This window comes from Adlercreutzia muris (assembly GCF_008831045.1).
Taxonomy (GTDB): Bacteria; Actinomycetota; Coriobacteriia; order Coriobacteriales; family Eggerthellaceae; genus Adlercreutzia; species Adlercreutzia muris.
In genome coordinates this window covers 1-52265 of sequence record NZ_WAJS01000021.1, presented here as the reverse complement: position 1 = coordinate 52265, position 52265 = coordinate 1, and the positions used below count along the sequence as shown (strand labels likewise).

The window sequence follows — 52265 nt, the reverse complement described above, 5'->3', positions numbered from 1 at the left end:
CTGGCGGCCGGCGCCGCCCTGCTCGCCGCCCGCCGCCGGGAGCGCGCGGGCCGGTAGGCGCCGGCCAGGCGCACCGAGGGGCCCGGCGGCATCGCGCCGCCGGGCCCCCGCCAATCCCTTACCGCAGCTTGGCGCGGCGTTCCTTCCAGTCGGGCATGAAGTGATCCATGAGCGCGTGGAACCGCGGGCCGTGACCACGTTCCAGCAGATGGCACAGCTCGTGGACCACCACGTATTCCAGGCATTCGGGCGGGTACAGGGCCAGGCGCACATTGATGCAGATGCGGCCGGTGGCCGGCTGGCAGCTCCCCCAGCGGCTCTTCATGTTGCGGTAGGCGATCGTGCCTGCCTTCACGCCCATGATGGGCTCCCACGCCGCGATGAGCGGCGACACGCAAGCCGCGACGACCGCCTTCCAAGCGGCCACCTCCTCGGGTGTGGCCGCCGCGGCCTCGGCCCGGGGCGATGCGGCGATGGCCTGCTGCTGGCGCTCGATCCAGGCGCGTTTCTCCCGCACGAACCCCCGAATGGTAGAAAGCGGCAGCCGCAGCGGGGCCGACACCTCGATGCGCCCGTCGGGTGGCTTCACCCGCAGGTGCATGTTCTTGATGGCCTTGCGCGTGAGCACGATTTCCAGATCATCGATGGGAACGATCTCGGGCGGCATCGTCTTTGCAGGGCGTCTTCCTCGCGTTGCCATGGAATTCTTCGACTCGCTTCGCTCGCTCAGCACGACACCAGGGTCATCGGGCGGCGGCCATGGCCAGCTCGTAGGCGTCATTGCGGGCGATGCCGAACTCGGCGGCCAGACGGCGGGCGACCTCCTTGGTGCGCAGGCCCTCGGCGGCAAGCTCCACGGCGCGGGCCTCGGCGCTCGCGGCCGCCTCGGCGGCATCGGCTGCCGTCTCGTCCTCGCCCGGCGCATCGATCACAAGCGCGATCTCGCCGCGGATGCCGCCGGGCTCTTCGGCCCGGGCCCCAAACAACGCGCGCAGTTCCACCGCCGTGCCGCGGGCCACCTCCTCGTGCAACTTCGTGAGCTCGCGGCAGACGGCCACCTCGCGCCACGGCAACACCTCAGCAATAGCGGCAAGCGCCGTCACCAGGCGGTTCGGGCTCTCGTAGAACACGAGCGCCGCATCCAGCCCGCGCAGATCTTCCAACACCGTGCGCTGCTCACCCGCCTTGCGCGGGAAGAAGCCGCCGAAGTAGAAGCGGGGGCACACCGTGCCCGAGGCCACGTAGGCGCAGGCCGCCGCCGAAGCCCCCGGCAGCACCTCCGCGGGCACACCGGCCTCATGGGCCGCGGCCACCAGGCGCAGCCCCGGATCCGACACCCCGGGCATCCCGGCGTCCGAGCAGTAGGCCAGCACCTCTCCCGCTGCTACGCGCTCCATCACGGACGCCGCCTTCGCGCCGATCATCGCCTCGTCGAGCCGTTCCAAGGGCTTGCGAATATCGAAGTGCGCGAGCAGCTTCCCCGTCACCCGGGTGTCTTCCGCGCACACCATATCGGCCGTGCGCAGGGCCTCGAGCGAGCGCAGCGTCATATCCCCCAAGTTCCCAATGGGGGTCGGCACGATGATAAGTTTTCCCGCAATGCTGGCATTCATGGTTTCTCCCTGTGACTGCTCCGCACTATCCGACAACCTGCGTCCTCAAAGACGCCGCTGGGCATCGGTAAAAACCTTGCCGCGATCCCGCTGGCCGATGGCAAGAATGTCCACAATGCACACCTGGCCGTTGCGAATACGGTAGATCACGCGAAGGCCGTCAGCCCGGAACTTGAGCTCACGGCAGGAAGCAAGCGGACCAGACAGCTGTTTCCCTATCTCATCGGGCCGAACACGCAGCCGCGCCAGTCCCTTGTCGACCATATTCCGAACCGATCCGTCAAGCGCCGCATACTCACTCTGCGCACCACGCGTAAAGACAAGCTCGTATACGCTCATGCAAAGAGCTCCTCATCAGGCATGTCATCGGGGTCGATTTCGAGAAACGACCGGTAGCCATCTTCACCCAGCATTTCCTCGAAGGTAATCAGCGCGTCACGAGGATGCGCGTCCGCTTCGGCCAAGCGCTCGGCCGCCGTTGCATACAGCCTCTCGTGCCTTAACCGCTCGAGTTCCACAGCCATAGCTTCGAACTCATCGTAGTCGACAATAACCGTTTCAATGCTCGCATTGCGATCGGTGACAAAAAGGGGTTCCCGCCTTGCGCGACGCCGGCATTCACCGAAGTTTTTCGAAGCCTGAGTCGAGCTGATTACCTGCTCGCGGCTAAAAGTAAGTTTTCCATCAGCCACAACGACCATGATTCTGCTCCTTATACGCACTTAAAGCTACTTTTAATCCGTATAACTCTACGGATTATAGCATCACTCAGCGAGAGTCTCAATCTGCAGAATGGGCGCAGCACCGAAAGGATGCTGCGCCCATCGAGCGAATTTGAACCAAGGGCGGGGCTCACACGGATCGAAACGCCCTGCAGCCCCATCTCCGCGAAAAACCAGCCACTACCGCGCCACCTCGGTGGTCTCCACCTCCACGGCCTCGGCCACAGGCTCGGGATCCTCCGGCGCACCGTCGCGGGCCGCATCGCGGGCGGCGCGGGCCTCGGCCTCCTTCTCGGCCAAGTTCGCCTTCGCCACGGCGATCATGAGCTTGATGCGGTTGAGCTGGTTCACCTCACTTGCGCCGGGGTCGTAGTCCACGGCCACGATGTTGCTCTCGGGGTAGCGGCGGCGCAGCTCCTTGATGGTGGCCTTGCCCACCACGTGGTTCGGCAGGCACGCGAAGGGCTGGGTGCACACCACATTCGGGCAGCCGCTGCGGATGAGCTCCACCATCTCGGCGGTGAGCAGCCACCCCTCACCCATGGAGTTGCACAGAGACAGAATCTCCTCGGCATACTCGGCCAGCTCGTAGATGTCCGCCGGCGGATGGAAGCGGGCGCTCTTCTCCAGGGCATCGTTCACCGGCTTGCGCAGCTTCTTCACCGCGGCCAGGCCGATGCGGCTGCCCAGTGCGCTCTTCTTCGACTTGCCGATGGGCTGCTGGAAGATGCCGCCGGCGATGCCGAACAGGAAGAACTCGATGAGCCCGGGCACCACGGCCTCGCAGCCCTCGCGCTCGATGACGTCCACGATCTGGTTGTTGGCCGTGGGATGGAACTTCACGAGGATCTCCCCCACCACGCCCACGCGGGGCTTGGTGCCCTCGCCGGCCAGCGGCAGGGTGTCGAAATCCTCCACGATACGGCGCACCGTGCGGCGGAACTCTGACTGGCGCACGCCGCGCTGAAGCTGATGCTTGCAGGCGTCCATCCAATAGTCGAACAAGCGGTTGGCGCTGCTGGGCTCCACCTCGTAGGGGCGCGTGCGGTACAGGCACATCATGAGCAAGTCGCCGTACTGCAGCGCGTAGATGGCCTGGTAGAGCATCTTCGGCGTGATCTTGAAGCCGGGGTTGTCCTCGCCCAAGTCCTTGAACGAGATGGCGATGACGGGGATGTGCCCGAGGCCCACCGATTTCAGCGCCTTGCGGATGAGCGAGATGTAGTTGGTGGCGCGGCAGCCGCCGCCGGTCTGGGTGATGAGCACGGCCAGCTTGTTGGTGTCGTACTTGCCCGAGAGCACCGCCTCCATGATCTGGCCCGTGACCAGGATGGACGGGTAGCAGATGTCGTTGTTCACATACTTCAGGCCCGCGTCCACCGCGCCGTGGTCCACTGAGGGCAGCAACACCGCGTTGTAGCCGGCACGCTTGAAGATGGGCACCAAAAGCTCGAAATGGTAGGGGGCCATTTGGGGCGCTAAGATGGTGTAGCCCGCGTCGCGCATTTCCTCGGTGAACTGCACGCGCTCAAACTCGGTGGAGGCGCCCTCGCGTTGCTCCACCTCGGCGGCGGCCACCACGCCGTCGGCCTTCTCGGTGAACGACGCCGGCACGAGCTTGTCGAGGTTGTTCAAATCGATACAGGCCGCGGGGCAGCCCCGCTTCTCGGCGGCCGCGTCGGCCGCGGCCTCGGCCTCGCGGTCGGCCTGGTCCTTCAAAGCTGCGAGCAGGCTGCGCACGCGGATGCGGGCGGCGCCCAAGTTCGACACCTCGTCGATCTTCAGCACCGTGTACACCTTGCCGGCCGCCTCCAGCACCTCCTGCACCTGGTCGGTGGTCAGGGCGTCCAGGCCGCAGCCGAAGGAGTTCAGCTGGATGAGGTCCAGATCCTTGCGCTGGGTGACCACCTTGGCCGCCGCATAGAGGCGCGTGTGGTACATCCACTGGTCCACCACGCGGATGGGACGCTCCAGCTGGCCCAGATGCGCCACGGAATCTTCCGTGAGCACGGCCAGGCCGAAACTCGTGAGCAGCTCGGGGATGGCGTGGTTGATCTCCGGGTCCTGGTGGTAGGGGCGACCCGCCAGCACGATGCCGCGGGTGCCGGTCTCCTCCATCCAGGCCAGGGTTTCCACGCCCTTGCGCCGGATGTCGCGCTTGAAGGCCTCGTCCTCGGCCCAGGCAGCGTCCACGGCGTCATCGATCTGCTTCTGGGTGATGGGGAACTCGTGGGCCCCCACCTCATCGCGGAAGGTGCCGGTCAGCTCGGCGTACAAGCGCTCTTTCAGCTTGTCCTTGTCGTGGTAGGGCAGCCAGGGGGCGACGAAGGCCGCAGGCGCGTCCTGCAGCTCGTCGATGTTCAGGCGCAGCGCCTCGGGGTAGCTGGCCACGATGGGGCAGTTGAAATGGTTGCCCGCCGTCTCGTCCTCCTGGCGCTCCCACTTGGAGCAGGGCATCCAGATGAAGTCCACGGCGTCGTCGCCTTCCTTGGCCAGCAGATTCATGATATGGCCGTGGGAGAGCTTCGCCGGATAGCACACCGACTCCGACGGCATAGACTCGATGCCAGCCTCGTAGGTCTTCTTCGTGGAGGGGTCGGACAGCACCACCCGGTAGCCGAGCTTCGTGAAGAAGGTGAACCAGAAGGGGTAGTTCTCGTACAGGTTGAGGGCCCGCGGGATGCCCACGGTGCCGCAGGCGTCTTCTGCGGGGATGGGCTCGTAGGCGTCGAAGAGCCGTCGGGACTTCCACTCGAAGAGGTTCGGCACGTCGGATTTCTCGGTGCCGGTACCCAGGCTCTCGCCCTTCTCGCAGCGGTTGCCGGTGATGAAGCGCCGGCGGACGCCCGTGGCCGGATCGCGGCCGAAGTCGTTCACCGTGAGCAGGCAGGCGTTGGAGCAGCCCTTGCAGCGCACGGTCTTATGGGTGGGGGCCAGGGCCTCGATCTCGGCAAGGGACAACAGCCCGCTCGTGAACACCTTCGGGCCCACATCCGGCGACAGGGGCACGCCCTCGGTGTGGCGGCGCTTGTCCTCGTAGCGGTCGCGAGCCAGAAGCGCCGCGCCGAAGGCACCCATGTTGCCGGCGATGTCGGGGCGCACGGCGTTCACTTCCGACAGCTGCTCGAAGGCCCGCAGCACCGCGTCGTTCAAGAAGGTGCCGCCCTGGACGATGACCTGGGTGCCCACATCGTGCGGATCGCGAATCTTGATGACCTTGAACAGGGCGTTCTTGATGACGGAGATGGCCAGGCCCGCGGCGATGTCGCCCACGGTGGCCCCCTCCTTCTGGGCCTGCTTCACGCGGGAGTTCATGAACACGGTGCAGCGGCTGCCCAGATCCACGGGGTTCTCGGCGGAAATGGCCGTGGCGGCGAACTCGGCCACGTCCAGGTTCAACCCGCTCGCGAAGGACTCGATGAAGCTGCCGCAGCCCGAGGAACAGGCCTCGTTCAGCATGATGTGGTCGATGACACCGTCCTTCACGCGCAGGCACTTCATATCCTGGCCGCCGATGTCCAGGATGAACTCCACCCCGGGCAGCATCTCCTGGGCGCCGCGCAGATGGGCCACGGTCTCGATCTCGCCGGAATCGACCCGCAGGGCCTCCAGCAGAAGCCCCTCGCCGTAGCCGGTCACCGTGGCGTGGCCGATGGTCACAAGCGGCGCACCCGTGGCAGGATCGCTGGGCAGCGCCTGGTACAGCTCGGCCACGGCGGCCTTGGCGCACCCGAGCACATCGCCCTTGTTGGAGGCGTAGGTGGACCAGAGCAGCGCCCCGTCCTCGCCGATGAGCGCCGCCTTGAAGGTGGTGGAGCCGGCATCGATGCCGAGGAAGGCCACGCCGCGGTAGTCCGCAAGCGGCGCGCGGCGCACGCGCTCGCCATCGTGGCGGGCGCGAAACTCCGCCAGCTCCTCGTCGTTGGCGAACAGCGGGGCCAGGCGCACCACTTCGGAGCCCTGCATGTCGCCGAGCCCTTCCAGGCGCACGAGCACATCCGCGAGCTTCTCGGGGGCGGCCCCCTCGCCCACCCCGGCGATGGCGCAGCCCGCGGCCACGAACAGGTGGGCGTTCTCGGGCACGATGATGGCCTCATCGGTCAGCTCCAGCGTCTCGTAGAAGCGCTTGCGTAGCTCGGGCAGGTACTGCAAAGGACCGCCCAGGAAGGCCACGTTGCCGCGGATGGGCCGCCCGCAGGCGAGGCCCGAGATGGTCTGGGTGACCACCGACTGGAAGATGGAGGCGGCGATGTCCTCGCGCCGGGCCCCCTCGTTCAGCAGCGGCTGCACGTCGGTCTTGGCGAACACGCCGCAGCGGCTGGCGATGGGGTAGATGGTGCTGTGGTCGGCCGCCAGCTCGTTGAGGCCGCCGGCGTCGGTGTTCAGGAGCGCCGCCATCTGGTCGATGAAGGCCCCAGTGCCGCCGGCGCAGGTGCCGTTCATGCGCTGCTCGATACCATGGTCGAAGTAGATGATCTTCGCGTCCTCGCCGCCCAGCTCGATGGCCACGTCCGTGGCGGGGATGAAGGTCTCCACGGCCGTCTTGGACGCGATGACCTCCTGGACGAAGGCGACGCCCAGCCATTGGGACAACAGCAGGCCGCCCGAGCCGGTGATGGCGATGGTCATGGCCTCGGCGGGGTACGCCTCGGCCGCCTCGCGCAGCACCTCGATGATGGTGGCGCGCACATCGGCGTGGTGGCGGCGGTACACTGCCCAGAGGATGTTGTGGTCGTTGTCCAGCACCGCGAGCTTCACCGTGGTGGAGCCCACGTCGATGCCGATATGGTAGGGACACGCCTTGGCCGCGGCGCGGGCGGCGGCGCCGGCCTCGGCGGCATTGGCCCGGGCCTCTTCTGCCGTCGTCACGCGCGGGGCGCAGGAGGCGCAGCCCGGCGCGGGCTCTGCGGCGGCGCCGGCGGGCGCCTTCTCGGACGTGGAGGCCTCGGTGATGATCTCGGTGTACTTGCTCTTTTTCATGGAAGTTTCCTCGCTTCTGGGGCCTACAGCTCGATAGGCTCGCCGGGCGTGATGAATAGAAGGCGCATGGCGATGCGGGCCATTTCCTCGGGAGTCTCAGGGCAGCCGTTCTCGACCCATCGGGCGATGATTCCCAAGTAGGCCGAGGCGTAGAAGGCCACGTAGTAGCACACGAAGGGGGTGGGGTTCGTGCGGTACTTCTCGTGCAAGATGTTCTGTACGAGGTTCTCGCACACCGCCTCGCGCAGCCGCGGCCCGAAGCGCACATCGCCCCCGGAGCCGAGCACCGCCCGCAAAAAATCGCTTTCCCCACGCAGGTACTCGAACAGGTCCACGAGCACCGGCACCGGGCGGCCGGCCACCCGGAAGGCCAGCATGTCGCCGAGGGTGACGCTCTGCATCCGAGCCTGCAGCAGGGCAACTTCGGCCAGCACTTCGTTCTCCAGCGCAGTCAGCAGGTTTTCCTTATCGTGGAAATGGTTGTAGAAGGTACCTCGGTTCAGATCGGCCCGCTCGCACAGGTCGTTCACCGTGATGGCGTCCAGTCCCCGCTCCTCGATGAGCGCGATAAGCGCCCCGCGCAGGGCCCGCTTCGAGCGGGTGATGCGCCGATCCTCGCCCGGAGCGGGCGGAGCCAGCGATTCGGCGGGCAGCACTTCCAGTACGGTAGTACCCACGTTCCCTCATTTCAACAGGATGAACAATAATGAACAGTGTGTCCATTAACGGGCATTGTACCGACTGAAGCGCCTTGACGCAACGTCTAAACACCCGCAAAGGAACCCTGTTTTCCCTCTGCGGCGCCCTTGCGTTTCGTTCAGCAAGATAGGGATTCCGTCAAAAAGAGCCCGCGAAGGCCGCTTTCCTGGTATCTTGAAGTATCGCACTCAACCTTTACGGCCCAGTAAGGAGGCAGGCGCGCGGCGCCGAACCCTATGGCACATAGACCTGGAAAACACTCCGCCCCGCTGCCCTCCGGCAACCGCCGGCGTGGGGCCCATTCCGCCGACCTCTCCGCCTACAGCCGCTCCTCTTCCAGCGGCTATGGGAGCAGCGCCGGCCGCAGCCGGACCCGATCAGCCTTCGACGGCACCGGCTTTTCCGCCACCCCGAGCCCCGTGGCCCCCGAAAGCCATTCTCGCAGCTTCGCGGCCAGCGACAGCCTGGCCCGGGCCAAGGCGGCCCGCAAGAAGAGCCGCGGCAAGAAAATCGCCCTGGGCATCGTGGGAGCCTTGGCCGTGGCGCTCATCGGTGCCGGCGCCGCGGCGGCCCTCTACCTGAACGGCATCAACAGCACTATCCAATCCATGGACGAGACCGAGAAGATGGAGTTGAAGGAGCAGCTGGCAGCCCCAAAGGCCACGGACGGCTCTTACTATGTGGGCATTTTCGGCAGCGATGCGCGCAAGGGCGAAACCGCCAGCCGCTCGGACGTGACCATGCTCGCCCGCATCGATCCGAACACGGGCGTGGTGGACCTCGTGTCGGTGCCCCGCGACACCATGATCGAGATCGAGGGCCACGGCACCCAGAAGATCAACGCCGCCTACGCCTTCGGGGGCCCCTCCGAGGCGGTGAAAACGCTGTCCACCTTCGCCGGTGTGCCCATTACCCACTACGTGGAGGTGCACTTCGAGGAGCTGAAGGATGTGGTGAACGAGCTGGGTGGCATCGAGGTGAACGTGCCCGAGGGCTTCTATTCCGACACGAGCGGGCTGACCATAGAGGCCGGCGAGCAGACCCTGAACGGCGACGAGGCCCTGGCCTTCGCCCGCGAGCGCCATGCGGTCTCCGGCGGCGACTTCTCCCGCGCCCAGGCCCAGCGCATGATCATCGAGGCCATCGTGAAGAAGGTGCTCGACGCCTCCCCCACCGAGATTCCCGGCATGGTGGAATCCCTCGCCCGGTGCGTGACCACCGACTACTCCGTGAGCGACCTGGTGAATCTGGCCCTCACCTTCAAGGACAAGGGTATGACCATGTACTCGGCGGCCTGCCCCAGCTACACCCTGAACCAGGACGGCATCAGCTACGTGGGCACCCAATACAAGGAGTGGCAGGACATGATGCGCCGTGTGGACGCGGGCCTCGATCCGGCCGAGACCGATATTGAGATCCCCGAGCCCCAGGCCAGCGACACCGAGCTGGGCGCCGCCACCAACGCCCGCAGTCCCCAGGACTACGAGGGACTGCTCGAAGGCGCCCTGACCACCGACGACGTGAAGGCCGCCGAGTAGCGTCGTCGGCCGCTGGACGCCCCACTGCCCGAAAGCCCAAGCGCCCCGGACGGCTCTCCGCGAACCGCCCGGGGCGCTCTGCTCCGCACCTGCACCACCGAGGGGGACAGCTCCCTATTCCCCCTCCCCTGCGCGGGCGCGCTGGATAAGGCGGCGCAGCGTGCCGATGTTGAGCGCCCCGTGCACCACCAGAAGGGCGAGGAGCACCTTGGCGGAGGCGGCGTGCAGCGGCCCCCAGAAGTAGTACCCCTCGGCATACAGGCCGAGCGCCGGCAGCACCGCGCCCGACTCCATGAGGCCCGAGAGCACCGCAACCACCACGGCGACCACGAGCGCTGCATCCAGCAGGACGCGACCCATGGCGCGCAGGGATCGGCGGCCGGACAGGAGGCGCCCGACGAAATCGATGTGCTGGGCGCTGTGGACGAGCAGGGCGAGCCCCACGCCGAGTCCCAGCCACTCGTGCAGCCCGATCCCCGTCAGCGCCGGCAACGACACCACGAGGTACAGGGCCAGCGCCAGGGCATCCACAATGAGCATTCTCATGACCTGCCCACCTTTCCCACGATGCCGATAAGCGCCACCACAAGGGCCACCGGCATGAGAATCCACAAGTTCAGACTCGCATCCGATGCCTGGTGATAGCGCGACGAGAGCGACTCCCAGCCATGGCATTCCACTGATGCGCACGAGGCCTCCGGGCAGGTCATCTCGTGCACGCCGTCGGGCTCGGGCACATCGTCGAAGCCGTGGCACACCCCCGAGGCGCACCCTGCCACGGGACAGGGCGACTCGGCTGTGACGGGCCGCACGCTCAGCGCATCGGGCCTCGCGAGAGCCACTGCGCCGATAACGCACGCGCCTGCCAGCAGAAACACCGCCACCGTTGCAACGATCTTCCTCATAGGGCTCCTTCCTCCCTTGAAAGAAAAGGGCCGCCCGCCCCACGGCAGACGACCCGCATACCGGAGATACGGGCCGAATCCGGTGAATCCGGTCCGTACCCGAGAGGGCGCTACTTCTCGGTGGGTCGCAGGGGAAGGAACTTCAGGCCCAGGAAGAAGATGAGGAACCCGAGGGCCACCACCCCCAGCGTCACGCCGAACTCCAGCGGCGTGGGCCAATAGACGAGGTTCGCGTAGGCATCCGCGAGCGTGCCGTCGGCATAGGTGACGCTCATGGAGTTCATCGCGAAGGGCAGATCGAGGTTGGTGATCTGGAAACCGCCCACCAGCAGCTGCACGCGCTTGCAGAAGATGCCCGCGATGGCCAGCAAGGAGGCCGCCACCAAAAGCCCGTTGCGGCGCAGGGCCGGGGTCAGGCAGATGACGGCGCACGCGGCGCACCCGATGATCTCGAACCAGAAGTAGGGCGCCAGGGGGCCTTGGGTCAGCAGGGCCACCACTTCAGCGCCGGCACCGCCCGGGAAACCCTCGGTGAGCAGATCGCAGCCGAAGAAGTACAGGTCCACCAGCACGAAGGCGCCGAGGAGCTTGGCCAGGCGCACCACGTTGCCCTGTTCCACCTCCAGGTAGCCCGCACGGCGCAGCCCGATGACCACGGCCATCACGAGCGCTGTGCCGCACACCAGGGCCGAGGACACGAACCAGGGGGCCAGAAGGGCGGTGTGCCACATCTCATGCCCCTGCTGCAGGCCGAAGATCCAGGCGGTCACCGAGTGCACGAGCACGGCAGTGACGAGCGCGATCACCGAGACGATGCGCAGCGCCACGGCGCTGACCTTGCCGCGCTCGGCCTGGATCTGCGCCCACAGGTACACGCACGACAGGATGAGGTAGGTGGCCAAAACGATGATGTCCCACATGAGCGGGCTGCCCAGATTGGAGTACACGAACAGCTCCCACACGCGGAAGGGCTGGCCCATATCCACTACCACAAGACCGATGGCGACCACCGTGCAGGCGATGGACGAGAACACGGCCACCTTCGAGATGCCGCCAAAGCCGCGGATGCCGAGGGCCTTGGGCACCGACGAGATGATGAGGCCGCCGGCCGACAGGCCCACGAAGAACATGAAACCGGTGATGTAGAGGCCCCAGGAATCAAGGTTGCGCATGGCGGTCTGCACCATGCCGCCCGATAGCTGCATCGCCCACAGCGCCAGCCCGGCCAGCACCGCCACGGCGCTCACGCCGATGGCCACGTTCAACGCCGGGCTCTTCACCGCAGCCGTCGAGCGCTCGGCAGCATGATCCCGCCCACGGGGCGCCGAGAAATCGAGGTCGTCGTTGGCGAGGGCGCCGCCCTGCATATACTCAGACATAGTTCAACTCCTTTCCCATTACTGGAGGAAGTACACGGACGGTTCCGTCTCGCGATCCTCCAAAAGACGCATGGCCGGCCGCTCCCTCAGCTTGCGCGACACCTCGGAGTCGGGGTCGCTCGCGTCGCCGAAGATGCGAGCCCGGGCCGAGCACACCTCGACGCACGCCGGCGCCAGGCCCTTCGCCAGCCGATGCCAGCAGAAGGTGCACTTCTCCACCACGTGCTTCTGGTGGGGTGCCACATCCTGATCGCCCACGGGGAAGTCGAGATGGTAGGCCGGCTCCTCCCAATTGAAGGAGCGCACGCCGTTATAGGGGCAGGCCGACATGCACATGCGGCAGCCGATGCACTTGTCATAATCCTGGCGCACCACGCCGGTCTCGGGATCCTTGTAGGTGGCGCCCACGGGACACACCTTCACGCAGGCCGGGTTCTCGCAGTGCTGGCAGGCCACGGTCACGTTGTACATTTCCAGATTGGGATAGGTGCCGCTCGGGGCATCCAGATGCGGGCCGCCGACCGTCATCACGCGGTTCCACCACACATCCTTGGGCAGATTGTTCTCCACCTTACAGGCGACGGCGCAGGAGTTGCAGGCGATGCACCGCTTGGTGTCCACCAGCATAACCAGTTTGCTCTCAGCCATGGCTATTCCTCATTCCAGACACGCACTTCGACGAGGTTGTCGAAATAGCTCTCGTTTACACCGACGGGATCGTACTCGCTCGTCAGAAGCTCGGACCAGCAACCCGCCTTGTGCTGGTGCTGCTGCCAGCTCTTGGGGTACACCATGCACCCCGGGCGAATGCCCTCGTTGAACACCGCCCGGGCCACGCAATGGCCGCGATCGTTGTACACCTCGACGTAATCGCCGTCGGCGATGCCGCGGGCCTCGGCATCGGCCGGGTTCATCTTGATCGTGGGCTCTGGATCCAGCTCGCGCAGGTAGCCGTTGTCCGACCACATAGAATGCACGCGGAAGCGCGGGCGCTCGGACAGCAGGATGAGCTTGTACTTGTCCCAGGTGGGGCTGCCCTCGTAAGCCTCGGTGGGATTGAAGTAGCGGGGCAGGTGCTCGCGGTCTTCATCGAACTCCTGGCCCACGTCGAACTGCACGGTGGGGTTCTCCACGTAAAACTCCATGCGGCCCGACTCGGTGCGGAACTCGGCGTTCTTCCAGGGAATCCAGGGCTTTTCCGCATACCAGTACATGTCCTCGTTCTCCTTGATGGCATCGTAGGTGATGCCGAGAGCACCCAGGGCCGGCGTATCCACCACCTGGGACATGTACTCATCCTCGGTCAGATCGATGAGGTCCGGGTATCCCATGCCCGCCGCCAGAAGCTTCAGGATCTCGAAGTCGCTCTTGGATTCGTAGAGCGGGTCGATGGCCTTCTCGCTGTGGAGGAAGCACTGGGTGGCGGAGATGGGCACCAGCTCCTGCTGCTCGAACCAATGGGAGGCCGGCAGCACGATGTCGGCGTACTTCACCGTATCGGTGAAGGTGTAGTCGGCTACCACGTACAGATCCATGTTGCCGATGACGTCGTTGATGTACTCGTTGGTGTTCACCTGGTTGGACACGGGATTGCCAGCATACACGTACAGAGAGCGGATGGGGTAATCCTCGCCCTTCCACTTGTCGGTGCGCATGATCTCCGGCAGCGCGAGCGCCGAGATCATGGGATACTTCGCTGCCGTCATGCCCTTCACCACGGCATTGATGCCCCAGCAGGCCTTGAAGTCACCGACGCCGGTGCCGGCGCCCGGATAGCCGATCTGACCCGTGAGCGCCGCCATGGTGATGTTGGCATGGGCCGCATGCACGCCGTTGGTGTAGGAATTGGAGCCCCAGCCCAAACGATGGGTGCAGGGGCCGTCCAGGGCCAGATGGGCCAGCTCCACGATGGTCTCGGCGGGAACGTCGCAGATGTCCTGGGCCTTCTCCGGCGCGTACTCCATGATGTCCTCTACGAGCAGGTCGTAGGCCGTGCGGCAGGAAACGCCGTTGAAGTCGTAGGTACCGTTCAGCTGCGGGTCGACGGCCTCCGGCAGGCTCTTCACCGCGCCATCGGCATCGAGCACCGCCGGGTGATCGATGATTTTCTGAACGGTCTTCGCCTTTCCCACCTGGGCGCCCTTGTTCTCGCTGGAAGCGGCCGACACGGCACCTGCCTCCACCTCGATCACCTCAGGCTCCACGCCCAAATCGCTCATGCGCAGGAACTTGCCGGTATCGCTGCGCACGAGGAACGGCGCGCAGGTGGAGTCGCGCAGGAAGGGCTTGTTCACCGCGTCCTCGGTTACCATGACGTGCATCATGGACAGTGCCAGGGCGGCATCGGTGGCGGGCTTCACTGGAACCCACATGTCGGCGCGAGCGGCCAGTTGGGTCATGATGGGATCGATGACCACCAGCTTGGTGCCGGCATCCTGGGCATCGGCCACAAAATGCCAGTCGTGAATCTGGGCGTCAGTGATGTTGGCGCCCCACACGAACAGCGTCTTCGCGTTCTTGAAGTCGGAAGGGTCGTTGAGCACCCAATCGCCCAGATTGCCCACCACGCGGTTGATGCCGCGGGTGTTGGCTTGGTCGCGAGCAATCTTGATCATGCTCGCGTTGATCTTGTTGAAGAAGACGTTGTACATGGGCGAGGCCACGCCGCTGATAGCGCCCAAGTTGCCCGAACCGCGCGTGTAGGCGATGGCCTGCTCGCCGTATTCCGCTTGGATGCGCTTCCATTCGTCGGTGATTTCCTTGATGGCCTCTTCCCAGGTAATGCGCTCCCACTCGCCGGAGCCGCGCTCGCCTACGCGGCGCATGGGATACTGGATGCGGTTGGGCCCGTACACGTTGTAGACCTGGCTCAGACCCCGCAGGCAGATACGATCGACGCGGCCGTCGGGGAACGAGTTGAAGGAGCGCTTGGATGTCTTGACGATCTTACCGTCGACGACATGCAAGTTCAGCTTGCAAGTGCCGGAGCAGTTACCGCGGCACACGCCGCAGAAAATCTGCTCGCCGTCGCCCTCAGTCTGCCCCGCCTCGTAGGCCACCGCCTGGGCCACACCGCTCGTCGCAAGCAGCCCCGCGCTCCCGGCAGCGGCGGCTGCTGCCACAGCACCGGTTGATTTGAGAAAGCTTCGGCGCGTGAGCCCGCTGGCAGCACGATATGCCTCTGTCATCTTTCCTCCTCATGTAATTCGGGGGCGTGCTTCCCATGCCGCCATCTCCTTGGCGCCGCCAGGAGCAGACTCCCCTTCCTGCAGAACCGGACCTGACACGCCCGGCCCCTTCTCCCGGAACCGGACCTGACACGGCCAGTTCCTTCTCCATAAGAATTGGCCAAATTCCCATGGCGCCATATTATCACAATGTATTGCGACAATAAAGACATTGTCGCAATTTTTTGTGACAATGAGTGACAACAAGCGAAGGTGGATCCGAGAGAGCAGCATGGGCGCGGAGAACGGTGCGCGCGAGGAAGAGAGGCTCGACGATGAGGCGCTGCGGTGAGAGTTGCTGGAAAGAGAACGCGCCCCAAAGCATGGCAAGGGGCGGAATGGGCCCAGGCAGGGCAGAGCGGGGAGGCGGAACGGCGCAGCGCGGGGAAGGCGGATGGACGGCCCCGCATAGGGCAGCGCGGGGAAGGCGGAGCGGAGCGGCGCGGGGAGAGACGGGCGGACGGCCCCACGTGGAGTAGAGCGGGGCAGAAGAGAGTGGAATTCTCCCCTTCCACGTCGATTGAAAGCACCAGATTCGCTATTTTTGGCACAGGCTCTCTCGTTTCTGCCAAAAACAGTGTGTTTGGTGTCGTGGAACTTCGCTTGGCTTAGTTGCGACCTGGGATTTTGTCGAACACAAATGCCAAACCCACGTTTTTCGGTAGGGAAAATGACACCAAACGGCCCGTTTTTGACGGGAAACTTTCTACGCCTGCCAAAAACGGGGGGTTTGGCACCGGTGGCGGGCAGGAGCGGGTCGGCCACCAACTTTCTATGCCTGCCAAAAACGGGGGGGGTTGGCGCCGCAGGCCACCGCGAACGCGGCCGACGCTCCCCTCTTCTTCGCAGGGCGGCCACCGAGCGTGGCCGACCTAGCGCATAAGGTCGCGGTGGGCCAGGCGGGCCTCCACCATGGCCACGATGTCATCATCGGCAAGGCCGGCGTTCGCGCAGACGCGGATCATGTCGTCGATTACGAGCTCGATGGGAGAATCCGATGCGGTGCGCGCCCCCAGGTCGTGGCGCTCGGCCACAAACGTGCCCCGGCCCTTGCGGGTGGAGATGTAGCCCTCGCGCTCCAAGTCCATGTAGGCCCGGTTCACCGTGTTGTAGCTGATGTCCAGATCCACCGCCAGCGCCCGCACCGTGGGCAGGCGGTCGCCGGGCCCGTAGGCACCGGAGCCGATGAGGTAGGCAATGCGGTTCTTGATCTGGATCCAGACGGGCAGGCCGGACGTATGGTCGAGGGCAAAGGTTTCGAGGGCGCTCATGGTTTCTCTTTCATTGGGAGGTACGGCAGTATCCTATCAGACTCTGGCACTCTCGCGGCAAACCCCTTCCGCAAAACCATCGCTCACGGCCGTGGGCACGGTCACCACCGCACTGCCCGATTCCTTCACGGTCTCGTACTGCATGAGCATAGTGCGCAGCTTCAGGGCCGCTTCCGGATCACCATAGACCTGGGCCGCCTCGGTGAGCATCTCAGCCAGATCGGCTTCGGCACTGGCTACGGTCATGCGAGCGTTGCGCTCGCGGTCGGCCTGGGCCTCCAGGGACATGACGTTCTGCAGGTCGGGAGGAATGACGATGTCGCGCACTTTTACCGAGATGATGTCCACGCCCCAGCTGGCCGCTTCCTTCTCGATGTCGGCCTTGATCTCGGTGTCCAGCTGATCGCGGCGCAAGGCCACCTCGGCCACAGTGGAGCGGCCCACGGCCTCGCGCAGGGACGTCTGGGCGAGGTACGAGATGGCCGCGTAGTAGTCTTCCACCTCCACGCAGGCCTTCTCGGCATCCCACACCACCCAGAACAGCACCGCGTCGATGTTCACGGGCACGAGGTCGGCCGTGAGCGTGCGCTCGGCGCGGAAGGGGGTAGCGATGGTGCGCTGATCCACGCGGATGGTACCGTACTCCAGAATGGGGATAGTGCCGTAGAAGCCGGGCCCCACCACGCGGTGCAGCTTGCCGAGGCGCAGCACCACCACCTTCTCCCATCCCAGGGCGATGTGCAAAGACGAGGTGGCCACGAGCCCCAGGGCCAGCGCACCTAGAATACACGCGAGGGAAACGCGCGCCTCCAAGGCAATACCGCAGGCGAGCACCGCCGCACCGGCAGCCAGAAATACCGCGACGCTGAACACGAGCGCCCCGTTGCGCGACGATTTGCGCGGCACATAGGACGTGGCGGCAAGCATCTCGGCCTCGTTGTCGCTCCAAGGACCGCAGGCAGCCTCCCGCTCGGTGCGCATGGTCCTCTTGCTTCTCGTACTGCCGAACATCGTCTATCCCTTCCTCTCAATCCGTTCCGAAATTGCGTACTCCCCCCCCCTGCAGCTCAACCCGGCATAGCGGCAGCCAGCTGGAATGCGAGCTCGGGCGTTTGGGAAATATCGAAGGCAGCCAGCCCGACCACGCCCGCGCGCAGCGCCGCGGCGCCCATCAGGATGCAGAAGGCGATCCAAAGGCCCTTCACGCGGCCATCGCCCATCGGATAGCCCCATTCCAAGACGAAAGGAGCGGCCAGGCCGCCGAGAACCAGCACCACCCAGAACAGCACAGCTCCGTCGCCGGCGATAAGGGCCGAGGCGCCGGCCCTCATCGCCCCGTCGGCCAGCTGACCCCCGACGAACAGCGCCAGCAGCGCCGCCTCGGCGAGGATGATGACGCGATCGGCACACCCCAGCCGTCGCAGCGCCGAGCCGAAGGGCAGGCGCGAGTCGACGAGGGACGCCGCGACGAACACCACGGCCGCACCGCACGAGAGACTCGACAGCAGGAACAGGATCGGCAAGACCCCCGTGCGGTAGGCGAGCACCGAGGGAAGCGAGCCCAAGAGCACGCCCGTGTACGCCGCCGCGACAAACCCGGTCGCAACGGCGAAGATCGCGGCCGCGAGCACCGGGGCCGGGCGCAGGCGCGCCCCCAGCCCGTTCGACGCCGCCGCGAAGAACGCAGCCGCGACGCTCGATGCCAGCAGGGCCCAGGCGCCCACCGTGACCACCGAGAAGCGCGGCGCGAGCCACAAGGCCGCCGCGCGCTCGGGACGGCCGGCGTCGGCCAGCAGGCAGAGCGAGCCGGCGCCCAGCAGAATCAGGCACAGCACCCAGCCGCGCGACAGGAGCTCATGGGGAACCCGCAGGCGCCGCGCCCAGCGGGACGAGCACGCCCGCATCACTCCTGAGGCGCGCCCGCTCGGCAGTGCGCCGTAGCGGCCGATGTTGGCGCATTCCAGAACGCCCAAGACCACACACGCGCCCGCACCCGCTCCGCCGAAGAACAGGTAGGCCACGGCAAGCTCGCTGAACAACCCTCTCCCCCGCCTTCCCGCGCTCTGCGCATGGACGCGAATGTCATTGCCGCCAGTGTATCCCCTCTATCACTTTATCGCAAGCCATTACGATAATCCTCTTCCCAAACGAGAGGGCTGCACCCAGCATGCGAAGCCGGCGGGCGCCTATGACGGGCACAGGGCGCCTTCCCCGCTTCGCGCATCGGCACGCCCCGCGACCGTCTTGGAAGTTGCGGCGATGCCGAGGGCGGCTGAGCCCTAGCCGGCCGCGCCTTCCAGGAAGTCCACGACACCGCAGTGGGTGTGGTAGACGGCGCAGCGGATTTCCAGGCCCTCCTCGGCGGCCAGGCGGGCAAGCTCGGGGCTCGCCTCCAGCTCGGCCACAGCCGCCCGGGCGTTCACCACGCTGGCCGCATAAGGGTCGCGCACGTCGCCCAAAGCCTCGGAGATGCGCTCGGTGATGGCCGCAACGTAGCCGCGCTCGCCGTCGAGGGCCGCCTTGATGGCGCCGCAGTGGGTGTGCCCTAGCACCAGCAGCAGCCGCGTGTGCAAATGCTCGCAGGCGTACACGGCGCTGGCCAGCTCCACCGGCCCCACCACGTTGCCGGCCACGCGGATGACGAACAACTCGCCTAAGCCCGTCATGAAGATGTGCTCGGGCACCACGCGCGAGTCGGCGCAGGTGATGATGCAGGCGAAGGGACGCTGCCCGTTCTCGAACAGGTCCTGGATGCGCTCAGGCGACAGATCGCGCTCGTGGTCGAGGGCCGCCACGTAGATGCGGTTGCCGTCGCGCAGCCGCCGCAACGCCTCGTGCGCCCCTACGTGGGCATCGACATCGTAGTCGTCGGCCGTATAGGCCATGGCCGTCATCGCCTCACGCTCGTCCGCCATCATTGCCTCCTCGTTCTCATTCATTGCCGTTCCTCTTTTGCTGCTGGGTCTTCTTGTCGCATTCCATCATGGCCCGAAAGGGCGCTGCAGAAAAGAATGCATCTACCAGCGGGCCGAGAAGACAGCCGACTCGCTTGCCGCCGACGCGCCCCTCGCGCGCCTCCAAAAGCCGAAGCTCCGACGCGATAAGGCGGCCCGTCAGCAGAAGACGGCCAGACTGGACAGATGCGCCAGAAACGCCTCGTCCCACAGGCTCAACGAGCGATCGCACCGGTAGGCAATGGAAAATCCCCAGGAAGCGTCTTCAATGGGCACGCCCACAAAACCCTCGTGAGGAAAGGAACCCACATGGGAACGCACGGTTATAGCGAGCGCCCTGCGCTCAAGAGCTCGCTCAAGGACCTCGATCATCTGATCGGCATAAAAGATGCGGCAATCCGGCGCCTCGGTGCGAAGACGCTCCACAACGGGCGCAAGAGACACATACTCATCGGGAGAGAGGCAGGCCACCTCGCACCCTGCCGCATCGGCCAGGCGCGGCGTCTTTCGCTGAGCCAAGGCGTGCGCGGCGTCGACCCAGAAGAACATCGAGTCTCGATGCAGAGGAACACTGGCAATGCGCTCATTTTGGATAGGGTCATTCAACAGCGCGAAGTCACACGCCTTCTCTAAAAGCATAGCCTCGCAATCGCCATCGAGCACCGCCCGCAATATCTCCACCGAGGCCCCGAAGGCGTTCTCTTCATCGAAGGCGCAGATATCCTCCCGCGTGATCACGTTGAATAGTCCCGTCGAAGCAGCGAGCGTCACCGAACGCTCCTCGCGGCGGCGTAACAACTCGATCTCCTCGCTCATGGCTTTCTGACGATCGAGAAACGCACGGCTGAAGGCGCAGAAGACCTCCCCGTACTCTGTTAGCCGCACCCCCTTGTGATCCGCTTCGAACAGGGGCACGTTAAGCGAGCGCTCCAAGCGTTCGATAGCGCTTGCGAGCCCCTGCTTGGTGATGAATAGCTCTCGAGCCGCACGCGCATAACTACCCGTATCGGCAAGTTTCGCCACATAGGCGAACACCCTCGTATCCATACAGCCCCCGCCCCTTCATTGCAGACCATTCAAGCATAGTCCCTCGGACCGCAGCCACGCAAGTACGCACCTTGTTGAAAGAGGGCAACAATTCGCTGATTCCCGAATTCCTCGTTTCCACGCCACAATAGCGCCACCAGTAAACCGCAGACGACTCGGAGCCCCACGCACCGAGCGCCTCATAGCCTACGGAGGAGGACCATGAGTATCTCTCGTCGAAACTTCTTGAAGCTCGGTGCCGCCGGAACCGCCGCGGCCGGCCTGGCCGGGCTAGCCGGCTGCGCCCCGAGCGCCCCCGCGCCTTCCAACGAATTGCCGGCCACCGGCACCGACGACTGGCTCGGAACCGCTCCGGCCCTCTCGCCCGACGATTGCACCCAAACCATCGAGTGCGAGGTGCTCGTCGTGGGGTCGGCGCTGGCCGGCTCCATGGCCGCCTATGGAGCAATGCGCAACGGAGCCGCCGTCACGGTCATCGAGCGCAACGCATCGCCCCACATCGGCGGCATGACCATTTCCTTCCTCAATGCGCAAACCCAGCTGGAGGCAGGCCTGCCGAAGTACGATCCCGTGGAGACGGCAAACGCCATGTTCAACCTCACTCAGTACCGTTCCGACATGCGCCTGAATGCCTTGTGGTGCGAGCGCTCCGGCGAGGTGCTGGACAATCTGCGGACCGACTTCCTAGAGCCCTATCAGCAGTACTACGCGCCCATCAGCCTCGAGGGCATCTTCCCCGATCCCAGTCAGGAGATTACGTCCTACATCAGCACCGGCGTAGCCTTCTCGGAAACGGATATCCTCACCGATTTCACCCACAACATCCATCAGTTCCTGGAAGACAAAGGCGTGGAAACCTACTACCGCACCAAAGCCGAAGTGCTCGTGCAGGATGAGTCCGGTCGCGTCACCGGCGTTGTGGCCACTAACGAGAACGGCGAGCCCGTCTATTTCAAGGCCGCCAAGGGTGTCATCATGTGCACTGGTTCCTTCGGCGGCAACGAGGCCATGATGCGCCGTTTCTATCCCGAGCACTTCGCCGAGTGGGCGCTGGCCAACAACGCCTATGAGGCCTACATGGGGGAGGATCCGGTGACCGATACCGAGATGGATGACGGACTGGGCCATCGCATGCTGTGCTGGGCCGGCGCCGAGATGGAAGAGATCTGCTCCTGGGCCTCCTGGCAGACCACCGGCTGGCGCTCGTTCCCCTACCTGTTGGTAAACTCCAAAGGCGAGCGCTTCATGAACGAGTGCACCTCGCTCCTCACTTCAGCCCACATCGTCGCCGACCAGCCGGGCCACGACGGCGTCATATGGCAGATCATCCCCACCAACGACTTCGAGATGCCCTCGTCTTTCGGCTACGACCGCGCGATGGCCGCCGAGATGTTCAAGATCGAGGAAAACGAGCACTACGAGGCAGATTCCATCGCCGAGCTGGCCGAGATGATCGGGCTCGACCCCGACACGCTCACCGCCACCGTCGAGCGCTACAACGAGCTGTGCAGCGCGGGCGCCGATACCGACTATATGAAGGCGGCCCGCTATCTGGACCCCATCGACGACGGCCCCTTCCAGGCGTGGAAGATGCAGTACCTGTTCTATTGCACCCTCTCCGGCGTACGCTGCAACGACAAGCTGCAGGTGCTCGATGCCAACCACGACCCCATCCCCGGCCTGTACGCTGGCGGCAACACCGTGGGCTATCGCTTCGGCGCCAGCTACGAATCGCTGCTCCACGGCGGCTCCAACGGCCTGGCCGCCACCCACGGCTACCTGGCCGGCGAGGCGGCCGCGCTGTCGTAAAAGCCTGGGGAAGCCCACTTACCGTCCTCCCCATCGGGGCCCCGCGCGGGCCCCGATTGCTTTCGGGGAAGAACCATCCCGCTTCGGCTGTCGTGCTTTGCCGTGTGGCCGCCAGGCGAATATCCCGATCGGCGCAATAGGCCACAACCCCCCTCTCGCTCAATGGCGGCGGGATTGGCGCCGCTTATCTCATCGGCGGTGACCAGCGCTATCTCCCGGCCCGTCTTTCGCCCGACCGCCTTTTGGAACCGCGCCATGTTACGCGCCCAGCCGGTCGATCTGGTCGCGAGCGAAGCGCTCTATGTCCGCCAATTTGGAAAGCGGACGGTTCAGGCCATTCTCCATGTCGGCAACGATGCCGGGCATCGACTGCAATGCACCCTCGCACACCTCGTCGATCAGGCGCACCATGACCTTCTTGGAAAGCGCCAGCTCCTCGCCAAGCATGAGAAAATCATCACGTTCCACTTCGTCGATCTTGTTCGTACGCCCAACGCGCATCGCCATGGAACGGTCGAGGCCCTGATAGACTACCGTGGAAGCCACGTCATAGACAGGCGCGAGCTCAAACGCACGCCAATCGGCGCCCCGCAGCGCAGTGATGTTCTTGAGATGCCCATCGCAGTTGCCTACGACGGCGTTGAACACGAGCAACTTCGCGAACGCTTGCAGATCCCTCACGGGGTCAGTCGAACGCGCGGCTATCTCGTCGCTTACGCGCTTGGCGTAGCGAACGCTCCCCGTTTCGTATTTGCGCTCGGGCAAGAGCCCCAGTATCTGGCAGAAATCCTCCTGATGCATCCGCACCACGCGATGAAAATCGGCGTCAGCGCGCTTATCGCCCCCGGACAGCACCTTTCGATCGAATCGCTCGATAACGAAAAGCGGCTGCCCCTCGATAACGTCAATGAACGAATCAGGGACGTCGAGCCCGACCGATTCAGCCACGCGCAGGCAGAAATGCTCGTTCTCACTCAATTGCTCGAAACGCCGACTCGACGCCTTTACGATATGCGTCGAAGGAGCGCTCCCGCGGGGCAGCGCATAGCGGGCTACGCCGTTTTCCCGCTCAAGATACAGGCCCATCTTCGACTGGGCGCCGGCAAGAGACAGCTTTGCCTCCTCTTGCAGCTGAGCCACTCCCTCAGCTCCTTCGCGAAAGGCAGTTCCTACGGTTTCGCGCGAGAGCGGCTCGTAGCCGTAATCCGCCTCCGATTCTTTGCCGTCCTCTCGCTCCAGCACCACGGCGCCGATACACTCTCTACCCAGCGCGGCGAGCACCTTGAGGTACGACGAGCTTTTCACTTCCAGCTTCTTCGCCACCGCCGCCAAAGCAGCACCTTCGGGCAGAAGGTTCCTAAAAAATGGACGCACCTTCCGTGCAGGATAAGGCTCCTCTTGGAACGGAAGCGCCACTGACAGCGGCGCCGCAAGATACCGTTCGGAAAATGCAGAGTCGTAGGAGAACTGCTCCTCGCGTCCGGGAACCGTTTCAAGTGTGCCGACGCGGCGGCGATCCCCCTCGATTTCCCCGAATACCGCCATACGCATGGGCTACCCCCGTTCCTGGAAATTGAGGTCGAGGCCCACGCGGTTGGCGACGCGAATAGCCTTTTCCAACTGTGCCGTCGGCTTGCCGCCCTCAAGCTGCGAGACGAACATGATGCCCACATCGCAGACCTCCGCCAGCTCGGTTTGAGTGTACCCGAGCTTCTTCCTGCGATCCCGTATCGCTTGCCCGAACTCTTTTGCATTGCGGATAGTCATAGCGCACCCCATCGTCGGAAATTATTGCGAACGGGATAATACCAGAATTTCCTCTCGAAATTATCGCGAACGGAATAATTTGACCACGATGTACATGAATTATTGCGATCGTGATAATTGCTCGGTATAAACGTACGTTGAAATTTCATGGCAAGATCCTAGGATTTCAACGCACGCTGAAAAGCGGGGGCTACGCTGCTACCGAGTGCAACAAGTCGGCGGCGTCCACGCCGTAGAGCTTTGCTAGAGCGAGCAGATTGTGGGTAGAGGGGTCGCTCGCGCCCTTCTCCCATTTGGAAACCGCTTGGCGACTGACACCGAGGGACTGAGCCACGAACTCCTGGGTCATACCGCAGCGCTGCCGCTCTTCAGCGAGCACCTCGCCAAGGGAGCGGTTCGTCGCGCGCTCGCGCTCACGTTGCGGCTTCGAGCGCAGATACTTCACAACGACAGCCACAATGACGAGAAAGGCCGCTCTTCCCATCAGTCGGCGGACACCGTCTGCGTGCTCGGGCGCCCGAGACGCTTTCCCGTTTGCTACACTGTGCGAATACGGAAAGGCTACGGCGCGAGGAGCGCCGTGGAACACAGGCGCGGCGGCCCGAACGCAGGCCGCAATCGCGGGCGAGGAACACGAGGAGCCACTATGCAGATCACCCCTGCTGAAGTTGCCGAGACACTGGCCATGGTGTCCAAGCAGAACCTGGACATCCGCACTATCACGCTGGGCATCAACCTACGCGGCTGTGTGGATGCCGATGTGGACGCGCTGGCCCGCAAGGTCTACGACCGCATGACCACCGCCGCCGAGCATTTGGTGCCCACAGCCGAGCAGCTCGAGCGCGAGTTCGGCATTCCCATCGTGAACAAGCGCATCTCGGTCACGCCCATCGCCGAGATCTGCGCCGCCGTGACCGCCGACGATCTTTCCCCCATCGCCGTGGCCATGGACCGCGCCGGGGCCGAGGTGGGCGTCGATTTCGTCGGCGGCTTCTCAGCGCTCGTGCACAAGGGCGCCACCCGAGCCGATCACAAGCTCATGAACTCCATTCCCGAAGCGCTGGCCGCCACCGACCGCGTGTGCGCCAGCGTGAACGTGGGCAGCACCCGGGCCGGCATCAACATGGACGCCGCTTATCTGATGGCCGGCATCGTGAAACGGGCCGCCGAGCTGACCGCCGATCGGCAGTGCATCGGCGCCGGCAAGCTCGTAGTGTTCTGCAACGCCGTGGAGGACAACCCCTTCATGGCCGGCGCCTTCCACGGATCCGGCGAGGCCGACGAAGTGGTGAACGTGGGCGTATCGGGCCCGGGCGTGGTGCGGGCGGTGCTGGCCGACCTGCCGAAGGAGGCCGACCTTACCACCGTGGCCGAGGCCATCAAGGCCACGGCCTTCAAGATCACCCGCGCCGGCGAGCTCATGGCCCGCGAGGCGAGCCGCCGCCTCGGCGTGCAGCAGGGCATCCTGGACCTGTCGCTCGCGCCCACGCCCGCCGAGGGCGATTCCGTGGCCGAAATTCTGGAGGCCATCGGCGTGGGCCAGTGCGGCGGCCCCGGCACCACGGCGGCGCTGGCCATGCTCAACGACGCCGTGAAGAAGGGTGGCGTCATGGCGTCGTCTTCCGTGGGCGGCCTGTCGGGCGCCTTCATTCCCGTGTCCGAGGACGCCGGCATGATCCGCGCTGCCGAGGACGGGGCGCTTTCCATCGAGAAGCTGGAGGCCATGACGTGTGTGTGCTCCGTGGGCCTGGACATGATCGCCGTGCCGGGAGACACCACCCAGGAAGCCATCTTCGGCATCATCGCGGATGAGTGCGCCATCGGCATGATCAACAACAAGACCACGGCCGTGCGCCTCATTCCCGCCATCGGCAAGCAGGTGGGCGACCGGCTGGACTTCGGCGGTCTTCTGGGCTATGCCCCGGTCATGCCCGTGAACCCTTATGCCGGTACCGTGTTCGCCCACCGCGGCGGACGCATGCCCGCACCTTTGAACTCGCTGAAGAACTAGGGGCGCTCCTTTCGTCTCCCCGGCTTCCCAGCCTGCGGCTCTGATGCTCGCAAGCCCGAGAAATCCTACAGCGCCTCATCAGCAGCCCGTCCTCCCCTTCGGAGAGCGGGCCGCTTCCTATACTGGGTGTATCCGGCAATCGCGAAGGAGCGCAGAAGGAGCACCCATGATCAAGACGTTCAAGATGAAGCTCTACCCCGGCATGGAAGAGGAATACGAGCGCCGCCACAACGAGCTGTGGCCCGAGATGGTGGATATGATCCACGCCCACGGGGGCCGCAACTACACCATCGCGCTGGACCCGGACACGCTCACGCTGTTCGGCTACATCGAGATCGACGACCCTGAGCGGTGGGCCGCCGGGGCCGACACGGCCATCAACCGCAAATGGTGGGACTTCATGGCCGACATCATGGAGACCAACGAGGGCAACTCTCCCGTCTCGGTTGACCTGCCCGTGCTGTTCCACCTGGATTAGTCGGCCCGGGCCAGATGGAGGCCCGCGCCTCCCAGTCCGGGCCTCCGATTGCAGAGCCACCAGAATAGGGAAGAACACCCCACTGAAAAGGCCCAGGGCCCGCACCATCGCACCGGTGCGGGCCCTGGGCCATGGCAGGGGCTCTCCTAACGCAGGGTGGCGTACATGACCGCCTTGATGGTATGCATGCGGTTCTCGGCCTCCTGGAACACGCGGGAGGCGTCCGACTCGAACACGGCGTCCTCCACCTCCATCTCGGTCACGCCGAATTGCTCGGCGATCTCGGCCCCGATGGTGGTATTCGTGTCGTGGAACGAGGGCAGGCAGTGCAGGAAGATGGCCTCGGGCTTGGCCTTCGCCATCACTTCCCGGGTCACGCGATAGGGCTCCAAGAGCGCGATGCGGTCGCGCCACAGCTCGGCCGGCTGGCCCATGCCCACCCACACGTCGGTGTACACGGCATCCACGCCGGCGATGCCCTCATCGATGTCATCGGTCACCGAGAGCGTCGCCCCGCTTGCGGCGGCCAACTTCTGACAGGCCTCCCACAGCTCGGGGCGGTAGGTGCGGTTGCCGGGAACATCGGCCTGGGGCCCCACCTGCACGAAATCGATGCCGAGTTTGGCGCAGATGACCAGCAGCGAGGAGGCGGTATTGCCCACCTGGCCGAAGAACGCCAGCTTGCGCCCGCGCAGATCGGGGCCGAACTCCTCCTGCATGGTGAGGATGTCGGCGAGGGCCTGGGTGGGATGGAACTGGGCCGTGAGTCCGTTCCACACCGGCACGCCGGCGTTGGCGGCCAGATCCTCCACCACGGCCTGTTCGAAGCCGCGGTACTCGATGCCGTCGTACATACGGCCGAGCACGCGGGCGGTGTCCTCGATGGACTCCTTCTTGCCCATCTGGGAGGAGCCGGGATCCAGGTAGGTCACGCCCATGCCCAAATCCATAGCGCCCACCTCGAAGGCGCAGCGGGTGCGCGTGGAGGTCTTCTCAAACAGCAGCACGATGTTCTTGCCCTCCAGGTAGCGGTGCGGGATGCCGGCACGCTTCATGGCCTTGAAGTCGCGGGACAGATCCAGCAGGTAGTGGATCTGCTCGGGCGTGAAGTCGAGCAGGGTGAGGAAATGCTTTCCAGAAAGATTGAGCGGCATGGAAATCACCTTTTCTTGAAGACGGGGGGGAACAACAGGGAAAGGAGGGCGACCGCAGCCCCGGCCGGCGCCGGCACAAAGGCCGACCGGGGCCGCATCCCTCCCTTGAAGAGGCGCCTAGATATCGGCGCGGGCGAAGGGCATGGACATGCAGCGCGGGCCGCCCCGGCCGCGGGAGAGCTCTTCGGAAGGCACGATGCACAGCTCGATGTCCGCGCGGTCGAGCACCGCGTTGGTCACCACGTTGCGCTCGTAGACGCACACCTTGCCCGGGGCGATGGCCAGGGTGTTGGAGCCGTCGTTCCACTGCTCGCGGGACGCCTCCACCGGGTCTCCCCCGCCGCACTCGATGAGCATCACGTCGTCGACGCCCGTGGCCATCTGCAGAATCTCCTTGAGCGAGCCGTCCAGCTCGTCCACGGCCACCTCGCCGGGGTTGTCGCCCTTGCGCAGGCGATAGGCGTGCAGCGCGTCGTACATGCCCGGGTACACCGTGAACTTGTCGTAGTCGATCTGAGTGCACACGGTGTCCAGGTGCATGGTCTCATAGCCGAAGGGAATCTTGATGGCGTACACCGTGTCGATGGCCGAGGGCTGCTCGCCCCAGAACAGGTTGCGGGCCAGCGTGTCGATGGCCGCCGCCTCGGTGCGCTCGGAGATGCCCACGGCCAGGGTGGTCTCGTTGATGTTCAGCACGTCGCCGCCCTCGATGTGGGCCGCGCTGTGATTGTCGTACCAAAACGGCGTGCCGGCGAAATCGGGATGGTAGGTGAGGAAGGTCTTGTAGAAGGGCACCTCGCGGTTGCGCTGGTTGTAGTACATGCGGTGCAGGGCCACACCCGTGCCGATGGAGGCGATGGGATCGCGGGAGAAGTAGCTCGACGGCATGGAGTACACGACGAAGTCATCGGGGGCAAGGCCGTCGCCCTCCAGGCGCGCCAGGGTGCGCGGCCCATGGGCCAAATCAAGCTCGTGCAGGCGCATGCCTGCCAGGGCCTTGTCCACCAGATCCCGACTATCCTCGATGGCGTCCAGCTTCGCGCGCACGAGAGGAACAAGCTGCGGGTCGGGAACGGGCGCCTGGGCCATGTACTCGTCCAAGAAGGCCGTCCGGGCCGCCGGGTGCGCGTCCATGGCCTCGGCCAGAAGCTCCTCCATATAGAGCACCTCGGCCCCGCTCTCACGCAGGATGTTCGCAAAGGCATCGTGCTCCTCCTGGGCGTACTCCAGGTAGAACGCGTCGTGGATCCAGCACTTCTCGAACTCATCGGCCTTCATGTTGGCCAGCTCGCGACCGGGGCGGTGCAGCACCACGCGTTGCAGGGCGCCGATCTCGCTGGTCACGTGAATGGGCTTGTTCGCCATGACTTCTCCTCTCATGTCTGTTCTCATAATACGGCGAAACGACGGAATGGGTGCCTCGGGCGCTTAGGCCACGGGCAGCATGGCCGAGACGGCCGTGAAGCCCATGCACACCACGCTCATGAGCAGCCACCACTTCCAGCAGGTCTTCCACCACTGCTCGAGGCTGATCTTGCACACCGCAAGGCCGGCGACGAGGATGGCGCTCGTGGGGGCGATGATGGTCATCATCGGCTCGGCCAGGCACAGGGCCGTCACCGCGCCCTCGGGGTTCAGCCCCACCAGCTCGGTCAGGGGACCGAAGATGGGCATGGTGAGGGCCGCCAAGCTGGACGAGCTGGGCACCAGGATAGTCAGCAGGTTCTCCACCACGTACAGGATGGTGGTGTACACCGCCGGCGCCACATCGGCCAGCCCCAGGGCCATGGCGTTCAGAATGGTGTCGATGATCATGCCGTTATCGGCGATGACGAGCACACCGCGGGCCAGGCCGATGACGATGGCCGAGAAGGCGAAGTCCTTCAAGCCCGCCACGAACTCCTGGGCGATCTTCTGCTGGGAGAATCGCGCCACGATGCCGGCGATAAGGCCCATGGCCAAAAAGACCGCCGAGAGCTCGCTCATGTACCAGCCCTGGGTCACCAGGCCCCACACGATGAGCCCCATGCCAGCCAGAAACACCACGAGGATCCATTTCTGCGCGGCCGTGAACGGCGTGTCGTCGTCCACAGCACCCATTTCCAGGCGCTTGCGCTTGTCGTCATGGTAGGTCAGGGACAGCTCGGGGTTGCGGCGCACTTTCCTCGCATAGAGCACCACCCACCCGATGGACAGGCCCACGATCACCACGAACATGATGGCGCGCAGCCACAGCTGGGGGTTGCCCGTGATGCCGATCACTCCCTGGGCGATGAGCACGCTGAAGGGGTTCACCGTAGAGGCGATGTAGCCCGCCTTCGCGCCGATGAACACGATCATGAACGCCGTGAGCGAGTCGAACCCCATGGCTATCATGATGGGCAGGAATATGGCGAAGAACGGCAGGGTCTCCTCGGCCATGCCGAAGGTGGAGCCGCCCAGGGCGAATAGCAGCATGGCAATGGGAATGACCAGGATGTCCTTGCTCTTGAAGCGCCTCACCACCCGGCGCATGCCGGCATCGATGGCCCCGGTGGCCGTGATGATCTGGAACGCTCCGCCGACGATGAACACGAAGGCCACCACTTCGGCCGCAGCCATAATGCCCGCGATGGGCGCCTCGAGCACGGCATCGGGACCTTGGCGCAGGTCCACCTCCTTGCCCGTTTCCCCATCGACGAAGGTCTTGTCCATCTGCTCGTAGGTACCCGCCACCGTCACCTCGCGACCGTCTATCTCCGTCGTGGCGAACGAGCCCGATGGGACGATCCACGTCATAACCGCGACGACGATCATCAGCAGAAAGATGATCGTATAGGTATGCGGCACCGCGAACTTGGGCTTTGTCTTCTCCCTCATTGCACCTCTCCTCTCTTGCTCGACGTATCGGTTTGTCCGCAGCGCCATCATCGCCACGGCAGGCCCCGGGGCCGGCCTCTGCGCCGCAAGCGGGCTTTGAGCGTTCCGGCAACGGGGCGTCCGGCGACCTTTCCCGTCCCCACGGCGGCAAAGGATGACATTAAAGGTCACTTTTTCGCTACCTCCCTTTCCCAAGGGGGCGCGATTGCCTATGCTGAGATGGAGATAACCGTGAGCGAAGCGGAGCTGTCATGAACATCGTCCAGGTAAATAACGAGATAGGCCAGATCAAGCGGGTGCTCGTGCACCGCCCGGGCCCCGAGACGCAGCGGTTCCCCCACGGCGAGTTCGCCCTGGCCTTCCCCCTGCGGCCCACCAGCAGCGGCTTTAACTTGGAGCAGGCCCAAGCCGAGCACGACGCCCTGACCACTGCGCTCAGGGAATCCGGCGCCACCGTCATCGAGCTGCGCGACCTGCTCGGCGAGACCCTGGCCGAAAGCCCGTGCGTCCGGCGCGAGCTCATCGACCGATTTCTGGCCAACTGCCGCATCGAGGGCACTGAGCTTGCCGAGGCCGCCACCCAGTACCTGGAAGAAGCGCCCGATAACGACCAGTTCATCGCCCGGCTCTTCGAGGGCATCCGCTACGGTGACACGGCCCTGGCCGAGACGACCCGCTACCCCCTGGCCGCCCTCACCCACAGCGCCTTCGATCTCGACACCTTCCTCTCCGGGCCGCTCAACACCGCCTTCTTCATGCGCGACCCCCTCAGCGCCATCGGCGCGGGCGTGAGCTTGAACCGCATGTACTGGCATGATCGCAACCGCGAGGTGGACATCTTGCAGACCATCATCGAATGTCACCCCGCCTTCGCCGACACGCCGCGCTGGTTCGACCACGGCAGCTCCTTCCACCTCGAGGGCGGCGATGTGATCAACCTGGGCGAGACCACCCTGGCCCTCGGGCTGTCGAGCCGCACGGAGAGCCTCGCCCTGGACCGGCTCTGCCAGAACCTCCTGTGGGGCGATCCCCGTTCCGCCATCACCGATATCTACGTGTTCGAAGTGCCCCAGAGCGGCAACCGCCTGCATCTGGACGCCTACCTCTCCCCCATCGATCACGACACCTTCGTCGTCGACCCCGCCCTGGCCCATGGTGCCCGCGTGTACCACGGGCGGCGCGGCCGCAAGCGGGAAACCGTGCGCATCGAAGAGCGCACCGAGCCGCTCTCCCGCATTCTGAGCGATGCCGTGGGAGGCGGCCCTGTCCGTCTCCTGGATTTCGGAAAGGGCGGCACGGGCCGCATGGAGTTCGAATACGGCAACGGAGCGGCAGGCATCCTGTCCCTGGCACCGGGGAACCTCTGCGTGTGCGCCGAGAACCTCACGGCCAACGAGGCCCTCTCGAATGCCGGCATGACGCTGCATCCCGTCTCCATCCAGGAGATGACCGCCGGGTTCGGCGGCCCCAACAGCCTGTGCCTTCCCTTAGAGCGGGAAAGCCTGTAGGGTGCCGTGGGCATCGGAGAGAACATACGGCGGCTGCGCCGGCGCGAGGGGCTTTCCCAAGCGGCCTTCGGGGCTCAGCTGGGCGTCACCAAGGAAACCGTGGGCCGCTGGGAGAGCAACCGGACCTTCCCGCGCCGCGGCCATATCGAGGGCATGGTTGCGCGATTCAGGGTGGAGGCCGACGACATCCTCAGCGAGGATCGGGGCCTGGGAGCCGCCCCCGCACCGACGGCAAGCGGGTCGAGGGGCGCGGCGGCCGATTCTGCGCTCGATGCCGTTACCGACCTGCGTGCCCTGCTGCTGCCCGTATATAAGATCGACCGCTCGGGCAACGGCACCACCCTGCGCCACGCCGGCCACGCCTACGCCCCGCCCGACGTGGCCCGTCGGCATCCGGCCAGCGTGTTCGTACGCATGGACTACCGAGAGATGACGCGCCTGTACCCGGTCGGCAGCTTCCTTTTAGTCGATCAGCGGGCGCGCGCCTACAACGGCTGCACCGTGGTGGCGCTCATAGACAACGCCACCATCGTCGTGCGGCGCTACACCGCTGGCAACAACACCGTGGTGCTCTCGTCGTGGTCCTACGACGCACCCTCCCCCGATCTCATCCTGGACAAGCGCCGCGTGCGCATCATCGGCGTCGCGGTCTTCTTCCAGGCCAGCCACGATACAGAGGTCCCCTGAACGCCCCGGCGCGCAGGCCCCTCGCCGACCCGGCAGCCCGGCTCGGCCGCCGTGGCGCAGCCTATTGGCCCGATCGCCACGGCTCTAGCGGCCCGACCGACCCCCGTTCGCTATAATCGGAGAGAACATCTGGCGATTTTCGAGGCGAGAAAGCGAGCGAGACCATGCACGTGCATACGCCTATTACGGTGCGCTACGGGGAAACCGACATGATGGGCGTGGTGTACCACGCGAACTACCTGCTGTACTTCGAGGACGCCCGCATCGATTTCCTGGACGCCGTGGGCTACCCCTACGACGAGTACATCGAGCAGGCCGGCTACATGAGCCCCATCTACGGGCTGCAGGTGCAGTATCGCAGCCCCCTGCGCTACGGCGAGGCCGCCTTCGTGCGCACCTCGGTGGCCCAGAGCCTGCCCATGCGCACCGTGTACCGCCAGCAGGTCTTCCGCGCCGACGACGCCGCGGGCACCGACGAGGCCGGCGAGCCGCTCCTGCGCGAGGGCGCCACCCCGCTCGTGGACGGGCTCGTGACCCTCTGCGTCGTGGAGCGCGACACGTTCAGACCCGTGAGCCTCAAGCGCACCTTCCCCGATCTGCACCGCCTCTACGGCGAGATCATCGAGGAAGCCTAGGGGCCGGGAAACACGATGGGCGAAGGGGCCTATTCGCCGTCGATGAGGTGGATGAGCTCTTCGCGCTTGCCCACGCCGAGTTTGCGGTAGATGTTGCGCACGTGGGTGCGCACGGTGCTGATGGACAGCACGAGGGTCTTCGCGATATAGGCCGGCGTGAAGCCACGGGCCAGGTAGACAAGCACCTCGGCCTCGCGCGGGGACAGGCCAGCCTCGGCCGCCACCGCCGCACACCGAGCCTCCAGGGCATCGCGGCGCGTGGGCTCTGCCGCGATTGCCTCCGACTCGGCTGCGATTGGCGAAGAATCTGGTGCGGAAGTAGTCGTCGGTGCTGCGGTCGCGCCGTTGAGCGGAGCGGCGGCTTCCCTCTCGCCCTCGGCGGCCGTCTCCCGAGGCGTCACGAGCTCATTCCATGCCGTGCGCCCCAGAAACACGAGCAGAACCGCCACGAACAGGGCCGCCAGCACCGTGAGCCACGGGGCCAGATCGAGCCCCGGTACGGCGGAGAGCAGCTGGCCGGCGAGGGCCGCGGCGGCGGCCACGGCTACGGGCACCCCGACGACCGTATCGGCCGCAAGCTCGCGGCTGTGAACTGCCGCGAGGAACAGGGCGCAGCCGATGAGGGCGAGCACCAGGTAGAACCCGTACAGCGCCGCCAGGGAGAGGCCTGGGGGGAAGGTGCCGGCCGGGCATGCGCCCAAAACGACGAAGAGCGCCGCCATGACGGGTACGAGCACGCGGTACGACCACGGCAAAAGCGGAGCACGACCCCAGCGCACGGAAACCCCGAGGGCCACAAGGGCCGCCACGCCTCCCCCCAAGAAGGCCGTCTGCACCACCGTGTGGGCCCCGTGGGCGACGACATTGGTGGCAAAGGCATAGGCGCCCAGACCGAGCAGGGGCAGCCAGGTAACCGACAGCAAGCGCCCCAGCTGGTTCGTACCCGGACCGGCATCTTCACGCGGGCCCTCGTCGCGCGCCGAAAGAAACGCGAGCGGCACGGCACCGACAAGCACGAGGCCGTCGAAGGCGGGCACGAGCGCTCCCTCGGGAAGAAGGGTGAGCACCCATGCGGCCAGAGAGGCTCCGACCGCCACCACGGCGCAGCGGGCGAGCGAGGCGCGCATGGGCGCTGCCGCGACGGCGGCCCATTGGGCCACAAGCCACGGCGTTGCCGCCCCGGCTGCAATGCCGGCAGCCATGGCGGCCCACCGATGAGGCTCGGGCGCGCGGAAGAGCATGGGCAGCGCAAGAAGGGCCAGCAGGTACGCCACAGCCGCCACCGTCACCGTCGCCCGCGATCGCGGGCGCGCCACCGTACCCCGCACGAGAGATCGGATCACTAGCGCCAGAGCCGAACCGAGGACGGCGCAGAGTGCGGCTATGAGAAAGGGGTCGGCCAGAACAGGGAACTGAGCCGTCTGGTCGAACGAGGCCAGAACGGGCGTGACGGGAAACAGCGTGGCGACAAAGGCCGCCAAGGCCCCATCCCGCGGCCGCAAGCCGCAAAGCCCACCCGGCTGCGCGGCGCCGCTCGCCCCCTGCTCATTCAACGCGCCCATATCGGCCTCCCTCCTTTTCTGATGCACGCCATGATCTGAGCTCGATTCTAGCAGAGCCCCGGTGCGCCCCTTCGACCGCGGCGCTGCCGTGATTGACCTGACAACAGCCAATACTCAAAAAGTGCGATGGAGATACCTAAGAGCGACGATAGCGCTCTGGCGGCCGGCCCCCTATAGTGGACGCTGTTCCTCTTGGAGGCGGACTTCAAACGGCACGGCCTTTTTGGGGCCATTGAGGCCGCGACCGTCCCGCCTCCACCAAGGGCTTTGCGGGCACCCGTCGGGGCAACTCGCGGGTGCCCGAGGGCGGCGGCTCTCCTTTCTGGCCGCCGCCCGCTTCCTTTCCGCATACTCCACAGGCCGCGCGTTTCAGGGGATCGCGCGGCCTCCCAACGAAGCCTCCCGCGTCCCGAGAGAGACGCGGGAGGCTTTTTCTGTCCGCCCGCTAACCTAGAAGGGGCTCGCGTACAGGCGCAGGCCATCGGGCAGGCGCACGAGCCCCGCCCGCTGGAGCCACAGAGCCGCCGGAGTATCGAGCACATCGCGCCCGTTGAAGTAGGTCACGATGATCTTGCGCCGCATGGCCGCCGAACCGTCCCGCTTGAGTGATGCGGCCACGAAAGCCACCAGGGCCTCCGTAGCCGCAGCGAGAACCGCCTCGTCGGTGGTGAACGCCAGCAGCGACTTCAGGCGCGGGGCCGCCCAGAGCACGGGGGCGCCGTCGGCCAGCACCACGAGGGCGCCCTCGCGGCGGCTCGGCTTGGCTGCCACCAGGGCCGCCTCCACAGCCGGGGCCGACCCGGCCGCCGTCCACATCACCTCGGGCCAGGGAATGCCCGCGCCCAGGAGGCAAACCGGGTCATCGGCCGGCAGCACCGCCAGGGACAAGGGCCGCCCCGCCGCCCCGCCGCCCTCGGAAGCCGTCGCAGCATCGGCGAAGCCCCGCAGCACCTCCACGGTCTCCCGCGCGGCGAACTGAGCCGGCCCCATGCTCTCCACGAACATGCCGCGGATGAGCTCGCCGGCATCTTCCATGGCCCGCAGCACGGGATAGAGCGACGAGAGGCCGCCGGGCACCCCGGCGGCCAGGGCTATATCGCGAGTTACCACTCCATAGCGATCGAGCAGCGATTCCACCAGGGCCACGGCCTGCACCGTGGAGCTTTGGGCCGTCGGTGCCAAGGCCGACCAGCGACCGGCCAGAGCGGCGCCGAAAGCCAGGGCCGCCCCTTGACGGGCCACCACCGTGGCCCGGGCCTGGGCCCGCATCTCGGAACGCAGCGAGCGCCCGCGTCGGCTGCTTGCCCGCCGTCGGGAAGAGGGCGGCTGCTGACCGACGGAGGGTGCGGCCGCAGACGGCACTGCGAGACCGCCGGCCCGGGGAAAGCCCAGGCCGTCGTTGGTAGCCGCCCCGGCCCAGACGAGCCGCTGCAGCGCTTCGGCCACCTCGCCCTGGGCCGGCACCGCCGGCTCCATCCGACGGGCCGTCTCGTCCACGAGAGCGCAAAAGGTTACCGGCCCTTGGGCCACGAGCACCTGGCGCACCACAGCGGCAACCGGTGCAAGGTCCGCGCAGTCCTGCGAGCCTTCCCCTCCCGTTACCGCCATCGGCCCCGCCTCGCGAGCCGCATGGTTGGCCCGACCCTCTCCCGTCGGCACTTTCCCGCCCCGCGACTCTTCCCCCGGCTCGGGCACGAGGGAGGCAGCCACGCCCGACGCCTCGTCGATGGGCAGGGGCGCCAAGGGTGAATCGGTCGGGAAGAACGCCACGAGATGTTCCTCTCCCACCGTGGAGGCGGCCCAGAGCACCTCGCCGCTGGCGATGAGCTCATCGAGCATGGCCGGACGGTAATCGGGCACGCGCAGGGGCAGCACCGTGGACTCCCACAGGGCCATGGGCAGGTAGGCGCCCTCAAACTGGGCGATCACCTGGGCCACACCGTCGATGCCCGCCAACGGCGCCTCGCCAGAGGCGGCGACGGCCTGGCGCTGCAAGAGGAAGCGCAGGTAGGCATCGGAGCCAACGGGGCACACGGCCTCCCGCGCCCGGGCAAGGGAGCGGGAGCGCAGCCGCCGCAGCACCCCGGCATCGGCCCAGCGGTCGTGACCGAGGCGCACGAGACGACCGGCGGCCGTCAGCCGCTCCAGCGACTCGGTCAGCAGCGCCGCCCCGAGCCCCAGCCCTGTAGCTACGGCCTCGCCGTCGAACAGCGTATGGGTGCGGGCGAAGCGCGCCACCAGCCCGTCGAGGGGCTTTGCGGCCACGACACCCGAGGAAGCTGCCCCGGAAGCGGTTGCCGATGCGGCCGCCGAGGCCGACGGGGAAGCCCCGCCCTCGGTTGCCGGCAACGGCGCAGCCCAAGAGGGCACCGCCAAGCCCAGCACCGCCCGCAATCGCGCTCCATCATCGGCCGCGACCCAACGCTCTTCACCGCCGATCAGCGCCGGGAACGCCCGGCGCTCGGTCTCCAGCTGTTCCAAAAGCGCCCTGACGGCTGCCGGGTCTGCAGCAGGTGCCACGGGAACATCGCCGCAGACCGTCTCGTCTCCCTCGACAAGAACGTCTGCCAACGGGGGCGCCGCGGCATTCCCCGCCGACAACTCGCCACCGACATCGTCGAGCGTCGCCTTGGCTTTCGCCGTGCCCACCGGCACCGCACGCAAGGCGACCTCCTCCACCGTGAGCGGTCCCAGCTCGCGCAGCAGGTCGGCCACCCCTTCGGCGCCGCGCACCCGCCAGCCCGGAGCCGTGCGCTGCAACTCGGCCCCCACCTGGGCCACCACGGCCTCATCCAGCACCTCTTCCACCGTGCCGCCACCCAGAAGCTCGCTGAGCAGGGCCGGGTCCACGGCCAGAAGCGACGCCTGGCGCTCGGCGTGGGGCAGGTCGCCCTCGTAGAGATGCTCGCCCAAGTACCCGAACACGAGCGGCGCCGCAAAGGGCGACGGCACCGTGGTGCGGGCCTCGCTGATCTTGATGGTTCCCGCCTGCAAGCCGCCCATGACCTCCCGCAGGGCCGGCAGGTCGAACACATCCTGCAGGCACTCGCGCATGGCCTCCAGGATAATGGGGAAGTCCTCTTCCTGGCGGGCCGCCTCCAGCAGCTGGCCGCCCTTTAGGCGCTGCTGCCACAGCGGCGCCCGCTTGCCCGGGGCCGTGGGAGCCACGAGCAGGGCCCGGGCGGCGCACTCGCGGAAGCGGGCGGCGAACAGGGCCGTGAACCCCACCCGCTCCCGCACGATGGCCTCCAGCTCGTCAGGGTCGAAGAGGAACAGCTCCGGCCCGGGCAGGCCCTCCTCGCTCAGGGGCACGCGCAGCAAGATGCCGTCGTCGGCCGCCGAGGCCTGGGGATCGAATCCCAGAGTGGTGGCGATGCGATGGGCCACGGCCAGAGCCCAGGGCTCGTGCACCCGGCGCCCGAAGGGGGAATGCAGGATGACCCGCCAGTCCCCCGTCTCGTCGGTGCACTGCTCCACCACGAGCCGCCGATCCGTGGGAACGGCGCCCGTGCATTCCCGCTGGGCCGCGACGAGCGCCCCCAGGTTGCGCCGGGCATCCTCGTCCAGAGCCGCCGACACGACAGCCTTGAGGGCCTCTGCATCTACCGAGGCACCGAGCACGCTCCCGCCGGAAGACGACGCCCCCTCCGGGGCCTCCCCCGTTCGGACGAGAGCGCCCTCGGCGGCCCGCACCAGAGCACCGCGGGCGCGACCCGTCTCGTAGGGGCGCCCGATGGCCTCACCGTGCCAGAAGGGCAGCCGCGCCGCCCGTCCCGGCGCCGCCTCCACGATCACACGGTCGGCGCTGATCTCCTGGATGCGCCAGGTACTGGTGCCAAGCGCGATGATGTCACCCACCCGCGACTCCATCACCATCTCCTCGTCGAGCTCCCCCACGCGCCGGCGCCCCTGCCGCCCGTCGCCCTCGGGCAGCACCACCGAGAACATGCCCCGATCGGGAATAGTGCCCGCCGAGGTTACCGCCAGCCGTTGCGAACCGGGGCGCGGCTTCAAGAGCCCCGTCTCCCGATCCCACAGGATGCGCGGAGCGAACTCGGCGATTTCCCCGGACCCGTAGCGGCCGGCCAGCATATCGAGGACGCCCTCGAAGGAGCGGCGGCCCAGATCGGTGTAGCAGGCCGAGCGCCGCACCGTGGCGAGCCACGCGTCGGCCGACAGCCCGTCGGGGGCCATGGCCACGGCGGCCACGGTCTGCTGGGCCAGCACGTCTAAGGCGTTGCGCACCATGAAGGTGCTCTCGATGGCACCGGCCTCCATGCCGGCGGCCATCACCGCCGCGTCGAGCACCTCCACCCGAGTACGGGGGTAGATGATGCCGAGGGACCGACCACCGACCTGGTGGTTCGCACGGCCCACCCGCTGAAGCCCGCTGGCCACCGAGGGCGGCGCGGCCACCTGCAGCACCAGATCGATGGAACCCATGTCGATGCCGAGCTCCAGACTGGAGGTGGCCACCACACAGGGCAGCTCGCCGGCCTTCAGCTCCCGTTCCACCTGAAGGCGCTTCTCCTTGGACACCGAGCCGTGATGGGCCTTGGCGATAACCACCGAGGGCGTGGTGACGAGGGCCGTGGTGGAGCCGATATCCGAGCGGAAGCCCGACCCCGGGGCCGTGACCATGGCGTCGACGCCCGTGGGGATACCGCGCACCGACGGCGCGGGTGCCGAACCCTCCCCTTCGGCACCGGCGCTGCCAGTAGCCGACCAGTAGCCGGCCACCTCGGAGCGGGGGCCGTCCAGCCCCAGGCGTTTGGCGTACAGCTCGTTCAAGCGCGCCGTCAGCCGCTCGCACAGGCCGCGGGAGTTCACGAACACGATGGTAGAGGTATGGGCCAGCACCTCGTCGAGGATGGCCGCCTCGATATGCGGCCAGATAGAGGCCATACCCACGCGGCTATCGGGGTGAGCCGCAGGGGCGGGCCCTTCGGCCATGGCCGCTCGCAGGGCCCGGTCGGACTTCCAGGCGGTCTCGATGGCCGCCCGTCGCGGAGCGCTTCCGATGTGAACGGGGCCGTCGCCGGCGCCCTTGAACCCGTCGTAGGTGGGCACCGCCGTCATGTCACGTACGGGAACCCGCACCGAGAGATCAAGGCTGGGCGGCGCTTCGGTGGCCACCACCGTAACAGGCTGTACGCCGCCGAGAAAACGGGCGATCTCGTCGCGGGGGCGCACCGTGGCCGACAGTCCGATGCGCTGGGCCGGCTGCTCCAGCAGATCGTCCAGCCGCTCTAGGGACAGGGACAGGTGGGCACCCCGTTTGTCGCCGGCCAGGGCGTGTACCTCGTCCACGATGACCGTTTCCACCGTGCGCAGCACCTCGCAGGCCTGGGACGTGAGCATGAGATAGAGCGATTCGGGCGTCGTGATGAGAATGTCGGGCGGATTGCGCGCGATCTTGCGGCGCTCTTCGGCTGTGGTGTCGCCCGTGCGCATGGCTGTGCGCACTTCGGGAGCTTTCGCCCCGTCGCGCGCCGCCTCGGCAGCCACGAGCGCGGAGATGGCCGTCAGGGGGCCCTGCAAGTTGCGATCCACATCGGCACCGAGGGCCTTCAGCGGCGATACGTACAGCACGCGCACGCCCCGGGGCCACTTCTCCCCCCGTGCCGCTGCGGCCGCCTTCTGACCCATGAGCCCGTCGATGGCCCACAGAAACGCCGCGAGCGTCTTGCCCGAACCCGTCGGCGCGATCACGAGCGTGTTCTCGCCCCGGGCGATGGCGTTCCAGGCACGCGCCTGCACCGCCGTGGGCGCGCCGAACGTGTCAGCGAACCACGTGCGCACGGGCTCGGAGAACGACGCCATCGCCTCAAACCACGCCAAGCGCTCGCCCTCTTCCATCATGGCCTCCTTTTCTGTTCGTCGATGAAGATTATAGAACGAAACGGCCCGCAACCGATTTCCCAGAATAGGGAAACCGCGCTAAGATAAGGGGCCTGGCGGAAGGGAGGATGCATGCGCAGCAACGAAGTGGCGAAGCTGGCCGGAGTATCGGTGCGCACGCTGCGGCACTACCACAGCCTGGGGCTGTTGCCCGAGCCCCCGCGATCGGACAACGGATACCGCGACTACACCGCCGCCGACGTGGCCCGGGTCCTGCGCATCAAGCGCCTCGCCTCGCTGGGTTTTCCCCTGGCCCGCATCGGCTCCGTCCTCGAGGAGATGGACGCGCCGAAGGCGGATCCGAACACCGGGAGCACCACGACCGGCACCGCGCCGTCGCCGATGAGCGCCCTGGAAGAGCTCGATTGCGAGCTGGCCCTGGAAATCGAGCGCCTGCAAGAGCAGCGTCGCACCATCGCCGAGTTGCGCGCCGAGAACCTCGATCCCGATCTGCCTGTGCGCTTCGCCCGCATCTTGCGCATGCTGCCGGGCGTCGACACGCTCACCGACGCGAGCCCCGCTGACCGCACCGCCCTCATCGTTGCCGGTCACCTCTACGACGACGATGAGCTCGGCGAATTGGAGCGCGTCATCGAGTGCATTGCCGGTGAGAACCTGGTGCAGGCCCTGGAACAACTCGACGAGCGCCTAGGCGCCCTCGCGCCCGATGCCCCCGAGCTTGAACGGGCCGCGCTCGTCGACGAGTCCCTCGAGACCCTGGCCCCCGTCATCGCCTGCTTCGACACGGCCAACTGGCTGCGCCCCTCCACCGACCGGGAGCGATTCTTGGACGAGATCGCCTTCGAGGGGAACAACCCGACCCAGCAGGACGTCTACGGCCGCATCGGGCAGGGTATCGAGGCCATCATGGCCGAGCGCGTGCGCGCAGAGCGAGCCGGCGGCACCACTGAAGCCGGCGGCACCGCACCCCGCAGCGCGTAGAGGCCCGCGCGCCGCGTTACCCGGCCCTTGCCCGCCCCAGCTGGAACAAAAGGCGTTTGGGGATCGCCCAAGGGGCCGGAAGGAGAGCGGGGCATACCCCTCCCCGCCCCGCTCTCTTCACAACTCCTTCATGGGAGCCGTGGGGGCTGTTGACCCCGACGTTGCGTCATAGTTTTTACTTCTTTCTCGAACGCATCTGCCCCTTCGAGAAAGGCCCCGCATGTCCCTCGCCGCCCCCGTGGCCCGCACAGCCCGACCGCCCCATCGTCCCCGCAAGGTCGCCCCGCGCTACCTGCTGTCCTGCGCGTGCTCGCTACTCGGCAACTCCGTGGCCGGCGTCATCCTGCCGCTTGTGCTGCTCGCCACCACCGGCGATGCCCTGGCCGCCGGCACGCTGGCGCTCATCTGCGCCGTGCCCCAGTTCCTCATCGGCCTCATCGGCGGGGCGCTCACCGACCGCTTCAACCGCCGCAATGTGTCCATCGTCTCCGACATCCTATCGGCGACCAGCGTAGCTCTGCTGCCCATCGTCGATACGATCTGGGGCTTGTCCTTCGGATGGTTCGTCGCCCTCGGCCTTCTGGGCGCCATCGGCGACATCCCCGGCATGACCGCCCGCGACTCCCTCGTGCCGGCCGTGTGCGAGCGCGATAATCGCAGCCTGCAGAAGTTCATGGGGCTGACCCAATCCCTCGATTCCCTCGTGGTCATCGTGGGGCCGGCCCTGGCCGCTTTCCTCATGGGGTTCGTGGGCAGCGTGAACGCCCTGTGGTTCACCGCCGCCATGTCGCTGGCCGCAGCCCTCGTTACCCTCACCCTACCCCGCTCCCTCGGTGCTGTGCACGGCGCGGTCGCCGATGCCTCCGCGACCGCCCCCGCCAGCAGCCAGCCGCCGCGCGGCCTGGTATCCGGCGCGTGGCACGCCCTGCGCGACGGAGTGCGCGTGCTGTTCGCCAGCGACACCTTGCTGCGCTCCTCGATGTTCATCAGCTTCGGCGTGGTCATGGTGATGGGATCGCTCCAGGGCCTCGTGCTGCCCGTGCACTTCACCGCCGCCCAGACACCGGAGCTGCTCGGCTACGTGCTGTCGGCCATGTCCGCCGGTATGCTCGCCAGCTCGCTGGGCTACGCGGCCATGGCCCACAAGCTGCGCCGTCGCACCTGGTACGTCCTATCGCTCGCCGGCATGGCCTCGGGAATCCTGGGCCTGGGCCTTCTGCCCTCGTTCCCGCTGCTCATAGCCAGCGCCCTCGTCCTGGGCCTGTCCGCCGGCCCCATCTCGGCCCTGCTCGGCTTCTTCATCTTCGACCGCATTCCGGCCGAGAACCGCGGAAGCGCCCTGGGAACCCAGAACTCTCTTACCCTGGCCGCTGCTCCCGTGGCCGTGTTCGCCACCTCGCTCGTGGTAGAGAGCCTGGGCGTGTCGGCCGCCGCCCTTGGTCTGGCCGGCTGCTGGATGCTCATCACCTTGTGGGCCCTCAACACCCACAGCCTGAAGCACCTCGACGAGGAGAAGGCCCATCCCGATCCGATTCCCTTCGCCCCCGAGGCCGAGCGCGCCTAGAGCGCGGCGCTTCCAAGTTCCCCTCGCATCCCGGGGCCGCGCTCGAGCGGCCCCGTCCCTCTTTCCCTTCCCTATCGGCGGCGCAGCCATCTGGCAACGGTCTCCGAACAAGTTTGCCGCGAGCCGCCGGGCCCGGTCGCGGCGGGCACACCATGGGGGACAGCAACAAAAGCCCACAACCGAGGAGATACCATGGCATGCACCACCCTGCTCGTCGGCCGCCTCGCCACCAACGACGGCTCCACCATCGTCGCCCGCAACGAGGACGGCGAGGATTTCTCGTTCGACCCGAAGAAGCTCGTCGTCGTGAACCCCGAGGACCAGCCGCGCACCTACACCGGCGTGGCCAACCACCTCACCATCGAGCTGCCCGACAACCCCCTGCGCTACACCTGCACGCCCCACGCCGATCCCTCGAACGGCGTGTGGGCCGAGACCGGCATCAACGCGGCGAACGTATCCATGTCGGCCACCGAGACCATCTCCGCCAACGCCCGGGTGCTCGGCGCCGATCCGCTCGCGGTGTACCAGCCGGCCCAAGGCAAGCCGGGCGACGCCGACTACAAGCCCGAAGTGCCCGGCGGCATCGGCGAGGAGAACCTGCCCACCATCACCCTGCCCTACATCCATAGCGCCCGGGAGGGCGTGCAGCGGCTGGGCATGCTGGTGGAAAAGTACGGTACCTACGAGACCAACGGCGTGGCCTTCGGCGATGCCGACGACGTGTGGTACTGGGAGAACATCGGCGGCCACCATTGGATCGCCCGCCGCGTGCCCGACGACTGCTACGTGGTGCAGCCGAACCGCCAGGGCATCGATCACTTCGACCTGGCCGATGCCCTGGGCGAGCAGCACGACTACATGTGCAGCGCCGATTTGGCCCAGTGGATCCGCGATCACGACCTGCTGATGGACATGCCGGCCCACGAGGGAGACACAGGCGAGACCGTACAGGGGCTGCCGCGCTACTTCAACGCCCGCATCGCGTTTTCCACGTATACCTGGCTCGACCAGCTCTACAACGCCCCGCGCAAGTGGTACCTCTGCCGTCGCCTGACCCCCTCCGACCCCCGCTTCCAGGGCCCGGCGCCTGAGTTCGGACCCGAGAGCCTGGACATTCCCTGGGCCCTGCGCCCCGATAAGAAGCTGTCCGCCTCCGACGTGAAGGACCTGCTCGCCACCACCTACGACGGCACCGAGTACGACCCCTACGGCACCAAGGGCACGCCCGAGACGCGCCACCAGTACCGCTACGTGGGCATCGACCGCACCTCTGAGTGCTCGGTGCTCTGCATCCGCCCGAATGTGCCCGTGGCCCTGCGCGGCGTGCACTGGTTCGCACCGGCGTCCGGCCCCTTCAACACCGCCGTGGCGATGTACGCGAACGTGACGACCATGCCGGCGTACCTGGACACGCCCACCGCGGTCACGACCGACAGCCTCTATTGGAACAACCGCCTCGTGGCCGGCCTCGCCGACCCGCAGTTCTTCGAGAGCTACGAGCCCATCCAGGGCTACCGCCTGAACACCATGGCCCAGGGCTACCAGATGCTGCATGAGACCGACGCGAAACTTATGGCGCTGGCCAAAGAGGGCACGGTGAGCCTGGACGCCATGGACGACGCAGCGGTGCAGGCGGAACTGGCCGCCGCCAACCAAGCCCTCGCAGACTCGGTGCAGGCCCAGACCCGCTCCCTGCTGGGCACCGTGCTCGACCAGCGCACCGTGGCCATGAAGAACGCCTTCAACATGAACGACCACTGAGTCAAGGCGCCGGGGCACTTCAATGCCGCCCCGGCCCGCTACTGCGCGACCCGCACGCACCCCCCAAGGCCGGCCCAGGTTCCCGCTCCCACGCGGAACCTGGGCCGGCCGCCTTTTTCGTCACTCCCCCTTCTTGCGGCCGGCGCGCCCCCTTGCGCTCGCAGCACCCTCATCTGCCCTTCGTTGCAAGACACGACCCCGCTCGTGCAAGTGGCGTCCGGCGGCCTTGCGCGAAACGCCTCGCGGGGGCACACTGGCACCGTCGAGCGAACGGAAAGGAGAACCGGTGAAACTCACTTTGGAAGAGAGGCGCGACCTGGCTGAAGTGGAGGTGGATATCCGCTGCCCGGTCATCGACAGGCGCGTGCGGGCCATTGTGGCCGCCGCCAACGCCGACGATCGTCGGTTGGTCGGCACCGCCGATGGCAGCACTTTCATCGTAGAGGCCGCCGAAGTGCTCTACGCCGAAACCGTGGACGGACGCACCTTCCTCTACGGGCGCAACCGGGTGCTGGAGAGCCCCCTGCGACTCTACGGGCTGGAAGACCAGCTCGCCGGCACCGAGTTCGTGCGGGCATCGAAATCGCTGCTCGTGAACTTCGATCACGTGCGGGCCCTGCGCCCCTATCTGAACGCCCGACTGGAGCTAGTGCTGTCCAACGGCGAATCGGTCATCGCCTCGCGCCAATACGCTCCGGCCATCAAGAAGAAGATCGGACTGTGACGGGCGGTGCGACCCGAACCCGTCGGCCCACTTCACGTTACCCCCCCCCGCCGCGTCCTCGGCGCGACCTCGAGAAAGGAAACCCCATGAACTCCCTTGCAAAGAGCGCCTTCACGCGCACCTGCGTGATCTTCACCGTCGCCATGGCCCTGTGGTGCGTCGCCGGCCTTGCCTTCGCCGGCCCGGTCGAGGGCATCGTCATCACGCTGTCGTTGCTCGCCGCCTGCGCCGCCCTCACTCTGCTCCAGGTGCTCTGGTTCACCGAGGCCCTGCTCACCCGCCCGAGCTACCCGGCGCGCATCGCGGGCTTCGGCATCACGGCCCTGCCCGTGCTCGCCCTCTGCGCGGCCGCGGGCGGCTGGTTTCCCGTTGACAACCTGGGAGCCTGGATCACCTTCTCCGCCATCTACCTGGTCACCCTGGGCGCCATCACCGCCGGCTACACCCTGCACTACCGCCGCACCGTCGGCAGTTTCGACGCCGCCCTGGCCCGCTACCGCGAGAAGCGCGGGGAATAGGGCCGCCGCGCTCGCCCGAGGCGCAGGCCGGCGCTACCCCCTCGGGACATCCACGAGAAACGGGCTCGGCTCGTCGCGGTAGAGGATGGTCAGCCCGTGCATGGCGCGGGTGAGGGCCACGTACAAGAGGTGGCGGTCGGCCTCGGTGGCGTACTGGCGGCCGTCGGCGTCCAGCAGCACCGCCTCGTCGAACTCCAGGCCCTTGGCCAGGCGCACCGAGGTGACCACGATGCCGCCCGGGTACGTGTCGGTCTCGTCGGTGATCAGGGCAACCTCGTGGACGCGGCCGATGAGCTCGGCGTAGCGGGCGGCGAGAAAGTCGGACTTCGCGATGATACCCAGCGTGCGCCGCCCGGCCGCGCGCCACCGCCCCACCGCCGCACCTACCGCCGCCAGCATGCCCGCGGTGTCCCCGCAGCGCACGAAGCGGGGATCCTCGCCGTGGCGCTCGACCGCCACCAAGCCGCCCACGGGCAGCACGCGCCGCGCCAGCTCGGTAATCTCGAAGGTGGAACGGTAGCTCGTCATGAGGCGCACCACGCGGGCTCCGGGGTAATGGGCCGCCACCGTTTCGGGAGGGGCGGCAACGCGACCGTCCACGAGCTGGTTCGCGTCGCCCAGCAGCGTCTTGTCGCAGCGGAAGAGCCGCGAGACGGCCTCGTGGGCCGCCGGCGACAGATCCTGCATCTCGTCGATCACCAGGTGGCGCACCGGCGCGGCGGCGGCAAAGCCGTCGGCGCCCCGGAAGGCCCAGGCGCACAGCACGAGCGGGAAGGAGTCCTCCCATTCCACCGTGCCCCTCGCTGCCATCTTGAGAAGCGCGCTTCGGCCCGTGTCAGCCAGAAAGCGCCGGTACAGGGCAAGCGGGTTCTTCGCACGCATCATGCGCAGCAGGCGCGACCGCAGCTCGCGGCGAGTCGGCATCGCGTGGGCGTAGCGGCCGAAGGTCTTGCCGTGGGCAAGCTCCAGGGCGTCGCCCGCTACGAGGTCGAGCCGCTCCTCGAAGGGCACGGGCGCGTAGGCCGAGAAGCGCTCGGCAAGCCACGCGGCCTCGGCCACATCCCCGCCGACGGGCAGGTCGTGCGGCTCGAACAGCGCCCCGCCCGCAGCCAGCTGCCCGTCGAGCCACGCAGCGAGCGATTGCGCGAACTTTTCGGTGCCCTTCACCTGGGCGCGCTCGGCGCGAACGGCGTCGGCCTCGTCGGCGAACGAGCGGGCGGGCGCCACCTTCGCGATGCCCTCCAGAAGCAGGCTCGCCAGCTCGTGCAGGCTCCACGAGCGCACCGGCTCCTCGCCGAGCTCCGGGAGCACGCCCGAGATGTAGTCGGAGAACACCCGGCTCGGCGACAGGATGGCCACCGACTGCGAGGAGAGCCGCTCCTTCTGGCGGTAGAGCAGATAGGCCACTCGGTGCAGGGCGATGGAGGTCTTGCCGGAGCCCGCCACCCCCTGGATGACGAGCGTGCCCGGCGCCTCGTCGCGGATGACGGCGTTCTGCTCGCGCTGGATGGAAGCCACGATGTCGTGCATCTTCGCATCCGACGAGCGGGAAAGCGCCTGGGCCAGCACCTCGTCGCGCACGCTCGACGAGGAATCGACGGCGTAGACGAGCCGCCCCACCTCCACGGCGACCTGCCGCTTGCGCACCAGGGTTCCGCGTCGCTCGCCCGCCGGCGCCTGGAAGGCGGCGGGGCCCGGCTCGAAATCGTAGAACAGCGCCGCCACCGGGCTGCGCCAATCGGATACGACGGCCTTGTTCTCCCAGGTGAAGGCGAATCGCCCGATATAGGTCACCTCGGGGGCGCCGCCACCGGGCACCGTGCCGCCCGCGTCAGGGCCGGCCGATGCATCGGGGTCCGCGCCGGCTCCCCGCGCGGCCGCGTCATCCCCATCGAGAAAATCCACCCGCGCGAAGTAGGGGGAGGCCAGCAGCTTCTCCAAGCGCCGGTGCGAACGGGCGGCCACGGCGGCCTGGGCGTCCAGGCGGTTCAGCTCGAAGGCCGACAGGTGCGCCTCCTCCGGAGCAAGTTCCCCGCGCGAGGCGGCCAGCTGCGCGCCAGCCTCCCGATGGCTCTCCTCGGTGCGCGCGGCCAAGGCCCCGGACCGCGCCACGGCGACGCGCACCTGTCCGAGCACCGCCGTAAGATGAGCACGCTCCGCCTCTTCGATATCGTTTGCCTGGTGATGGTCGTTGGCCCGCAGGGGCGTAGTGGGCGCTGTCACATCCCGCTCCTTCCTCTTCCAAGGTTTCATCTCATGCGAACGGCTCGGCCGCGGCGGCCCCGTTCGGGAAACCTGAGAGGTCGGAGGCGTGAGAAACACCGACGTCAAGGTGGGGAGGCTATGCTAGCGGCACTTTCGCGCTCCGCATCGCCGCAGCACGCCGACCTCCACAAGATGTTCACAGACTCCCGTTTTCCCACCTGCGCCCATCGGCTTGCCGGCAGAGGGCCACAGGGTCTTCTGCCAGCCTCCACCAGCGTATACCGGGCCCTGCGCATTCACGCGTCGTGAATCCGAAAGACTGGCCGTGTGTCGCTCCGTTAACCGTTTGATGCCAAGGCCTTCCGGCGGTAGCCGTCGGAAGGCCTTATCGCTTAGCATGGGCCTCATCATTTACGCACCGTCAACGAGTAAAGGAGCAGCCATGCCCATGAACCCCGTGGTCCAGGCCGTGATAAAGGCCATCACGCTCGTGCAGCCCGACGTGGCCTCCTCGTGGGATGCCCAGCGCAAGGTGGAAGACGCCGCCGGCAAGCTCACCATCGCCGATCCGCGCTGCCGCATCGACGAGATCACTGCCACCGCCGACGACGGCTACGAGATACCCCTGCGCGTGTTCACCCCGCTCGACATCGACTTCTCGCTGAAGGCGGGACTCCACGTGAACGAGGACCACCGCGGCACCATCCTATATCTCCACGGCGGCGGCTGGGCCAACGGCGATGTGGACTTCTACAGCGACGCCTGCATGCGCACGGCCCTGAAGCTGGAGCGCCGGGTCATCGCCGTTGACTACCGCCGCAGCCCCGAGTGTCGCTTCCCCGTGCCGCTGGAGGACTGCTACGCCGTGGCCCGGGCCCTGTTCGCCGGCGCGCTTATCCCCGATGTCGATCCCGAGCACATCGTGCTCATGGGCGACTCGGCCGGCGGCAACCTCACCGCCGGGGTGAGCCTGCTGGCCCGCGAGCGCGGCGAGTTCCGCCCCCGCACGCAGATCCTGCTGTATCCGCTCACCTACAACGACCACAGCGAGAGCACCCTGTTCGATTCGGTGCGCGAGAACGGCGAGGACTACATCCTCACCCGCCAGGCCATCGTGGACTACATCGAGCTGTACCTGCGCACGCCCGACGACTTCCACGATTCCCGTTTCGCCCCGCTCATCGCCACGTCGCTGGCCGACATGCCCCGCACGCTGGTCATCACCGCCGAGTACGACCCCCTGCGCGACGAGGGCGAGGCCTTCGCGGCCCGGCTCGATGCCGAGGGATGCGAGGTGGCCTGCTTCCGCATGTACGACGGCGTGCACGGCTACTTCCTGTACCCCTCGGTGCTCTCGCTCGTGCGCGACACCTACCGCCTCCTCTCCCACTTCCTCGACGGCGACGACATTCCCACCGAAGGCAAGCGCCCATGGATGCCCCTGCTTGGTACCGACTAGACAACGTCGGGAAGTTCTACGCCGCCGAGGCCGGCAGCCCCGACCAGACCATCTTCCGCCTGACGGCCACCATGGCCGACGAGGTGGACCCAGCCGCTCTGCAGCGGGCCCTCGACGCCGCGGTGGCGCTGTTCCCCGGCTTCAACGTGTCCCTGAGAAGCGGCATGTTCTGGCATTACCTGGAGCCCTCGGGGGCGCGTCCGATGGTAGAGCCGGAGCATCTGCCCATCTGCTACAGCCTGCACACGGGCCCCAAGAGCGTGCTCTTCCGCGTGACGTACTACCGTCGCCGCATCAACGTGGAAGTGTCCCACATGATCTCGGACGGGCGCGGCGGCCTGGAGTTCCTGAAGGCGCTTGTGGGCTTTTACGCCACCGAGCGCTATGGGGCCGCGCCCGGGCCGGCCTGCGCCTATGCCGGCACCGAGCCCCAGAAGACCGAAGACAGCTTCTCGGCCAACTACGATCGCAGCCTGGCGGGTGCCACGGCCAAGCCGCGGGTCTTCCACCTCAACGGCTGGAAGACCGACGGGGAGCCGACGTACCTGGAACTGCACCTGTCGGCCGGTGCCGTGCACCAGCGGGCCAAGGAGGCCGGCGTCAGTGTCACATCCCTGCTCATCGCCGCAGTCATCTGCGCCGTGCGCTCCACCATAACGGCCCGCGACCGGCATCGGGCCATCCACCTGGACGTTCCCGTCGACCTGCGCAGCCTCTTCGGTTCTGCCACCCTGCGCAACTTCTTCGGCCTCGCCTTCATCACCTACACGCCCGGCACCGCCGATGAGCCCCTGCTGGCCGTGGCTGCCGAAGTGCAGCGCCAGCTGACCGCCGGCACCGAGCCGACGGCCCTAAAGCGCCGCATGATGGCCATGATCAAGCTAGAGAAGAATCCGCTCCTGCGCGCCGCGCCCCTCTTCGTCAAGGACGCCATCCTGGGCTTGGCCGCCTGGAAGACGACCCGGGAGGTGACCACCACCGTATCCAGCCTGGGCCGCGTGGCGATGGACGAGACCGCTGCCCCCTTCGTGCAGGGCATCAGCGCCCTTACCTCTACGGCGGGCCTCAACTTCATCGTATGCACCCACGGCGACGACCTGTCCCTGGGCATGTCGAGCCGCTTTGTGAGCCTGCGCGTGGCCCGAGCGGTCGTGGAGGTGCTGGAGAGCGCGGGGTGCGCCGGCTATCTGAACGCCAGCCGCGACACCGCCGCCCTCCATCGCTCGCCGGCGTGCAGCCGGGCGCGCGAGCGGGCGCCGGAGCCCTCGGTGTTCCCGCCGAACGCCTTCATGCGGAAAAGCAACGGGGCGCGCACGGTGATGCTCCTGCTGACCGTGCTGTGCATGATAGCCACGGGCCTGCTCGGAGCGGCTTTGGGCGCTGGAGCGCCCGCCGTGATTCTCCCCTGCGCCGCCATTGCCCTGAACTGGCTGTTCGTGCGGAATATGATCGTACACGCCCCCGATTTCATCCGGGTGGTGGAGCGGTATTTCCTCGTACTTCTGGCCGTGGGGGCCCTGTGGTTCCTCGCCACGGGCAATCTCTTCGTCACCACCTTCGCCCTGCCGGGGCTCTGTCTGCTCGGCCTGAGCTTCAACGCCGTGCTGCTCATCGCCTACCGCGGCTCATTCGTGAGCGGCTACGCGAAGTACCTGCTGTACGAGCTCGTCCTCGGCCTCGTACCGGCCGCCCTGGCCCTCGCGGGCCTAACCACCTGGCCCTATCTGGCGTGGACCGCCGCCGCGGCTGCCGTGGCGCTCCTGGCCGCCCTTCTACTGCTTACCCGCAAGCCGCTGGCCGCCGAAATGCACAAGCTGTTCTCCCTAGGATAGGTCGGGACGAAACGTCCACTTCATACCATACTAACCCAGCCCCGCCCCGGCCCCCTCGCCTCCTTCGCTGCGCGGCGTTTGCCAAATTGTGGGGTTGCGCGATCAGGTTCTTGTGCTAAAGTACGGGCCAGCAATTGAATACACCTAAACCGATGAGGCGAAGGTCAAGCCTTCCGGGCACTCACAGAGAGCGGGCGCAGCTGAGATTCCCGCAGAACGCCAGAGGGTAAATGGATCGCCGAGGGAAAGGGGAAAGGTTGCCGCGGTTTGTCTCCGCGTCACTGAGTATCTGGACCGTGAGCCTGCGTTAAAGGCAGAGCGGGTGATGGCCCGTTCACGAGAGGGTTCGCTTTGGCGGATCAATTAAAGGTGGCACCGCAGATCGAGGGATCTGTCCTTTAATCCGAGGACAGATCCCTTTTTGTTGGGTTAAGGCTCAAAAAGTGTGCTCTTAGCATTATTCACTGTCTGTACCGGGTTGGCATGTGGAACTCGTTCCAGTCGATGCCGGACCCGTACTCCTCGGGAGCCCCGTCATCCCGCCCGCGCTT

Annotated in this window: 39 protein-coding genes; 14 read left to right on the top strand and 25 right to left on the bottom strand. The window is 66.6% G+C overall.

Annotated elements, in window-relative coordinates:
• Positions 1-118 precede the first annotated feature (118 nt).
• The 6 genes from F8D48_RS07700 to F8D48_RS07675 form a co-directional block, all read right to left on the bottom strand.
• Positions 119-700, bottom strand: coding sequence for a M48 family metallopeptidase (locus tag F8D48_RS07700; RefSeq protein ID WP_151430949.1), 582 nt, complete (start codon positions 698-700; stop codon positions 119-121).
• Between the two features lie 43 nt (positions 701-743).
• The gene (gene rsmI, locus F8D48_RS07695; RefSeq protein WP_151430955.1) at positions 744-1601 is read right to left on the bottom strand and encodes a 16S rRNA (cytidine(1402)-2'-O)-methyltransferase; all 858 of its coding nucleotides are present in this window, start codon (positions 1599-1601) and stop codon (positions 744-746) included.
• Positions 1602-1658: 57 nt separating this feature from the next.
• Positions 1659-1952, bottom strand: coding sequence for a type II toxin-antitoxin system RelE family toxin (locus tag F8D48_RS07690; RefSeq protein WP_016310666.1), 294 nt, complete (start codon positions 1950-1952; stop codon positions 1659-1661).
• Positions 1949-2314 carry a type II toxin-antitoxin system Phd/YefM family antitoxin gene (locus F8D48_RS07685; RefSeq protein ID WP_016310665.1) on the bottom strand — a complete coding sequence of 122 codons (366 nt, stop codon included), beginning with the start codon at positions 2312-2314 and terminating at the stop codon, positions 1949-1951. The genes F8D48_RS07690 and F8D48_RS07685 overlap by 4 nt, the downstream gene beginning before the upstream one ends.
• A gap of 201 nt (positions 2315-2515) precedes the next feature.
• Entirely contained in the window at positions 2516-7315 is a 4800-nt protein-coding gene (locus F8D48_RS07680; protein WP_240806274.1) for a 2-hydroxyacyl-CoA dehydratase, read from the bottom strand.
• 23 nt (positions 7316-7338) lie between these two features.
• Complete coding sequence (locus F8D48_RS07675; RefSeq protein ID WP_151430947.1) at positions 7339-7992, bottom strand: TetR/AcrR family transcriptional regulator; 654 nt, start codon at positions 7990-7992, stop codon at positions 7339-7341.
• Positions 7993-8250: 258 nt separating this feature from the next.
• Between F8D48_RS07675 and F8D48_RS07670 the strand changes: the two genes are divergently transcribed.
• A complete protein-coding gene (locus tag F8D48_RS07670) occupies positions 8251-9552 on the top strand; it encodes an LCP family protein (RefSeq protein ID WP_151430945.1) in 1302 nt (433 codons plus the stop codon).
• A 114-nt stretch (positions 9553-9666) separates the two neighbouring features.
• Here F8D48_RS07670 and F8D48_RS07665 read toward each other — a convergent pair whose 3' ends face one another.
• From F8D48_RS07665 to F8D48_RS07620, 10 genes are all read right to left on the bottom strand, one after another.
• Positions 9667-10098: a DUF4405 domain-containing protein gene (locus F8D48_RS07665; RefSeq protein ID WP_151430943.1), complete on the bottom strand. Its 432-nt coding sequence runs from the start codon at positions 10096-10098 to the stop codon at positions 9667-9669.
• Positions 10095-10457, bottom strand: a complete 363-nt coding sequence (locus F8D48_RS07660) for a hypothetical protein (RefSeq protein ID WP_151430941.1) — start codon at positions 10455-10457, stop codon at positions 10095-10097. The genes F8D48_RS07665 and F8D48_RS07660 overlap by 4 nt, the downstream gene beginning before the upstream one ends.
• A 110-nt stretch (positions 10458-10567) precedes the next feature.
• Positions 10568-11836: an NrfD/PsrC family molybdoenzyme membrane anchor subunit gene (gene nrfD / locus F8D48_RS07655; RefSeq protein WP_240806273.1), complete on the bottom strand. Its 1269-nt coding sequence runs from the start codon at positions 11834-11836 to the stop codon at positions 10568-10570.
• 18 nt (positions 11837-11854) lie between these two features.
• The gene (locus F8D48_RS07650) at positions 11855-12484 is read right to left on the bottom strand and encodes a 4Fe-4S dicluster domain-containing protein (RefSeq protein WP_151430939.1); all 630 of its coding nucleotides are present in this window, start codon (positions 12482-12484) and stop codon (positions 11855-11857) included.
• Positions 12485-12486: 2 nt separating this feature from the next.
• Positions 12487-15024: a molybdopterin-containing oxidoreductase family protein gene (locus tag F8D48_RS07645; RefSeq protein ID WP_151430937.1), complete on the bottom strand. Its 2538-nt coding sequence runs from the start codon at positions 15022-15024 to the stop codon at positions 12487-12489.
• 911 nt (positions 15025-15935) lie between these two features.
• Positions 15936-16334, bottom strand: coding sequence for a GntR family transcriptional regulator (locus tag F8D48_RS07640; protein WP_016310655.1), 399 nt, complete (start codon positions 16332-16334; stop codon positions 15936-15938).
• Positions 16335-16370: 36 nt separating this feature from the next.
• A complete protein-coding gene (locus tag F8D48_RS07635) occupies positions 16371-17315 on the bottom strand; it encodes a slipin family protein (protein ID WP_151430935.1) in 945 nt (314 codons plus the stop codon).
• 86 nt (positions 17316-17401) lie between these two features.
• Positions 17402-18373, bottom strand: coding sequence for an NrfD/PsrC family molybdoenzyme membrane anchor subunit (gene nrfD, locus F8D48_RS07630; RefSeq protein ID WP_170272773.1), 972 nt, complete (start codon positions 18371-18373; stop codon positions 17402-17404).
• A 240-nt stretch (positions 18374-18613) separates the two neighbouring features.
• The gene (locus tag F8D48_RS07625; RefSeq protein WP_151430931.1) at positions 18614-19273 is read right to left on the bottom strand and encodes a carbonic anhydrase; all 660 of its coding nucleotides are present in this window, start codon (positions 19271-19273) and stop codon (positions 18614-18616) included.
• A 174-nt stretch (positions 19274-19447) separates the two neighbouring features.
• A complete protein-coding gene (locus F8D48_RS07620) occupies positions 19448-20335 on the bottom strand; it encodes a LysR family transcriptional regulator (RefSeq protein ID WP_151430929.1) in 888 nt (295 codons plus the stop codon).
• A 201-nt stretch (positions 20336-20536) separates the two neighbouring features.
• On the opposite strand from F8D48_RS07620, the gene F8D48_RS07615 reads away from it, so the two are divergent.
• Positions 20537-22144, top strand: coding sequence for an FAD-dependent oxidoreductase (locus tag F8D48_RS07615; protein ID WP_151430927.1), 1608 nt, complete (start codon positions 20537-20539; stop codon positions 22142-22144).
• Positions 22145-22402: 258 nt separating this feature from the next.
• Here the strand turns inward: F8D48_RS07615 and F8D48_RS07610 are convergent, their stop codons facing one another.
• The 3 genes from F8D48_RS07610 to F8D48_RS07600 all read right to left on the bottom strand — a co-directional run bounded on the left by F8D48_RS07610 (position 22403) and on the right by F8D48_RS07600 (position 24395).
• A complete protein-coding gene (locus tag F8D48_RS07610) occupies positions 22403-23695 on the bottom strand; it encodes a HipA domain-containing protein (RefSeq protein WP_151430925.1) in 1293 nt (430 codons plus the stop codon).
• Between the two features lie 3 nt (positions 23696-23698).
• Complete coding sequence (locus F8D48_RS07605) at positions 23699-23911, bottom strand: helix-turn-helix domain-containing protein (RefSeq protein ID WP_151430923.1); 213 nt, start codon at positions 23909-23911, stop codon at positions 23699-23701.
• A gap of 190 nt (positions 23912-24101) precedes the next feature.
• On the bottom strand, positions 24102-24395 hold the full coding sequence (locus F8D48_RS07600) for a helix-turn-helix transcriptional regulator (RefSeq protein WP_151430921.1): 294 nt from the start codon (positions 24393-24395) through the stop codon (positions 24102-24104).
• Between the two features lie 162 nt (positions 24396-24557).
• Between F8D48_RS07600 and F8D48_RS07595 the strand changes: the two genes are divergently transcribed.
• A complete protein-coding gene (locus F8D48_RS07595) occupies positions 24558-25922 on the top strand; it encodes a PFL family protein (protein ID WP_151430919.1) in 1365 nt (454 codons plus the stop codon).
• 166 nt (positions 25923-26088) lie between these two features.
• Positions 26089-26400 carry an L-rhamnose mutarotase gene (gene rhaM, locus F8D48_RS07590; RefSeq protein ID WP_151430918.1) on the top strand — a complete coding sequence of 104 codons (312 nt, stop codon included), beginning with the start codon at positions 26089-26091 and terminating at the stop codon, positions 26398-26400.
• Positions 26401-26546: 146 nt separating this feature from the next.
• On the opposite strand, the gene argF is transcribed toward rhaM, so the two are convergent.
• From argF to F8D48_RS07575, 3 genes are all read right to left on the bottom strand, one after another.
• Positions 26547-27554 carry an ornithine carbamoyltransferase gene (gene argF, locus F8D48_RS07585; RefSeq protein WP_135970877.1) on the bottom strand — a complete coding sequence of 336 codons (1008 nt, stop codon included), beginning with the start codon at positions 27552-27554 and terminating at the stop codon, positions 26547-26549.
• 117 nt (positions 27555-27671) lie between these two features.
• Positions 27672-28919 carry an arginine deiminase gene (locus F8D48_RS07580; RefSeq protein ID WP_151430915.1) on the bottom strand — a complete coding sequence of 416 codons (1248 nt, stop codon included), beginning with the start codon at positions 28917-28919 and terminating at the stop codon, positions 27672-27674.
• A 63-nt stretch (positions 28920-28982) separates the two neighbouring features.
• On the bottom strand, positions 28983-30413 hold the full coding sequence (locus F8D48_RS07575; RefSeq protein WP_151430913.1) for a YfcC family protein: 1431 nt from the start codon (positions 30411-30413) through the stop codon (positions 28983-28985).
• 251 nt (positions 30414-30664) lie between these two features.
• Here F8D48_RS07575 and F8D48_RS07570 point away from each other — a divergent pair, with 251 nt between their 5' ends.
• The 3 genes from F8D48_RS07570 to F8D48_RS07560 all read left to right on the top strand — a co-directional run bounded on the left by F8D48_RS07570 (position 30665) and on the right by F8D48_RS07560 (position 33243).
• A complete protein-coding gene (locus F8D48_RS07570; protein WP_151430911.1) occupies positions 30665-31921 on the top strand; it encodes an arginine deiminase in 1257 nt (418 codons plus the stop codon).
• A gap of 6 nt (positions 31922-31927) precedes the next feature.
• Positions 31928-32608 carry a helix-turn-helix domain-containing protein gene (locus tag F8D48_RS07565; protein WP_151430909.1) on the top strand — a complete coding sequence of 227 codons (681 nt, stop codon included), beginning with the start codon at positions 31928-31930 and terminating at the stop codon, positions 32606-32608.
• A 164-nt stretch (positions 32609-32772) separates the two neighbouring features.
• Positions 32773-33243, top strand: coding sequence for an acyl-CoA thioesterase (locus F8D48_RS07560; protein WP_151430907.1), 471 nt, complete (start codon positions 32773-32775; stop codon positions 33241-33243).
• A 29-nt stretch (positions 33244-33272) separates the two neighbouring features.
• On the opposite strand, the gene F8D48_RS07555 is transcribed toward F8D48_RS07560, so the two are convergent.
• Both F8D48_RS07555 and F8D48_RS07550 read right to left on the bottom strand, forming a co-directional pair.
• On the bottom strand, positions 33273-34805 hold the full coding sequence (locus F8D48_RS07555) for a helix-turn-helix transcriptional regulator (protein ID WP_151430905.1): 1533 nt from the start codon (positions 34803-34805) through the stop codon (positions 33273-33275).
• A 450-nt stretch (positions 34806-35255) separates the two neighbouring features.
• The gene (locus tag F8D48_RS07550; RefSeq protein ID WP_205717354.1) at positions 35256-40664 is read right to left on the bottom strand and encodes a DEAD/DEAH box helicase; all 5409 of its coding nucleotides are present in this window, start codon (positions 40662-40664) and stop codon (positions 35256-35258) included.
• Between the two features lie 114 nt (positions 40665-40778).
• Here F8D48_RS07550 and F8D48_RS07545 point away from each other — a divergent pair, with 114 nt between their 5' ends.
• From F8D48_RS07545 to F8D48_RS07525, 5 genes are all read left to right on the top strand, one after another.
• A complete protein-coding gene (locus tag F8D48_RS07545; protein ID WP_151430901.1) occupies positions 40779-41648 on the top strand; it encodes a MerR family transcriptional regulator in 870 nt (289 codons plus the stop codon).
• Positions 41649-41868: 220 nt separating this feature from the next.
• Positions 41869-43212 carry an MFS transporter gene (locus F8D48_RS07540; RefSeq protein ID WP_151430899.1) on the top strand — a complete coding sequence of 448 codons (1344 nt, stop codon included), beginning with the start codon at positions 41869-41871 and terminating at the stop codon, positions 43210-43212.
• A gap of 192 nt (positions 43213-43404) precedes the next feature.
• Positions 43405-44976 carry a C69 family dipeptidase gene (locus tag F8D48_RS07535; RefSeq protein ID WP_151430897.1) on the top strand — a complete coding sequence of 524 codons (1572 nt, stop codon included), beginning with the start codon at positions 43405-43407 and terminating at the stop codon, positions 44974-44976.
• A 286-nt stretch (positions 44977-45262) separates the two neighbouring features.
• Positions 45263-45700, top strand: coding sequence for a LytTR family DNA-binding domain-containing protein (locus tag F8D48_RS07530; protein WP_151430895.1), 438 nt, complete (start codon positions 45263-45265; stop codon positions 45698-45700).
• Between the two features lie 86 nt (positions 45701-45786).
• Entirely contained in the window at positions 45787-46218 is a 432-nt protein-coding gene (locus F8D48_RS07525) for a hypothetical protein (RefSeq protein WP_151430893.1), read from the top strand.
• 33 nt (positions 46219-46251) lie between these two features.
• Here F8D48_RS07525 and F8D48_RS07520 read toward each other — a convergent pair whose 3' ends face one another.
• A complete protein-coding gene (locus F8D48_RS07520) occupies positions 46252-48441 on the bottom strand; it encodes a HelD family protein (RefSeq protein ID WP_151430891.1) in 2190 nt (729 codons plus the stop codon).
• A 424-nt stretch (positions 48442-48865) separates the two neighbouring features.
• Here F8D48_RS07520 and F8D48_RS07515 point away from each other — a divergent pair, with 424 nt between their 5' ends.
• Together F8D48_RS07515 and F8D48_RS07510 are read left to right on the top strand one after the other, a co-directional pair.
• A complete protein-coding gene (locus F8D48_RS07515) occupies positions 48866-49882 on the top strand; it encodes an alpha/beta hydrolase (protein WP_151430889.1) in 1017 nt (338 codons plus the stop codon).
• Positions 49855-51714, top strand: coding sequence for a DUF6320 domain-containing protein (locus F8D48_RS07510; protein ID WP_205717353.1), 1860 nt, complete (start codon positions 49855-49857; stop codon positions 51712-51714). Before F8D48_RS07515 ends, F8D48_RS07510 begins: the two co-directional genes overlap by 28 nt.
• Positions 51715-52265 lie beyond the last annotated feature (551 nt).

Excerpts from the sequence above, each read along its gene's own strand:
- F8D48_RS07700 (WP_151430949.1), bottom strand. The coding sequence starts at position 700 with ATGGCAACGCGAGGAAGACGCCCTGCAAAGACGATGCCGCCCGAGATC.
- F8D48_RS07690 (WP_016310666.1), bottom strand. The coding sequence starts at position 1,952 with ATGAGCGTATACGAGCTTGTCTTTACGCGTGGTGCGCAGAGTGAGTAT.
- F8D48_RS07685 (WP_016310665.1), bottom strand. The coding sequence starts at position 2,314 with ATGGTCGTTGTGGCTGATGGAAAACTTACTTTTAGCCGCGAGCAGGTA.
- F8D48_RS07680 (WP_240806274.1), bottom strand. The coding sequence starts at position 7,315 with ATGAAAAAGAGCAAGTACACCGAGATCATCACCGAGGCCTCCACGTCC.
- F8D48_RS07670 (WP_151430945.1), top strand. The coding sequence starts at position 8,251 with ATGGCACATAGACCTGGAAAACACTCCGCCCCGCTGCCCTCCGGCAAC.
- F8D48_RS07665 (WP_151430943.1), bottom strand. The coding sequence starts at position 10,098 with ATGAGAATGCTCATTGTGGATGCCCTGGCGCTGGCCCTGTACCTCGTG.
- F8D48_RS07660 (WP_151430941.1), bottom strand. The coding sequence starts at position 10,457 with ATGAGGAAGATCGTTGCAACGGTGGCGGTGTTTCTGCTGGCAGGCGCG.
- nrfD (WP_240806273.1), bottom strand. The coding sequence starts at position 11,836 with ATGTCTGAGTATATGCAGGGCGGCGCCCTCGCCAACGACGACCTCGAT.
- F8D48_RS07650 (WP_151430939.1), bottom strand. The coding sequence starts at position 12,484 with ATGGCTGAGAGCAAACTGGTTATGCTGGTGGACACCAAGCGGTGCATC.
- F8D48_RS07645 (WP_151430937.1), bottom strand. The coding sequence starts at position 15,024 with ATGACAGAGGCATATCGTGCTGCCAGCGGGCTCACGCGCCGAAGCTTT.
- F8D48_RS07640 (WP_016310655.1), bottom strand. The coding sequence starts at position 16,334 with ATGAGCGCCCTCGAAACCTTTGCCCTCGACCATACGTCCGGCCTGCCC.
- F8D48_RS07635 (WP_151430935.1), bottom strand. The coding sequence starts at position 17,315 with ATGCGCACCGAGCGGGAGGCTGCCTGCGGTCCTTGGAGCGACAACGAG.
- F8D48_RS07625 (WP_151430931.1), bottom strand. The coding sequence starts at position 19,273 with ATGAATGAGAACGAGGAGGCAATGATGGCGGACGAGCGTGAGGCGATG.
- F8D48_RS07620 (WP_151430929.1), bottom strand. The coding sequence starts at position 20,335 with ATGGATACGAGGGTGTTCGCCTATGTGGCGAAACTTGCCGATACGGGT.
- F8D48_RS07615 (WP_151430927.1), top strand. The coding sequence starts at position 20,537 with ATGAGTATCTCTCGTCGAAACTTCTTGAAGCTCGGTGCCGCCGGAACC.
- F8D48_RS07610 (WP_151430925.1), bottom strand. The coding sequence starts at position 23,695 with ATGCGTATGGCGGTATTCGGGGAAATCGAGGGGGATCGCCGCCGCGTC.
- F8D48_RS07605 (WP_151430923.1), bottom strand. The coding sequence starts at position 23,911 with ATGACTATCCGCAATGCAAAAGAGTTCGGGCAAGCGATACGGGATCGC.
- F8D48_RS07600 (WP_151430921.1), bottom strand. The coding sequence starts at position 24,395 with ATGGGAAGAGCGGCCTTTCTCGTCATTGTGGCTGTCGTTGTGAAGTAT.
- F8D48_RS07595 (WP_151430919.1), top strand. The coding sequence starts at position 24,558 with ATGCAGATCACCCCTGCTGAAGTTGCCGAGACACTGGCCATGGTGTCC.
- rhaM (WP_151430918.1), top strand. The coding sequence starts at position 26,089 with ATGATCAAGACGTTCAAGATGAAGCTCTACCCCGGCATGGAAGAGGAA.
- argF (WP_135970877.1), bottom strand. The coding sequence starts at position 27,554 with ATGCCGCTCAATCTTTCTGGAAAGCATTTCCTCACCCTGCTCGACTTC.
- F8D48_RS07580 (WP_151430915.1), bottom strand. The coding sequence starts at position 28,919 with ATGGCGAACAAGCCCATTCACGTGACCAGCGAGATCGGCGCCCTGCAA.
- F8D48_RS07575 (WP_151430913.1), bottom strand. The coding sequence starts at position 30,413 with ATGAGGGAGAAGACAAAGCCCAAGTTCGCGGTGCCGCATACCTATACG.
- F8D48_RS07570 (WP_151430911.1), top strand. The coding sequence starts at position 30,665 with ATGAACATCGTCCAGGTAAATAACGAGATAGGCCAGATCAAGCGGGTG.
- F8D48_RS07560 (WP_151430907.1), top strand. The coding sequence starts at position 32,773 with ATGCACGTGCATACGCCTATTACGGTGCGCTACGGGGAAACCGACATG.
- F8D48_RS07555 (WP_151430905.1), bottom strand. The coding sequence starts at position 34,805 with ATGGGCGCGTTGAATGAGCAGGGGGCGAGCGGCGCCGCGCAGCCGGGT.
- F8D48_RS07550 (WP_205717354.1), bottom strand. The coding sequence starts at position 40,664 with ATGGAAGAGGGCGAGCGCTTGGCGTGGTTTGAGGCGATGGCGTCGTTC.
- F8D48_RS07545 (WP_151430901.1), top strand. The coding sequence starts at position 40,779 with ATGCGCAGCAACGAAGTGGCGAAGCTGGCCGGAGTATCGGTGCGCACG.
- F8D48_RS07540 (WP_151430899.1), top strand. The coding sequence starts at position 41,869 with ATGTCCCTCGCCGCCCCCGTGGCCCGCACAGCCCGACCGCCCCATCGT.
- F8D48_RS07535 (WP_151430897.1), top strand. The coding sequence starts at position 43,405 with ATGGCATGCACCACCCTGCTCGTCGGCCGCCTCGCCACCAACGACGGC.
- F8D48_RS07525 (WP_151430893.1), top strand. The coding sequence starts at position 45,787 with ATGAACTCCCTTGCAAAGAGCGCCTTCACGCGCACCTGCGTGATCTTC.
- F8D48_RS07515 (WP_151430889.1), top strand. The coding sequence starts at position 48,866 with ATGCCCATGAACCCCGTGGTCCAGGCCGTGATAAAGGCCATCACGCTC.
- F8D48_RS07510 (WP_205717353.1), top strand. The coding sequence starts at position 49,855 with ATGGATGCCCCTGCTTGGTACCGACTAGACAACGTCGGGAAGTTCTAC.